Source organism: Hephaestia caeni, assembly GCF_003550065.1.
Classification (GTDB): Bacteria; Pseudomonadota; Alphaproteobacteria; order Sphingomonadales; family Sphingomonadaceae; genus Sphingomonas; species Sphingomonas caeni_A.
Genome location: NZ_QXDC01000003.1, coordinates 1 through 57671 on the forward strand (window position 1 = coordinate 1; position 57671 = coordinate 57671).

36 protein-coding genes and 3 pseudogenes (1 of these 39 running past the window's edge) are annotated in these 57671 nt (G+C 66.1%); 8 read left to right on the plus strand and 31 right to left on the minus strand.

What is annotated here, in order from left to right; translation table 11 throughout:
* Window positions 1-86 precede the first annotated feature (86 nt).
* The 5 genes from DFR49_RS08600 to cysD form a co-directional block, all read right to left on the minus strand.
* The gene (locus DFR49_RS08600) at window positions 87-1466 is read right to left on the minus strand and encodes an O-antigen ligase family protein (protein WP_119035377.1); all 1380 of its coding nucleotides are present in this window, start codon (window positions 1464-1466) and stop codon (window positions 87-89) included.
* Between the two features lie 95 nt (window positions 1467-1561).
* Window positions 1562-1900: a hypothetical protein gene (locus DFR49_RS08605; RefSeq protein ID WP_119035378.1), complete on the minus strand. Its 339-nt coding sequence runs from the start codon at window positions 1898-1900 to the stop codon at window positions 1562-1564.
* A 115-nt stretch (window positions 1901-2015) separates the two neighbouring features.
* The gene (locus DFR49_RS08610; protein WP_119035379.1) at window positions 2016-2762 is read right to left on the minus strand and encodes a 3'(2'),5'-bisphosphate nucleotidase CysQ; all 747 of its coding nucleotides are present in this window, start codon (window positions 2760-2762) and stop codon (window positions 2016-2018) included.
* Window positions 2759-4684: a sulfate adenylyltransferase subunit CysN gene (cysN, locus tag DFR49_RS08615; protein ID WP_119035380.1), complete on the minus strand. Its 1926-nt coding sequence runs from the start codon at window positions 4682-4684 to the stop codon at window positions 2759-2761. Before cysN ends, DFR49_RS08610 begins: the two co-directional genes overlap by 4 nt.
* Complete coding sequence (gene cysD / locus DFR49_RS08620; RefSeq protein ID WP_119035381.1) at window positions 4684-5586, minus strand: sulfate adenylyltransferase subunit CysD; 903 nt, start codon at window positions 5584-5586, stop codon at window positions 4684-4686. The genes cysN and cysD overlap by 1 nt, the downstream gene beginning before the upstream one ends.
* Window positions 5587-5908: 322 nt before the next feature.
* Here cysD and DFR49_RS08625 point away from each other — a divergent pair, with 322 nt between their 5' ends.
* Complete coding sequence (locus DFR49_RS08625; protein ID WP_170150981.1) at window positions 5909-7219, plus strand: exopolysaccharide biosynthesis polyprenyl glycosylphosphotransferase; 1311 nt, start codon at window positions 5909-5911, stop codon at window positions 7217-7219.
* 105 nt (window positions 7220-7324) lie between these two features.
* On the opposite strand, the gene DFR49_RS08630 is transcribed toward DFR49_RS08625, so the two are convergent.
* Complete coding sequence (locus DFR49_RS08630) at window positions 7325-9961, minus strand: glycoside hydrolase family 3 C-terminal domain-containing protein (protein ID WP_119035383.1); 2637 nt, start codon at window positions 9959-9961, stop codon at window positions 7325-7327.
* A 140-nt stretch (window positions 9962-10101) separates the two neighbouring features.
* Complete coding sequence (locus DFR49_RS08635) at window positions 10102-12951, minus strand: TonB-dependent receptor (RefSeq protein WP_119035384.1); 2850 nt, start codon at window positions 12949-12951, stop codon at window positions 10102-10104.
* A 119-nt stretch (window positions 12952-13070) separates the two neighbouring features.
* Between DFR49_RS08635 and DFR49_RS08640 the strand changes: the two genes are divergently transcribed.
* Window positions 13071-14357, plus strand: coding sequence for an MFS transporter (locus tag DFR49_RS08640; RefSeq protein WP_119035385.1), 1287 nt, complete (start codon window positions 13071-13073; stop codon window positions 14355-14357).
* 187 nt (window positions 14358-14544) lie between these two features.
* On the opposite strand, the gene DFR49_RS08645 is transcribed toward DFR49_RS08640, so the two are convergent.
* From DFR49_RS08645 to DFR49_RS08685, 10 genes and pseudogenes are all read right to left on the minus strand, one after another.
* Window positions 14545-15537 carry an SMP-30/gluconolactonase/LRE family protein gene (locus DFR49_RS08645; RefSeq protein ID WP_245968325.1) on the minus strand — a complete coding sequence of 331 codons (993 nt, stop codon included), beginning with the start codon at window positions 15535-15537 and terminating at the stop codon, window positions 14545-14547.
* Between the two features lie 251 nt (window positions 15538-15788).
* Window positions 15789-20900, minus strand: coding sequence for a beta strand repeat-containing protein (locus DFR49_RS08650; RefSeq protein WP_119035387.1), 5112 nt, complete (start codon window positions 20898-20900; stop codon window positions 15789-15791).
* 113 nt (window positions 20901-21013) lie between these two features.
* Window positions 21014-22423 carry an Ig-like domain-containing protein gene (locus DFR49_RS08655; protein WP_119035388.1) on the minus strand — a complete coding sequence of 470 codons (1410 nt, stop codon included), beginning with the start codon at window positions 22421-22423 and terminating at the stop codon, window positions 21014-21016.
* Between the two features lie 223 nt (window positions 22424-22646).
* Window positions 22647-23846, minus strand: coding sequence for an HlyD family type I secretion periplasmic adaptor subunit (locus DFR49_RS08660; RefSeq protein ID WP_245968326.1), 1200 nt, complete (start codon window positions 23844-23846; stop codon window positions 22647-22649).
* A pseudogene (locus DFR49_RS22530) lies at window positions 23843-24520 on the minus strand (ATP-binding cassette domain-containing protein); the annotation flags it as partial. The pseudogene DFR49_RS22530 and the gene DFR49_RS08660, both read right to left, overlap by 4 nt.
* Before the next feature lie 237 nt (window positions 24521-24757).
* Window positions 24758-25945, minus strand: a pseudogene (locus DFR49_RS22535) (ABC transporter transmembrane domain-containing protein); the annotation flags it as partial.
* Window positions 25942-27318 (minus strand): TolC family protein, encoded by a 1377-nt coding sequence (locus tag DFR49_RS08670; protein ID WP_119035390.1) that lies wholly within the window; start codon window positions 27316-27318, stop codon window positions 25942-25944. The gene DFR49_RS08670 and the pseudogene DFR49_RS22535, both read right to left, overlap by 4 nt.
* Before the next feature lie 2 nt (window positions 27319-27320).
* Window positions 27321-28622 carry an HlyD family type I secretion periplasmic adaptor subunit gene (locus DFR49_RS08675; RefSeq protein ID WP_119035391.1) on the minus strand — a complete coding sequence of 434 codons (1302 nt, stop codon included), beginning with the start codon at window positions 28620-28622 and terminating at the stop codon, window positions 27321-27323.
* A gap of 4 nt (window positions 28623-28626) precedes the next feature.
* Window positions 28627-30351, minus strand: a complete 1725-nt coding sequence (locus DFR49_RS08680) for a type I secretion system permease/ATPase (RefSeq protein ID WP_119035392.1) — start codon at window positions 30349-30351, stop codon at window positions 28627-28629.
* Window positions 30348-32036 (minus strand): TolC family protein, encoded by a 1689-nt coding sequence (locus DFR49_RS08685; protein ID WP_147373671.1) that lies wholly within the window; start codon window positions 32034-32036, stop codon window positions 30348-30350. Before DFR49_RS08685 ends, DFR49_RS08680 begins: the two co-directional genes overlap by 4 nt.
* A gap of 271 nt (window positions 32037-32307) precedes the next feature.
* Between DFR49_RS08685 and DFR49_RS08690 the strand changes: the two genes are divergently transcribed.
* Window positions 32308-34365, plus strand: coding sequence for an NAD(+) synthase (locus DFR49_RS08690; protein ID WP_119035394.1), 2058 nt, complete (start codon window positions 32308-32310; stop codon window positions 34363-34365).
* A gap of 280 nt (window positions 34366-34645) precedes the next feature.
* Window positions 34646-36019, plus strand: coding sequence for a M28 family peptidase (locus DFR49_RS08695; protein ID WP_119035395.1), 1374 nt, complete (start codon window positions 34646-34648; stop codon window positions 36017-36019).
* 112 nt (window positions 36020-36131) lie between these two features.
* Here DFR49_RS08695 and DFR49_RS08700 read toward each other — a convergent pair whose 3' ends face one another.
* Genes DFR49_RS08700 through cyoA form a run of 7 tightly spaced genes read right to left on the minus strand, consistent with a single transcriptional unit; the run spans window position 36132 to window position 42878 of the window.
* Entirely contained in the window at window positions 36132-36665 is a 534-nt protein-coding gene (locus tag DFR49_RS08700) for a response regulator transcription factor (protein WP_119035396.1), read from the minus strand.
* Window positions 36655-37971 carry an ATP-binding protein gene (locus tag DFR49_RS08705; protein ID WP_119035397.1) on the minus strand — a complete coding sequence of 439 codons (1317 nt, stop codon included), beginning with the start codon at window positions 37969-37971 and terminating at the stop codon, window positions 36655-36657. The genes DFR49_RS08700 and DFR49_RS08705 overlap by 11 nt, the downstream gene beginning before the upstream one ends.
* Window positions 37968-38750: an SURF1 family protein gene (locus DFR49_RS08710; protein WP_425454929.1), complete on the minus strand. Its 783-nt coding sequence runs from the start codon at window positions 38748-38750 to the stop codon at window positions 37968-37970. Before DFR49_RS08710 ends, DFR49_RS08705 begins: the two co-directional genes overlap by 4 nt.
* Window positions 38747-39136 carry a cytochrome o ubiquinol oxidase subunit IV gene (gene cyoD / locus DFR49_RS08715; protein WP_119035398.1) on the minus strand — a complete coding sequence of 130 codons (390 nt, stop codon included), beginning with the start codon at window positions 39134-39136 and terminating at the stop codon, window positions 38747-38749. Before cyoD ends, DFR49_RS08710 begins: the two co-directional genes overlap by 4 nt.
* Window positions 39136-39768 (minus strand): cytochrome o ubiquinol oxidase subunit III, encoded by a 633-nt coding sequence (gene cyoC, locus DFR49_RS08720; RefSeq protein ID WP_119035399.1) that lies wholly within the window; start codon window positions 39766-39768, stop codon window positions 39136-39138. Before cyoC ends, cyoD begins: the two co-directional genes overlap by 1 nt.
* Before the next feature lie 6 nt (window positions 39769-39774).
* Complete coding sequence (cyoB, locus tag DFR49_RS08725; RefSeq protein WP_119035400.1) at window positions 39775-41781, minus strand: cytochrome o ubiquinol oxidase subunit I; 2007 nt, start codon at window positions 41779-41781, stop codon at window positions 39775-39777.
* 8 nt (window positions 41782-41789) lie between these two features.
* A complete protein-coding gene (cyoA, locus tag DFR49_RS08730) occupies window positions 41790-42878 on the minus strand; it encodes a ubiquinol oxidase subunit II (protein ID WP_119035401.1) in 1089 nt (362 codons plus the stop codon).
* Between the two features lie 163 nt (window positions 42879-43041).
* Here cyoA and DFR49_RS08735 point away from each other — a divergent pair, with 163 nt between their 5' ends.
* Entirely contained in the window at window positions 43042-44373 is a 1332-nt protein-coding gene (locus tag DFR49_RS08735; protein WP_119035402.1) for an MFS transporter, read from the plus strand.
* Between the two features lie 37 nt (window positions 44374-44410).
* On the opposite strand, the gene DFR49_RS08740 is transcribed toward DFR49_RS08735, so the two are convergent.
* The 7 genes and pseudogenes from DFR49_RS08740 to DFR49_RS08770 all read right to left on the minus strand — a co-directional run bounded on the left by DFR49_RS08740 (window position 44411) and on the right by DFR49_RS08770 (window position 54913).
* A complete protein-coding gene (locus tag DFR49_RS08740) occupies window positions 44411-45877 on the minus strand; it encodes an efflux transporter outer membrane subunit (protein WP_119035403.1) in 1467 nt (488 codons plus the stop codon).
* Between the two features lie 185 nt (window positions 45878-46062).
* A pseudogene (locus tag DFR49_RS08745) lies at window positions 46063-49241 on the minus strand (efflux RND transporter permease subunit).
* A gap of 157 nt (window positions 49242-49398) precedes the next feature.
* Window positions 49399-50664 (minus strand): efflux RND transporter periplasmic adaptor subunit, encoded by a 1266-nt coding sequence (locus DFR49_RS08750; RefSeq protein WP_119035404.1) that lies wholly within the window; start codon window positions 50662-50664, stop codon window positions 49399-49401.
* Between the two features lie 178 nt (window positions 50665-50842).
* On the minus strand, window positions 50843-51235 hold the full coding sequence (locus DFR49_RS08755) for a hypothetical protein (RefSeq protein WP_119035405.1): 393 nt from the start codon (window positions 51233-51235) through the stop codon (window positions 50843-50845).
* A gap of 401 nt (window positions 51236-51636) precedes the next feature.
* Entirely contained in the window at window positions 51637-52248 is a 612-nt protein-coding gene (locus DFR49_RS08760; RefSeq protein WP_119035406.1) for a TetR/AcrR family transcriptional regulator, read from the minus strand.
* A gap of 104 nt (window positions 52249-52352) precedes the next feature.
* Window positions 52353-53000: a response regulator transcription factor gene (locus tag DFR49_RS08765; protein ID WP_119035407.1), complete on the minus strand. Its 648-nt coding sequence runs from the start codon at window positions 52998-53000 to the stop codon at window positions 52353-52355.
* The gene (locus tag DFR49_RS08770; RefSeq protein ID WP_170150982.1) at window positions 52934-54913 is read right to left on the minus strand and encodes a PAS domain S-box protein; all 1980 of its coding nucleotides are present in this window, start codon (window positions 54911-54913) and stop codon (window positions 52934-52936) included. The genes DFR49_RS08765 and DFR49_RS08770 overlap by 67 nt, the downstream gene beginning before the upstream one ends.
* Window positions 54914-55271: 358 nt before the next feature.
* Here DFR49_RS08770 and DFR49_RS08775 point away from each other — a divergent pair, with 358 nt between their 5' ends.
* The 3 genes from DFR49_RS08775 to DFR49_RS08785 form a co-directional block, all read left to right on the plus strand.
* On the plus strand, window positions 55272-55745 hold the full coding sequence (locus tag DFR49_RS08775; RefSeq protein WP_119036319.1) for a curli assembly protein CsgF: 474 nt from the start codon (window positions 55272-55274) through the stop codon (window positions 55743-55745).
* Window positions 55742-56950, plus strand: coding sequence for a CsgG/HfaB family protein (locus DFR49_RS08780; protein WP_119035409.1), 1209 nt, complete (start codon window positions 55742-55744; stop codon window positions 56948-56950). Before DFR49_RS08775 ends, DFR49_RS08780 begins: the two co-directional genes overlap by 4 nt.
* Window positions 56951-57280: 330 nt before the next feature.
* Window positions 57281-57671: the 5' end (the start) of a hypothetical protein gene (locus DFR49_RS08785; protein ID WP_119035410.1), read on the plus strand. Its footprint extends 1025 nt past the window's final position; only the first 391 of its 1416 coding nucleotides appear in the window; its start codon is at window positions 57281-57283; its stop codon lies beyond the right edge, outside the window.

Below are 57671 nucleotides of genomic sequence, written 5' to 3' on the forward strand. Positions count from 1 at the left end.
CGAACGGTCCGCCGACATCCCGCTGCACCCCGCACACAGCACCGCCAACCCACAAACCATCGCCACGCGACGCACGCACATCAACCCTATACTCCTCTAGCAGATCGTATCGCTCGCGCATCCGAACCCAGCACCGTCCGCGACAACAGACCGCACAGCAGCCCAGCCACCACCCCAAGCGACATCGAGCGCATCGGATAATCAACCATCGAATGCAACACGAAAACCAACAACGAACCAACTACGAAAAGCGCCTGAACTCGTACATTTCTGTCATCATCTCGACGAACCGCCGTCGAAACACGATAGATTGCGAATATAACAGCGACGATGAATAGTAGCGCGCCAGCGATCCCCGTTTCGAGCAGATATTCGAGGTAATCGTTATGCGCCCGGTTGGCGAAACTCGGCCGGACGAACTCAAGTCGTTCTGCTGAATCGAAGACCGGTCGAAATGTTCCCATTCCTGTTCCTGCCGGCCAGTGTAGCCCGATCGCATACCACGTATCCGCCCAGATTTCCGGACGCACGTCCTTCAGATCATCGAAGCGCGCCAACGTGCGCTCCACGCGTACATTATCATGTAGAACAACACCGGTGACACCCAACAACGACAGCGCGCCAACAGCGATGATCGCTATACGTCGGCCGGGTAGCCGCATCTGCCGGACCGCAATAGCGAGGCAGGTCGCCAGAGCGATCACGATCATCACGACGCCCGAACGCGACCCCGTGACCACCACCGCCAACCACAGCACGAAAACCACGATGATCGCCGCGATCCATGCCTGGCGCGATTTCACAATTCGCCGGTTCGTTACCGCCCACGCGGCAAAAGCCATAGACGAAACGATCAGCAAATCGGCCTGCGCGTTACGAGACGCCTGAAAACCCGTCGCAACGCCATAATTCGTGGCACTGTAAAACCGAAGCCAATTGCCGTGGCCACTCGCCAGTTGGATCACCCCGACGACCACCGACAACAACGCAAGCGCGGCGAGCAGACCCAGCAGCCCCGACCGCTCGCGCACCGTCAATCGCGTCGTAAAATACAACATCGCCATCGGTGGAACGAGCGATAGCAACGAGGCAAGGGTCTTCGCCGGCGACACCGAGAGCGGCATCCACGCATTTTCGGCGCCCACCAGTGCCAGCGCTTGGCGCTCGGTCTCGCGCCCCGGAAGCTGATGCCATATCGCCGGCGGAAGCGGGACGAGTTGTAGCAACGGAATCGCAACAAACAGCGCTGCCAGAACGAGCAACGGCCAATCAGTTGCAGAGGGCGGGGAGGTGCGATCGCGGTTGCCGAGCCAGGCCCAGGCAACGATGGCAATGAGCGCCGCCACCTGCACGACGAGTTCGGCAACAGGCGCCGGCGACCCGCCGCCACCGAACAAGATCGCAACGATCAGAAGAAAACCTGCGATCAGCCCACGGCTGCTGACGGATGTATGCCCGGTTCGCATTCAGCGGCGTTCTCTCGTGTCTGGGAACGCCTTGATAGAGGCGATCCCGCCCCGCCGTCCAGTTAAGCGCGCGGCAGCGGCGGTCAGATCCCTGCTCACGCCCGTCGCCAAGTCCGCGTGAATCGCAGACACACAAGAATGATGGTGGGAAGGAACATCGTGTTGGCCAGATCATGCAATGATGCGTGCAGCGTGTTTTCACCGCTATCGGGCGCGCTCAGATCCAGCATCTCGTTGACGATTTCCAGCGCGAGTACGGTCAACCACGGAAGCACACGATCCATGCGTTGCCGCCACAACACGGCCGCCGCCAACATGGCGAGGATGCTGACGTGAACATGCAAGGCATCAGGGCTGAGCCCGAGAACCTGGGACAACCAAATCTTTGCCTGGCTCCAGGATTGCGCAAGATCGACAAGATACCGGAAAAGCATCGTAAGATATCGACTCCGCACACGATGCCAGGGGCCGCTGAAACACAGCCCGGAAACCTCGCGCTACCGATCTAACGACAATTGGTCACGGCTTTTTTTGACGGCCGCACCATATCTACGGCCTATCAGCGACTACCTGTGCCTGGATTGCCGCCAGCACCCGTGTGGCCAACGCGGCGCGGCATATCACGATGTCGGGGAGCAGCGGATTCTCGCAATTGTAGACGAGCGGGCTTCCATCGAGGCGCGATGCGTGAAGCCCGGCGCCGAGCGCGACGGCGGCCGGCGCACAATTATCCCATTCATATTGCCCGCCGGCATGCACGTAGATATCGGCGCGGCTGTCGACCACCGCCATCGCCTTGGCCCCTGCCGAGCCCATTGGCAACAGATCGGCACCGATCGCCTCCGCCACCTTGATCGCGATCTGGGGCGCGCGGGTGCGGCTAACGACCATGATCGGCCGCTCGCGCAATATGCCCAAGGACGCCACCGCATCACTCACGAACACTTCACCGCGATCGGGAATCGCGACGGCGCCCAGCGACGGCCGTCCGTCGACCGCCAGGCCGACATGCACCGCCCAATCATCGCGGCGTTCGCCATATTCGCGGGTGCCGTCGAGGGGATCGATCACCCAGACGCGCGACATTGCACATCGCGAACGATCGTCTTTCGCTTCTTCGGAAAGCACTGCATCGTCGGGGCGCTCGCTCGCAAGCCGCGCGAGGATCAGCGCGTTGGCTTCGCGATCACCGCGCTGGCCGAGCGCCTTGCCATCCTCGATCCCTTCGTCGCGGATCCGTCGCAGGAGATTTCCCGCCTCTGCTGCAAGCTCCCCTGCCAGTTCGGCGTCGGTCATCGATCGTCATTCCCGAGGGCGAGCACGTGCTCGACAATCCGTTCGGCGGCCTCTTCAGAACTGATCGCAGTGGTGTCGATGCGGATATCGGGCGCCTCGGGCGGCTCATAGGGGCTATCGATGCCCGTAAAATTCTTGAGTTCACCACTACGGGCTTTCTTGTAGAGACCCTTGACGTCGCGTGCCTCGGCGACGGCGAGCGGCGTATCGACGAAGATTTCAACGAACTCGCCATCGGGGATCATCGCGCGCACCATCTCGCGCTCGGCACGAAACGGCGAGATGAACGCGGTCAGCACGATCAGCCCCGCATCGGTCATCAGCTTGGCAACTTCGCCCACGCGACGGATATTCTCGATTCTGTCGGTGTCGGTGAAGCCCAGATCCTTGTTGAGCCCGTGACGCACGTTGTCGCCGTCGAGCAGGAAGCTGTGCTTGCCGAGCGCGTGCAGTCGCTTTTCGACCAGATTGGCGATCGTCGACTTGCCCGACCCCGACAGACCAGTGAACCACAACAAGCGCGGCCGCTGGCTTTTCTGCGCGGCGTGCGCCTCGCGGCTGATCTCGATCGCCTGCCAGTGGACGTTCTGCGACCGCCTGAGCGCGAAATTGATCAGCCCGGCCCCCACCGTCGCGTTGGTCACCTTGTCGATCAGGATGAACCCGCCCAGATCCCGATCATCGCCATAGCGCTCGAACACGATGCCGCGATCGGTGTAGACTTCCGCCACGCCGATATCGTTCAATTCGAGCGTCTTCGCCGACAGCTCGGCCATCGTGTTGACGTCGATCGTGTATTTCGGCGGTTGCACGGTCGCGCTGACATTCTGGGTGCCGAGCTTGAGCCAATAGGCCCGCCCCGGCTGAAGCGCATCCTCGGCCATCCAGACGAGCGTGGCCTCGAACTGGTCGGCGACCTGCGGCGGCGCATCGGCCGCAACAAGCACGTCGCCGCGCGAGCAATCGATTTCGTCGGCAAGGCAGATCGTCACCGATTGCCCCGCGCCCGCCTCGTCGAGATCGCCATCCATCGTGACGACACGCGACACCGACGACGTGCGGCCCGAGGGCACGACGCGAACGGGATCGCCCGGCCGCACCGATCCGGTGGCGATCAGCCCCGAAAAGCCCCGGAAATCGAGATTGGGGCGGTTGACCCATTGGACGGGCATGCGAAACGGCCAGCCGCGATCGGCATCGGCATCGACCTCGACGCCCTCGAGATGCTCGATCAGCGTCGGGCCGGCATACCATGCCATCGCCCCGGAGCGCTGGGCGATATTGTCGCCGCGCAACCCCGATAACGGAATCGCCGTGAAATCCGCGATCCCGATGCTGCTCGCGAAAGCACGATAATCGGCGACGATCGCGTCGAACACACCCTGATCGTAATCGACCAGGTCCATCTTGTTCACGGCCAGCACGATATGGCGGATGCCGAGCAGGTGCGCGAGGAAGCTGTGCCGCCGCGTCTGCGTGAGCACGCCTTTGCGCGCGTCGATCAGGATTACGGCGAGGTCGGCGGTCGAAGCACCGGTGACCATGTTGCGCGTATATTGCTCGTGACCCGGCGTATCGGCGACGATGAACTTGCGCTTTTCCGTGGCGAAAAAGCGATAGGCGACGTCGATCGTGATCCCCTGCTCACGCTCGGCGGCGAGGCCGTCGACGAGCAATGCGAAATCGATCTCCTGCCCCTGCGTGCCGACGCGCTTCGAATCGCTTTCGAGCGCGGCGAGTTGATCCTCGAAAATCATTTTGGAATCGTAGAGCAAACGCCCGATCAGCGTCGATTTGCCGTCATCGACCGAACCGCAGGTCAGAAACCGCAGCATCGACTTCGTCTGGTGGAGCGCGAGATAGGCGTCGATATCTTCCGCGATCAGCGCATCGGTCTGGTAAGCGGGTACGGCGGCGGTCATCAGAAATAGCCCTCCCGCTTCTTCTTCTCCATCGACGCGGCGCTGTCATGGTCGATCGCGCGGCCCTGCCGCTCGGATGTCGTGGTCAACAGCATTTCCTGGATCACCTCGGACAAGGTCGCCGCCTCGCTCTCGACCGCCCCGGTCAGTGGGTAGCAACCGAGCGTGCGAAACCGGATCGAACGGGTCACCGGCGCTTCGTCGGGGGCAAGCCGGAAGCGCCCGTCATCGACCATCAGGATCAGCCCGTCGCGTTCCACCGTCGGGCGCGGCGCCGCGAAATAGAGCGGCACGATCTCGATCTGCTCGAGCTGGATATATTGCCAGATGTCGAGTTCGGTCCAGTTCGACAGCGGAAAGACGCGGATGCTCTCGCCCTTCGCCTTGCGCGCATTATACAGCCGCCACAGTTCGGGACGCTGGTTCTTGGGGTCCCAGCCGTGGCTGGTCGAACGGAACGAGAAGATGCGCTCCTTCGCGCGGGCTTTCTCCTCGTCGCGGCGCGCACCGCCGAACGCCGCGTCGAAGCCGTGGAGCGTGAGCGCCTGCTTCAACCCTTCGGTCTTCCACATATCGGTGTGGCGACTGCCGTGATCGAACGGATTGATCCCCAGCGCCTTGGCTTCGGGGTTCTGATAGACGAGCAATTCCATTCCCGCGTCACGAGCGGCGCGATCGCGCAGTTCGTACATCGCCTGGAACTTCCACGTGGTGTCGACATGGAGCAGCGGGAACGGTGGCGGCGACGGAAAGAAGGCCTTGCGCGCCAGATGAAGCATCACCGCCGAATCCTTGCCGACCGAATAGAGCATCACCGGCTTGTCCGCCTCGGCAGCGACCTCGCGCATGATATGGATGCTTTCGGCCTCAAGCCCTTGAAGATGCGTCAGCGCCGTCTTCACGGCAGGTGCATCCGGATAACGGTTCCGGGTAACGTGCCGGCAAGCCGGTTCGTCGCGTTTTGCATTTGAGTGCCTTTACTCCTGCGGCTGCTGACCACTGAGAAAATAGCATCCAATTCGCACACCACCAGAAGTCTGATCTTGGGCACGGTCATGCAGAAAGAGGTTGCGTGGGGGAATGGATGGTCGCTAAGCCGCTCATCGCTAGCGGATCATATCACTCCCGCACAGGGTGGGCATGAACCTCCAACTCTTCAATTCCGTTATCTCCTCTGTGACGCCGTCGAGCGCCAGGGGGCGACATCAACCCAAGCGCCTCCACGTGAGGTTATTTATCTATTTGATATTGCTTGATGTTGCGTGCATCCTGTCCGCCTATGGGCTCGCCCCACTCCTCAATGATATGCCCTATTCGAGCAATCGGCTTGAGGTAGTGATCGGGGCGTTGCTGCCCGTCTATATCTTCACCGCAGCCAATGCCGGGGCGTACTCATCCGAATTGATCCAGCACCGCTTCCGGTCTGCCAGGCTGGCGGTGCAGGCGATGGTGCTCGCGGTAGGATTTCTGCTGCTCGTTGCCTTCGCGCTCAAGGCGAGCGCGCACTTCTCCCGCCTTACATTTTCGGTAGGGGCGATGATGAGCGTGCTGTTGCTCGCCATCTCGCGCTATTGGTTCATGAGACATGCGACGCAGATCATCGGCGGCAATCCCTTCGGCGTCGTCCTGTTGGTCGACACTGACCGGCCGCTGCCACGCGGCGACTACACGGCACAGATATCAACCAAAGGGTATTTCGATCCCGATAGCGACGATCCCGACATGTACGATCGGCTCGCACACGTGCTCGACGGCGCCAACCGCGTCGTCGTCGCCTGCGATCCCGGCCGCCGGTTGAGTTGGGCCAATGCGCTGCGCGGCGCCAACATCCAGGGGGAAATCGTCGCACCCGAACTCGATCAATTGATGCCGCTCGGCATTGGTCGGCAGGGCGGTCGCGCGACGGTAATCGTCTCGACGGGGCCGCTCGGCTTGTTCGACCGCGCAATCAAGCGCGCGTTCGATCTTGCGGTGGCGATAACGGTTTTGATCATACTCTCACCGCTGTTGTTGCTCGTCGCGATCGCGATCAAGTTCGACAGCCCGGGATCGCTGCTTTTCCGGCAGGTACGAATCGGCCGCGGAAACAAGATGTTCGAAATGCTCAAGTTCCGCAGCATGCGCGTCGACGGATGCGATGCGCTGGGCAACCAATCGACGATCCGTGGAGACAAGCGGATCACACGCGTGGGCGCCATAATCCGCAAAACCAGCATTGATGAACTGCCGCAGCTTTTCAACGTGCTCAAGGGCGACATGAGCATCGTCGGCCCGCGGCCTCACGCGCTCGGGTCGCGCGCAGCGGACAAATTGTTCTGGGAAATCGACAGCCGCTATTGGCGCCGGCACGCTACCAAGCCGGGACTGACCGGGTTGGCGCAGATTCGCGGCTATCGCGGCGCAACCCACCATGAGGACGACCTCGTCAACCGCCTTCACTCCGACTTGGAATACCTTGACCACTGGTCGATCTGGCGGGACATCAGGATCATCCTGCAAACCTTTCGGGTGCTGTTCCACCGTAACGCCTATTAGTCGCACGTACATTCTCGGCCGCGACGTGCCGGGCCGACGAACCCTCTCGAAGGATGTTTCGAGATACCATCGGCTCCAATGGCATGAATCGCCCTTCTGACGAGCTCAGTTCGGCAATGCCTTGTCACCCGTCACACGAAAGCTGCCGCCGATACCCGGCGCGCCCGTATCCGGCTGGCCGCCCCCAATCCACAATTGGTAATTCCCCGCCGACGTCCGCATCACGCCCTTTGCATCGGCAAAGGCAAGATCGCGTGGGGCAAGCGTGAATTGCACTGTCTTCGCTTCGCCGGGCGCCAGATGCACACGCTCATAACCCTTCAACGAGCGGGTCGGAGTCCCCGCACGGCCCGGCGTCGCCAGATAGAGTTGCGCGACCTCGTCACCCGCTCTGGCGCCGGTGTTGCGCACCGTCACCCGTACCGTCTGTCCATCGCCCGCCACCACGCTGGCTGCATCGGGCTTAAGGTCCGAATAGGCGAACTGTGTGTAGCTCAGCCCGTGGCCGAACGCATATTCGGGCTTGCCGTCGAAATAGCGATAGGTGCGGTTCGCCATTGCATAATCGGTGAAAGGCGGAAGCTGGTCGGTCGAGGCGTAGAAGGTGACCGGCAGCCGCCCACTGGGATTGACGGTGCCGCGCAGCACCTCGGCGATCGCCTGCCCGCCTCGCTCTCCGGGATACCAGGCTTCCAGGATCGCGCTCGCCTTCCTTCCGTTCTCGCCCAACGCCACCGCCGAGCCGCTCTGGAGGACGATCACCACCGGCTTGCCGGTCGCTTCGAGCGCGTCGAGCAAATCGCGCTGCGCCTGGGGCAAGGCGATGCTGGTGCGGTCGCCACCGTCGAACCCCGGCACCTCGAGTGGCATCTCCTCGCCCTCGAGCCAGGCGTTGAGCCCGACGAACGCAACGATCGTGTCGGCATCGGCAGCCGCCGCGATCGCCTGATCGCGCAACGCCGCGACGGGTGCCTGCCAGGTGAAGGTGATGTCGCCCGCGCGCGCCGACTGGTGCGCGAGTTCGAGCGTGAAGGCACGCGGGCGCGCATCATCGAAATGGACACGCATCGGTGCGCGCTTGGTTTCGCGCTCGTCGCACGAGGCGGAGAAGGCCTGGTCAGACGCGCCCTCGATGCGGATCGTATAGGTCTCGCTGCCGCCTGCATCGCAACCGCGCCGCGTTTCAAGCTGAAACAGATAGTCGCCCGCAGCGGGCACCGCGATCATTCCTGCCCAACGCACCGAGAAGGTCTTGCGATCGACGCCGGGCGCGGGGTCGATCCCTGCCCAATTGGTGTCGATTTCCTTGACTGTGCGCGTCGCCACCACCGGCCCCGAGAAATCGGCGCTGTTGTAAAAATTTGCCGTCAATCCACCGGGAAAGGCGGTGCGCGGAACAGCGACCGGCAGTTCGGCGACGAACGGCGCACCCTGTGCATAGGCAACGCGATCGGCGCCGAAAACGGTTTCCATCGCGTCGAGCGGGCGCATCGGTGTCGTCGGGGTGCCGTTGTAATTGCCTTCAAGCGCGATCAGCGAGGTCGCGCTCGGCCCGATCACCGCGATCTTCGTATCGGTTTTGTCGAGCGGCAACAGGCCGTCGTTCTTGAGCAGCACGATCGATTCGCGTGCGGCACGCAGCGCGAGTTGCTGGTGCGCGGCCGAATGGTTCTCGCTGATCGGGATCGTCGAGAAGGGCACGCGTTCGGGCGGATCGAACATCCCGAGCCGGATACGCGCGGCGAACAGGCGTTCGAGCGCCACATCCATGTCGGCCTCGCTCAGATACCCCTCCTCCACCGCCTCAGGCAGATCGAGCATCTCGTCCTTGAAGTCGCACCCGGTATCGGTTCCCGCCTTGACCGCGAGCGCCGCGCCCTCGGCATTGGTCGCGGTGTTGTGATGTCCCGTCGTGATGTCGTCGATCGCGCCGCAATCCGACGTGACGAAGCCGGCAAATCCCCAATCCTTGCGCAGGATATCCTGAAGCAGCCGCGAATTGGCGCACGCCGCGGTGCCGAACACGGCATTATAAGCGCACATCAGCGATTCCGCCTTGCCGTCGACGATCGTGCGGCGGAAGGCGGGAAGATAGGTCTCGGCTAGATCGCGTTCGGACGGATCGACGTTGAAGCCGTGCCGAAGCGGCTCCGGGCCTGAATGCACGGCATAATGCTTAGGGGTCGCGATCGCCTTCAGATAGTGCGGATCGTCGCCCTGGAGGCCGGTGATGAACTCGGTCGCGAGCGTTCCCGTCAGGTAAGGGTCCTCGCCCAATGTCTCCTGCCCACGGCCCCAGCGCGGATCGCGGAAAATGTTGATGTTGGGCGACCAGAAGGTCAGCCCGTAATAACGACCGTAATTCCGATCGCGCTGCGCCTGGTTGTATTTGGCACGGCCCTCGGTCGCGATCACCTGGCCCTCGGCGTAGAACAGGTCACGGTCGAAGGTTGCGGCCATGCCGATCGCCTGCGGGAAGACCGTCGCCTCGCCGGCCCGCGCGACGCCGTGCAGCGCCTCGTTCCAGTAATCGTAGGGCAGAACGCCGAGCCGCTCGATCCCCGGCGCCTCGTTCTGCATCTGCGCGGCTTTCTCGGTGATCGTCATCCGGCGGACGAGATCGGCAGCACGCTGATCGACCGGCAGATCGGGGTTGCGGTACGCCTGCGCCGCCGCCGGCCCCGCCGCCAGCACCGCAAGCGCCAGTGCCGACGCACCGGCCAGCCGAGCCCTCAATCCCATTACCCTCTCCCCTCACGGTTATTGACCGCAGTGTGGCCCGGGCTCGCTTAGGCTGTCAATGTAGCGCTATCATAATTGGCAGCGTCCAGTCATGAAAACCGCTTTGTTGCTTTTCCGGTAGCGCTATGATCGACTGCCGATCAGTTGAAGAGCTTGCGAATGCTGAGCCGGATCGTGCGCCCCATCGGATCGAGATAGTCGGGCTGATAGCTGATCGGGGTCTGGCCCGCCGCATCGGTGACGTGCTGGCGCCGGTTGAACAGGTTGCTGACCGACAGGCTGACGCGCGTGCCCCGTGCCCAACGGTGAGTGCGCACGAAATCGCGTTGTTGACCGAGATCGGCGAACAGCCGCAGGTCGAACGTCGCGAGCGACCCGAAGCGAAGCTGTTGCGGCGCGCCCGCCGTCCCGGCATTGACCGTCGTCGCGCTCTGCCAATCGGCGTTGAGCCGCACGCCCAGCCCGTTGTTCGAATAGCCCGTGCGCACCTCGACCTCGTGTCGCGGCTGGCCGCCCGAACTTCCCGAAGCATCGCCGTTCAACAAATCGAGGATCGGCAAGCCATCGCGAATGTCGATACGGCTTTCGAGATGCCAGGTGTGATAGACCGAGAGCTGGATACGCCCCCCGCCCTGCCCACGTCCGCCACCGCCAAAGCGACCAAAACCGCCGCCGCCAGGGCGAGCCCCGCGCGAACCGCGTCGGCCTTCTTGCGGCCCCGCAGACCCACCGTCGCCCTCGCTGCGTACCCGGTCGCCGCCGCTGCCGGGTGTCGGGCGCTCCCCCGCCGCGTGCTGGCCATCGCGCGCACTGTCTTCGGCGCCGTCGCCATCACGCCGCCGTCGCATGCCCTCGAACGGGTTGGGGCCGGTGCCATTGCGATAGGCTTCCATCTCGCGCTGGAGCCTGGACTTGACCGGCAGCGACAGGTTGAACCCCCAGCGGATCCTTTTATCCTCGCGGCGCGCGAAATTGATCGGGCGGGTATCGACACTGATCAGTTCGCCCGCGCCGTCGCGGACGAAGCGATCAGGGAACGCCGCTTCGATCGCCGCGGTTGCCGCTGGAAAGCTCGCAATATCGTCGTCGGTGCGGCGGTTGATATAGTCCGCGCGCAGGTTGAAATCGGTCGCGCCGAACGGCTTGACGTTGAAGCCGGCCTTGAAGCTGTGCCGCGTCTGCGCATCGAGGCCGGGATTACCTCCGGTGATCCGCGTGATGTCCACCGTTTGCCCGCGCACGTAATCGAAAATCCGGCTGTTGGGGGTCGAGATCGTCGGATCGCCGAGTTGGTTGGCGCTCGGTGCCCGCTCGGCCTCGTCGAACGATACCTGGACGCGCAGCGCATCGAACGGCCCCCAATTGGCGCCGTATCCGATCGAGGTCAGCGTCCCGAAATCCGACAGGTGATCGACCGAAACATTGGCGTTGGCGGAAAGATCGCCCGCAAAGGCCAGCACGTCGCGACGCTTGCTGGTGATCGGCAGATCCAGATTGAGCCGACCGTTGACGATGTCACGCGAAATATCGCCTTCGCGGACCATGCCGCCTCTGAAGGAACGACTTGAGAAATCGTTGGTCTCGGCGCCGATCCGGAACGACGTCGAGATGTCGCCGGCGGGCAATGTCGCCAGATTGCCGTGGAGCAGCGCATCGGCGCCGCCGGTGCTCGATGTCGATGACGCGTGATTGCCCGCGATCGGCGCGATCAGCGGCACCAGCAGGGGGCCGAACGGATTGACGGTGGGATCGCCGGCCGCCAGCGCCGCCTCCAGCCCCGATGGATCGACGCCGAGATCGGTGAACGACTTGCTGTCGACGCGATCGTACTTGCCCGTCACCGTCCACCGCCAGTTGGTGTCGATCGACCCGTTGAGCGTGACGCCGGCATGGCTGGTGATCGACCGGTTGGTCTGTTCGAGCGGCGCATTCTCCACGTAGCGGTTGAGCGTCACGTCATCATCGAACGGCGAATAGGGATTGCCCGCAGGCAACGTCACGCTGATCCCCGGCAATCCCTGAAGCGAGCGGCTGTGATTATATTCGAGGCTGCCATTGATCGTTGCCTGGATGTCGCCGAGCGCACGGGCGTAGACCGCGTTCGCCTGGAATTGTCGGGTCTCGGGCCGAAGCGTGCGATAGCGGCCGAGATCACTGACGTTCGCCCGGTTGGCGGTGGCCGCGAAATCGCCTAGCGACGGCGCGCCGCCCGCTGCCGACGCCGGCACGCCCGCGATTGTCACCGGCACCCCGGCGATCGCCGATAGCGCCGGATCGATCTCCCCGGTCGTACTGCCCGGCCCGGCGGTGATATTGCCGGCGAGATCGAAGACGTCGTCGCGCGTTTCGGGGAGGATGTCGCGTTCGCTTTCGAGCAGCCGCGATTGCCGCTCATATTCGAGGTTGAGGCTGAACCGGCCGTCGGGCGTGATCGAGACGAGCCCCAGTTCGGCCTCGGGCTCCGACGTGCCGCCGTCGGTCGGCATGCGATGCGTGAGTTCTACCGAGGTCGAGCGGAAACGCGGGCGCAGCACGATGTTCACGACGCGCTGATCGGCCGAATAGCCGTATTTGAGCGCGACTTCCTCGGGCAGGATGTCGACGCGCAGGATCGCTTCGGTCGGCAGATCGCGCAGCTCGCGGAAATCGGCGATCCGGCGCCCGTTGAGCAGGACGATCGGCCGTCCGCCGCTCGCGCTTTGCGTTTGCGGGCCAAGCTCGGTCAACAGGTCGTCGATCGAGCTGACGCCGTAAGCGCGGATATCGGCCGGCCCCAATTCCTGGTCGGGCGGGATGTCGCCGATCACCGCGCCCGGAAGCCTGCGGCTTGCTTCGACGACGATCGCATCGCCCGGATCGACAGCGTCCTCTGCCATCTCTTCGTCGTTCTCGACGCCTTGCGCCGCCGCGGGTGGCGTCGCCTGCTGCGCGCGCGCGCCCACCGGGAACACACTCAACGCCACGCCCGCTGCCACCACCTTCAACCGCATTTACGCCTCGTTCCACAGAATCAATCCGGCTAGACGGATAGTCGGCAAATGTCGCAAGAATGTCCCAGCCGTGGCATTCGGATGAAAATTTCCGCAACGGACAGGCAAAAGGGGCGCCGATGGCAGATAGCGACACGGCTCAGATCGGGCGGATCACGACGCGGCGGATCATGCTTCGGCTCGTGCCGCTGCTCGGCCTCATCTACATGGTCGCCTATATCGACCGGCAGAATGTCGCCTATGCCAAATTGCAGATGGTCGACGCGCTGGGAATGAGCGAAGCCGTGTACGGGCTTGGCGCTGGACTGTTCTTCCTCGGCTATTTCCTGTTCGAAGTGCCCTCCAACCTGATCCTCGAGCGCGTCGGCGCGCGCGCCTGGTTCGCGCGGATCATGGTGACCTGGGGCACCGTCACCGTGCTGCTCGGCTTCGCCGAAAGCGCGACCGCATTCTACATCCTGCGGTTCCTGCTGGGGGTCGCCGAGGCCGGCTTCTTCCCCGGCGTGCTCTATGTGCTGACCTTGTGGTTCCCGCAGGAGCATCGCGCCCGCGCGGTCGGCGCCTTCATGCTGTCGAGCGCGATCGCCAATGCGATCGGCGCGGCGATCGGCGGTTTGCTGCTCGACGCCGACGGCACGCTGGGGCTAGCCGGCTGGCAATGGGTGTTCGTCGCAACCGGCATTCCGGCGATCCTGCTCGCACCCGTCGTCCTGCTCACGCTGCCGCGCGGCCCCGGCGAGGCCCGCTGGCTGACCGCCGAGCAAAAAGCCTGGCTCGCCTCGGCGCTCGCGACATCGGCCGAGGGCGTCGCCGACGAGGGCAATGTCTGGCGCACCTTCGCCGACCCGCGTGTGCTGTTGCTGTGCCTCGTCTATATCGGCTTTCCGCTTGCCGCTTATGGCTTGAGCTACTGGCTGCCCACCATCGTCGCCGGGTTCGGCGTGTCGAACACCGCCAACGGGCTGCTCAACATCATCCCGTGGACCCTGGTCGCGATCGCCTTGTGGGCGGTGCCGCGCCATGCCGCGCGCTACGCCAACCAGACGTGGCACGCGGTCGGCCCGGCACTGATCGGGGCGCTGTTCCTGGTGCTGAGCGTGGTCGTACCGGGGGCGGTGTTCAAGTTCGCCGCGCTGTCGATCGCCGCTGCCGCGATCTTCGCCGGGCAGCCGGTGTTCTGGACGCTGCCGCCGCGCTTCCTGACCGGCGCACGCGCCGCGGCCGGATTCGCGGCGATCAATTCGGTCGGCAATCTCGGCGGCCTGATCGCACAGACGACCGTGCCCGCGATCCACGATCGCACCGGCAGCAACCTCGCGCCGATGCTGTTCCTCGCGATCTGCCTGACCGCCACCGCGCTCGGCGTGCTCGCGATCGAGCGGCGGTTACCGCGCGCAAGCCAGTAACGTCAGCACTGCGTCCCCCCCGACGTCGCCTTCCCGGCATCGCGCCCTTGCGGGCTGCAACAAAGCACCGGCGAATGCGAGGATCGACCGGATCAAAGAGTAGCGGTCACCACACCACGAAACCGGGCTTGTAGGACAGCGAAACAGGACAAATAGGGATTTTCGGTGATGGGCGGCCGCGACCGTTTCAGGCGCGCCATCCGTTGATCCGAAGCGTCACGCGCAGCACACGATCCGATGCGGTCATGAACAAGGTGCGACCGTCCTCGCCGAAGCAGCAATTGGCGATCGGCCGATCGCCCGCGGAGATCAGCCCGAGCGGCTCGGCCTCGGGGGTCATGATCAGCAACCCGCCCGGCGCCGAGCAGAACAAGGTGCCGTCGGCGGCGACCTTCATGCCGTCGGTGATGCCGGGGACGTCCTTGCCCAGCATCGGGCGCGCATCGAACAGGAGGCGGCGATCGCCGACATCGCCCGCCGTATCGAGCGGATAGGCGTAGATGCCCGCGACGTCCTTGTCCGACACTGCTAGGTAGAGCGTGCGTTCGTCAGGCGCGAGCGCGACGCCGTTGGGCCGGCTGAGCGTGCCGTCGAGCAGCATCGCCTCGCCACCCGGCGCCCAGCGGTAGACGCCGTTGTGATCGAGTTCCTTGAGCGGCGACGCGTCACCATCGACGAGTCCATAGGGCGGATCGGTGAAGTAGATCATGCCCGAGCGCGCGATCGCGAGATCGTTGGGGCTGTTGAATCGCTTGCCGCGATAGCGATCGACAAGGACCGTCCGGCGCTTGCTCGCAAGATCAAGGCGCGTGATCGCGCGGGTGCCGCTGTCGGCGATCCGCAGCGCGCCGTCCGCGCCGAGCGCGAGGCCGTTCGAACCCGGTTCGCGGATCAACTTCGGATCGGTGCCGGGGGCGCCTGAGGGGCTGAGGAAGGGCGCCGCGCCGCGGCCGGCCTGCCAGCGCCGGATCAGATTGGCGGGAGGATCGGAGAAGAGCAGCGCTTTCTGATCGGGAAGCCACACTGGGCCTTCCGCCCATTGGATCCCGCTCGCGATCGTCTCAATCGCGGCATTGGGGGCCATCACCCGATCGAGCCCCGGTGACAGGCGGCGGATCGCGGCAGGCAGATCGGCCGCCCATGCCTTGGTCGCGAGCGGCACCGCGAGGGCGCCGCCCATGAATGTCCGTCGGCCAAATATCATCGCGGCGCTCTCCCCGTCGTGTCGTAATCTACGATAACGCTCGTGCCGTTCTCGGCGCAACGCCCTGCGGCGAGACGTCCCGACGACGACCGATTCATTGCACCAATCGCGACGTCCGCGCGGCCGTCGCGCGCTTCTCGGATATCGCAGCAAGAAAAAGGGGCCCCGACCTCGTGGTCGGAGCCCCTGTCTTCCGGCGCGGCCGAAGCCGCACCGATACGTTCTGCCTACGCCGACAGGCCCAGTGAGGTGCCCGCATCGACAACCAGATGTTGCGCATCGGCAACGCCGGTCAGTTCGACAATGTTGGCGAACGTCGCCGGGCCGGTGCCGCCCGGATCGGTCACGTCCCCGATATAGGTGTTGCCGCGATACTCGAAGGCAAGCACGCCGTTGTTGGCGGCAGGATCGGTATTAAGTTCCTGCTCGACCAACTGGACCGCCGCCAGCACGCTCGTCGACGACTGGATTGCGTCGTAAAGGGCGCTGTCGTTCTGGACGAAACCGTCCAGAATGCCATCGGCTTCCAGCAATGCGCTGTTGGCCATGATCGCCGTGCCGAAGTCGATGACGTCAAACGCGGTGCCTTGCAGTCCGGCCGTGTCGTCGGTATCGATCACGAAGCCCGACACGGTGTCGTAATTGGCCCGCGCCGATTCACCGGCACCCACGAAGACATAATCCTTGTCCTCGTCCGCGCCCAGCGAGATCGTATCGCGCCCGGCCCCGCCGTCGACATAGTCCGCACCCGCGCCGACGTCGATCGTATCGTTACCGGCACCGGCGAGAACAAAGTCATCGCCGTCGTTGCCGGTGAACACGTCGTTGCCAGCACCACCGAGCATGGTGTCACTCCCTTCGCCGCCGATGGCGTGCAAGGCGTGGCCCGCCGTCAGCGCCGAACCGTTCACGAACATCGTTTCGTCGAGAGTGAGATCGTCACCGCCGCCGAGCGCGCCGTCCACGCCGAAACCGGTCACGACATCGGCACGAAGATCGCTGCCGTCCACCGTCAGCGTTTCACCCGTCGCGATGTTGGCATCGACGAAGGAGAACGCGTAGGTGTTCGCCGTGCCCGGAGCCGCGGTCGTGGCGTCCAGACCCGCGACGAGATCGATCGTCTCGACGTTGGTCAGGTTGCCGTTGAACGCGATCCCGGTGCCGAAATAACCGGCCTCCGCCGCGCCGATGAACAGCGTGTCCGCGCCGGCGCCACCATTGATGACATCGGCGTTGGTCAGCGTCGTCAGCCCCTGGATCACGTCGTCACCCGCACCGGCATCGACCGTCTGGTTGCCCGCCAACGTAGCGTCGTCCAGCCAGATCATGTCGTTGCCCGCACCGGCGTTGACGGTGTTGTTGCCGCCACCGGTGTGGAAGATGTCGGCGAAGCCCGAACCGGTGAAGGTATCGTTCCCGTCGGCGCCGATCAGCGTCGTGCCATCATGGGTGAAGTTGATGAGCGAGATGTTGCCAACCGCGCCGGTATCGATCTCGATCGTCTCCACGCCAGCATCTTCGGAGTAGCTGCCCGCCACCCACGAGAAGGTGCCGTTGCTCAGCAGTACATTGTTGACATCGTGATAGCGGCCGTTGAAGCCGACATCAGCGATATCAGCCGTGAGCGATCCACCACCGTCGATCTGGAGCGTGTTGTCGCCCTCATCGCCGAAGACTTCATCGCGTTCGCTGTTGAACTGGGTGATCGTGACCGCGAACGTGTCATCACCCGCGCCGCCGTGCATGATATCCGCGCCGTCGCCGCCGATGATCAGATCGTCACCGTCGCCGCCGTTGATCACGTCGTCGCCCGCGCCGCCGCTGATCACATCATCGCCCGCGCCGCCGTCGAGCACGTCCGCCCGGGCACCGCCGATCAGAAAATCGCTCCCGGCGCCGCCGATCAGATTCAGGCTGCCGCCCGTGACAGCGCTACCGTCGATGAACATGAATTCATCAGCGGTGACATCGTCGCCACCGCCCAGCACGCCATCGCCGCCGAAGCTGGTCACGACATCCGCACGCAGTGCCGAGCCGTCGACCTTCAGCGTACCGCCGGCCGTGACGTTCGCATTGGCAAGCGTCAGGATATAGCTGTTGGTCGTGCCCGGCGTCGTATCGACGTCCTTGCCCGCCAGCAGGTCGATCTGCTCGAAGTTCTTGAAATCGGCGCCAAATCCGATGCCAAGGTTACCGTCGAGTTCGAGCGTATCGTAACCCGTGCCACCATCCAGCTTGTCGCCGGCATCGATCAGATCGCCGCCGTGGATGATGTCGTTGCCGGCACCCAGCGCGATCGTGCTCGTGCCCACCGCGGTCGCCAGCATGTTGACGACATCGTCACCGGCATTGGTCTTGATGGTCGCACCGCCGCCAGCGACGTTGACGATATCGCCGCCCGAGCCGGTGGTGAGGTTGCCCGCACCGGTGACCGTCAGGCCCTCGGTATACGCACTCGCATCAAAGTCTTCCGCACCCGCCAGATCGACGGTACGGATACCCGCCGCCTGCGCATTGGCGCCGAGCGTGACCTCGACCCCCGCGCCGAGCGTGACGGCGGCATCAAGCACCTCGATCCCGCTCTTGCCGGCAAACAGTGCGTCGGTCAGCGCGGTCGCGCTCGTCACGTCGATAGTGTCGATATCGCCGGCACCAGTGCCCGTGTCGTTGAGCGTCTCGGTCGCGGTGAGTTCGCCATCGACATAAAAATAGGTATCACTACCTTCACCGCCATCGAGCGTGTCGTCGCCGGCACCGCCCCAGATGGCGTCGTCGCCAGCACCGCCGATGAGCGTATCGTCACCCGCGCCGCCGACAAGGCCGTCATCGCCTGCACCGCCCGTCGCCACGAGTGCCTGGTCGGCGCCCAATGCCGCGCCGAACACAGTCATCGTCTCGTCGGACTTGACGTCGTCCGCCGTCCCGAGGATGCCATCGGCGCCGAGATCGGTGACCAGCCCGGCTTGCAGCGCGCTGCCGTCGATGACGAGCGAGCCGCCCGCTTCGACCGATGCCGGATCAACCAGGATGGTATAAGACTGCGCGAAGCCGGCGACATCGCCCGTGTCGGGATCGGATACCGCGTCGAAGCCGGTTTCGACCACAATCGATTCGACGCCGGTCATGTTCGTCGTCGAGAACCCGCGGATCACACCGCCGCTCCACCCCGCCGCGTTCTCCGCGTTCACGCCAAGCAACAGCGTATCGTTGCCGTCGCCGCCATCGATCGTGTCGCCGCCATCGATGGCACCTACCCAACTCTCCGAGATGGTGTCGTCACCGTCTCCGAGATCGAAGGTGCGCGGCGTTCCGCTCAACCCGTTGACCGTGACGTTGTCATCACCCGAGCCGGTCGCGATATTGCCGAAGCCCGCGACGGTGAGGTCGGTGGTGAACGCGCTGGCATCGAGGCTTGCGCCGCCGGCACCGCCAAAGCCGAGCGTGACATCATTGATGCCCGCCGCCTCGGCGTTCTCGTCGAGCGTCACCAGCGTCATGCCATAGGCATTGAGCGCCTCGAACCCGGACTTGCCGGCGAACAGGCCGTCGGTGAGGTTAGTCGTGCTGTAGACCTGGAGCGTGTCCACATCGTCGGCACCCGTTCCGGTGTCGGTGATGGTTTCCGCCGCGACGAACTCGCCGTTGTCGAAATAATAGGTGTCCGAGCCTTCGCCGCCGTCCATGACGTCGATGCCCGTACCGCCCTGGAGCCAATCGTTCCCAGCACCACCTTCGAGATGGTCGACCGCACCGCCGCCTACGAGCGTATCGTCACCCGTGCCGCCGACGAGCCAATCGCGGCTGCCGCCGCCAAAAAGGCTGTCGTCGCCCGCGCCGCCATTGGCGTAGCCGTCGACGCCATAGGAATCGTCGTTGGCCGTGCCGAGCATGACATCCGTGAAGGTGCCGATTTCGGTATCGCCGTCATGGACGGTGATTCCGGCGGCGTTCGTGAAATAGACGCCCTCGTCATCGGTATAGGTGATCGCGCCGGTGGGATCGCCCGCGGCGTCGAGCGACTGCACCTCTACGCCCAGATTGCCGTCGGCATCGGGCGCAATGCCGTCACCAACCGCAGCACCGTCGAAGCTGACGCTGACGCCGGTGGTCTGGTTGGCGAAATAGACGCCGTCGATATCCGAATTGCCGTCGCTGTTGACGCCGGTGTTGATCGTGTCACCGCCGATCGCGAGATCGGTGAGGACTTCGTCCTCCTCGTTATCCGCCATCGTGACGTTGAGCGACGTCGTCAATCCCGCCGAGCTGATGTCGAGCGAGGTGCCGCCCGTCGTGTTGAGCGAGGTATCGACCGAGACGATTCCCGCTGCCGCCGCCTTGGCGCCGAGCGTCACCTCGTCATAATTGGTCTGAATCGCCTCGACGTTCGTGACGTTGGCGAAGTCGTTGTCCTCAAGCGCGTTATCCGCACCGATATCGGCATTGAGCAGGATCAGCGTATCGACGCCGTCGCCGCCGTCGATGATATCGGCCGCCGACAGCACCTTGCCCAGAAGCAATGCATTCTGGACGCCGCTGATGCGGTCGTTGCCGGCACCGCCGTCAACCGTGTCCGCGCCGGTCGTCAGTTCGAACGACAGCGGCGTGACCGGCGGCTCGGCGCCGAGATTGTCGAGGATGTTGCCGGTCGCGGTCGCGACCGTCTCGGAGCCGTCGGGCGATGTCACCTGGAGCACCACCGTTTCGGTGGATTCGCGGACCGCGTCGTTGGTCACATGGACGATCACGAACTGGGTCGTCTGCCCGACCGCGAAGGTCACCTGCTGCGACACCGGCGTGTAATCCTGGCCCGCCGTCGCGGTGCCGCCGGTGGTGGCGACATTGAGCGTCACGGCTTCCGAGGCTTCACCCGCCGGCCGCTCGAGCCTGAACACGAGATCGCCCGCGCCCTCAACCACGTCGGCCACGGGGGTGACGGTGATGTTGAAGATCTCGCCGTCGTCGCCGCCGCCGGCATCGCCGATCGTGTCGGGGACGTCGGTGACGATCTGATCACCGATGAAGACATCGCCGTCGCTGTATCCGGCATCGAACGAGCCGTCGGCGAAGGTGAGCGTGGTCGTGCCGTTGGGGCCGACCGGGAGCGACACCGAGGTGCCCGCATCATCGGTGAATACGATCGTCGTGCCGGTCCGGACGACGGTGTAATCGGCGGCGTTGCCGGCGAAATGGATGGTGTCACCACCCTGTTCGAAACCACCGAGCAAGGTAACGTGCGCGCCAGCGATGATCGTCACTTCTTCCTGGCCACCCTTGGTGCCGAAGACTGTGATCGTGCCGGCGGCGTACCCGCCCTCATTGTTAAGCGTGAGCCGTGCCATTGAAATCTACTCCCCAGAAGATAGTCAATTACTATAGTGATTTAGCAATGATAGGTTCGTATCGGACCCCTATGTGAATCGAAAAAGGAAATGTGGGCCGTGAGGCCCACAGATCATGCGTATTGGAAGAAGTCGAAGCCGACAGCCTGCTCGGCAGATGCCTCGTCGAGGATGTCCACCGTGGTGTCGGTAATAGCGGAAGCGTCGATGTGGATCTCGCTCGCCTGACCGCCCGGGGTCGCGAACGAGATGACGATACCGTTGGCATCTTCACCGAACGAATAATCGTCCGGCGCGCCATTGCTGACGAGAATGACATCGTCCGATCCGAAATTGGCGATGTGGGCGTTGTTGCCGACATTCGCATCTTCCGCGAACACCGTCGCACCGGCGCCGCCATCGAACTCGGCAGATGTGTTCAGATCGCCATCATCGTCGGTATCGAGGTTCGCATGGATCGTCTCGTCGACGTCGGTCACATCGACCGTCAGCGCGAGCGAATCGGTCGCGCCATCGCCATCGGTCGCCACGACGGTGACGCTGTAGCTGTCCTGCGCCTCGAAATCGGGCGACGCCACGAAGTGAATCTCACCCGTATCGGCATCGATCGTGAAGGCCGCCGCATCGTCGCCGGTGAGGCTGTAGGCGATCGTATCGCCGGTATCCACATCGGTTGCCGCAGCGGTGTACACCGCGGTCGCGACGTCGGCGTTCTCCTCGAACGAGACGGTGTGCGTCTCTTCCGCGAAGGTCGGCGCATCGTTGACGGCATTGACCGTCACGGTGACCGTCTGGGTCGCCGAGTCGGTGCCATCCGACGCGGTGACGGTGAAGGTGTCGGTGCCGTTGTAATTTTCATCCGGCGTATAGGTGAAGGTGCCCGCTTCTTCGCCAGCAGCCACCGTGCCATGCTCGGCACCTTCGAACGTGTAGGTCAGCGTGTCGCCGGCGTCCGCATCGGTCGCTACCGCGGTGACCGTGATCGCCGTGTCCTCATCGCCCGACACCGCCTGCGAATCATCGGCGAATTCCGGCGCCGCGTTGGTCGGCGTCGGCGTGGGGGTCGGCGTCGGCGTGGGGGTCGGCGTCGGCGTCGGAACCGAGTCGTCCCCGCCATCGCCACTGTCGCCGGCGATCACCGCGATGCCGGCAGCCGCCGCCAGCGCCAGCCCGCCTGCAACATAATAAGCCGTGTTGTCGCTGCCGCCATCAGAGCTGTCGGCCGGCGCCGCGTCGGTCGACGCGTCGTCCTGGGCCGCTGCGAACACCGCCGGGGCAGCATCGCCGGCAGCGACCATCGCAAGCTCGCTCGACACGACATCCGCCTGCACCGAGTCGGTGACGGCCGTGGCGACGACATCCGCGTCCACCGCCGGCGCGTTGCCCGCATGAACCTCGGCATCGGCATGGGCCGGCGTCACGACGTGAGCGGCCGCGAGCGCCGCCTCGACGGCATTCGCGTCGACCGCGACCTTGGCCTGATCGGCATGCGTGACGTTGTTAACGGAGATACGCTTCGTCATATGGAGCCCCTTCAATTGACGCGTCTCTTGAAGCACGGCCTCCCTGCCGCGCCTCGGATTGCCGCGACCAAAGCGGAATTAGGGCGAGATTGCAATAGCCAAGTGCGGCCCGCGGAGCGATTGTTCGGGAAGCACCCGTCACTGTGCAAAGTTGCAACAAGCCCGGCTCGCCGCCGCGCGATGGCGATCGAGGCGCGCACGCCATGATCGGCGGCCGGATCGTTCAGCGTTCGCCGAACGATTCGGACGTGGTCTTGAGGATCGGCTTGGTGAGATAGCGGAACAGCGTGTTCTCGCCGGTCTTGATCTCCGCGGTCACGGTCATGCCCGGCTGGATCTCGATCTTCTCGCCGGCGCGGTGCGGGTGCATCTTGCCGGTGTCGACCGTCAGGTGGACGCGATAGAACAGGTTTTCCGCACCGTCGGCGCCGCGTTCCGAAATCGTGTCGGGGCTGACGAACGTCACCGTTCCTTCGCCGCTGCCGTAGATCGACGAATCGTAAGCGTCGAATTTGACGTTGGCAGTCTGGCCGGTGCGAATGAAGGCGATGTCGCTCGGCGCCACCTTGGCCTCGACGATCAGTTCCTCGCCGGTCGGAACGATCTGCATCGCCTCGTCGCCGGGGCCCAGCACCCCGCCGACGGTGGTCAGCCTGATGTTCTTGACGATGCCGTTGACGGGCGAGGTCAGCTTCGTATCCGACAGCACTTCGCGGCGCTGGGTCAGTTCCTGCTCGGCAGTGGTCAGATCCTGCTGCGTCTTGGTGTATTCGGACTGGAGCTGCTCGAGATATTTGTTCCTGGCGCCGATGATCTGGCCTTCGACATCGGCGACATTGCGCTGCATCCGCAGGATTTCCGACTGGCTGACGTCGCCGCTTTTGACGAGCGGCAGGTTCATGTCGAGTTCCTGCCGCGCGAGCGTGCGCATCTCACCCAGCGTGCTGAGCTGCGAGTCGAGCGCATGGACGCGCTGCTGGTAGAGCGAGGTCTGGTTGCGGACGATATCGGGATAGGCCGCGACGTCGGCGGGAAAGTGCAGCGGCTTGTGGAACAGCTCGGTCTCGATCCGCGTCATCGTGCCCTTGAGCGCGGCGACCCGCGCGCGCGTCGCCTCGACCGCCGAGCCGACCTTGACCGAATCGAGCGTCATCAGGAGTTGGCCGCGTTTGACGTGATCGCCTTCGTTGACCTCGATCTTCGAGATGACGCCGCCGTCGCTCGACTGGATCACCTGCACGCGGCCGCTGGGGATCACCTGCCCACGCGCGCGCGAAATCTGATCCAGTTCGGCCCAGAACGACCAGACCACGAACAGCACGATCGCGAGAAAGGCGACGGCGATGATGACCAGTGCCGGGCGGTTGCGACGGCTGCGCATCACGCCCTTGCCGTCGGCCGCGATCGATTTCATCACGTTCATGCCGCCCCCCGGATGCCCGCCGGCGCGCCAGCGCGCTTGATCTGCGCGACGCCCGATGTCTGAAGGCGCTTGAGCACCTCGGCGGTCGGGCCGTCGATCGTCACGCGGCCGCCCGCGAGCACGATGACGCGATCGACGAGCTTCAGCAGCGACATCTTGTGCGTCACCATCACGAAAGTACTGTCGTCGCGCATCTTGGCCTGGATCGCGGCGAGCACGGTCTTTTCGGTGCCGGCGTCGAGGTTCGAGGTCGGCTCGTCGAGCAGCCACAATCCCGGATCGCTGAGCAGCAGCCGCGTCAAGCCGGTGAGCGTGCGCTGCCCGCCCGACAGCCCGCGTCCGCCTTCCGAGATCGGAAGATCGAGCCCCCAGGGATGGCGCGCGATCAGGTGCGACAGCCCCGTCGTCGTCGCCGCGTCGAGCAGCACCTTGTCCCCCGGATCGGGCAGCCCGAGCAGGATATTGTCCCTGAGCGAGCCGTTGATCAGCCGGAATTCCTGCGGGAGATACCCGATATGCTGGCGCAGCAGATCGTCGGCGACCTGCGTCATGTCGAGCCCGTTGATCGTGACGCTGCCCTGTTGCGGCGCGTAGAGACCGGCGACGATGCGCAGCAAGGTCGACTTGCCCGAGCCGATCCCCCCGATCACGCCGACGCGCTCGCCCGGATCGATCCGCAGCCGCTCGATCTCGAGCCCTTCCTTCGCGCCGGGATAGACGAACGCCACGCGCTCGAGCCGGATCTGGCCGTGCAGGCTTTCGGGCCGAAGGTTAGCGGTTTCCGCGGGATGATCCTGCGGCAGATCGAGAATGCCGTCGAGCTGGATCAGCGACGAGCGCGCATAGCCCCATTGGATGATGAAATTGGGAAGCTGTGCGATCAGCGGGCCGTTGACCCGCCCGGTGATGATCGCGCAGGCGACGAGCGCGCCGGTGGTCATCCTGCCGCCCGCGACTTCATAAGCCCCGAAGGCGATCAGCACGACATAGGTCATCTGCTGGAGCGTGGTGAAGATCGAACTCGATACCGCCGACCAGCGCTTGACCGGATATTCGTGGGCATGGACTTCCTGGAGCAGCCGGTTCCAGCGGCCGAGCATGTACCAGCCGCCGCGATTGGCCTTCACCGTTTCCGCCGAATCGAGCGATTCGACCAGCAGGCCGTTCTTGCGATTGCCGCTGATCTGTGCGCGATCGGTGCTGCGGCGGATGCCGTGCGCGAGGATGAAGGCAAGGCCGAGCGCGATCGGGAAGCTGATCATCGGCACGATCGCCAACGGCCCGCCGAGCCAGAAGATCACCAGCACGAACAGCGCCGCGAAGGGCAGGTCGGCGATCAGGAACAGCGAGCTTGCGGACATCACGCCGCGCACCTGTTCGAGCCCGCGGAGCTGCGAGGCCATCGTACCAACCCCCATCGACCGCGCGTCGAGCCGCACCGATTGCGCGCGCGCGAAGAAGAATTCGGATGTTTCGGTATCGATCTTCTGCGCCTCGCGCTCGACGAGCAGCGCGCGCGTGATCCTGAGCGCGAGATCGATAAGCAGCGCGACGAACACGCCGATCACGAGCACGATCAGCGTCGAGAAGCTCGCGCGCGGAATCACGCGATCGTAGACCTGCATCGAGAACAGCGAGGTGACGAGCGCGATTACGTTGGACAGCAGCGTCGCGATCATCCCCGCGACGAACAGATCCTTGCGCTGAAGCAGCGCGTCGCGGAAGATCGAGATCGCGCTCAGCCGCCGCCCGCCGCGCAGCGGATCGGGAAAGCGGACCTGGAAGAAGCTGAGATCGCCGCTGAACGGCAGCACCGCCTCCTGCCCCAGCCCGCGCACGCGGAAACTGTCCCCCGTCTCCCATTGCTCGGCGACCCACCAGCCGGCGGTCGGCGAATGGACGAGCATCGGGAAAGCATGCGCGCGCGGCTTGCCGCGGACCGGCTGGGGCTGATCCCAGCCGAGGCTGGTGGTGAGCCGCGTGATCGCATCGCGATCCTCGCCGGTATCGCCGGTCGCCCGATCGATCCAGTCGGGCGCGAGATCGATCGAATGGATCCGTGCCAGTTCCTTGACGAGTTCGCCGATCCGCTCGCTCATTGCCCCATGCCCCCGGTATCGCCCTGCGGTTCCCAGCGGCAGGTGCGCAGAAGGATTCGCGCCGCCGACGCCATCGCGCTGATTTCCGCATCGGCCTCGGCGAGTTCGGCCTGATTGGCCTCGCGCACCGCGTTCATCACGTCGAGCCAGGTCCGGCGACCGGTGATGAACTGGCGCTTGAACGATTCTGTCACCACCGCCGCCGATTGCGAGGCCGCGAGGCTCGATTCGATCTGGTCACGCGCGGACGCGTTCTCGATCAGATCGCCGTTGAGCTGTTCGATCAGTTCGCGGTCCGCCGTCGTCACGTCGATCGTCGCCGAATCCGCCCGCAACCGCGCGGCATCGGCGGCCGCGAAAGCTGAAAGCCCGCCCCCCGTCTGCGCCGTCACCGCGAGCCCCGCGCGGGTGCCGATGATCTGGTTGTAGCTCATCTGCGCCGAAAGCTGCGGCAAGGCGGAGGCCTTGGCAACCTTCGCTTGCGCGCGCGCGGCATCGGCTTCGGCAAGCAGACGCTTGCGCTTCGGGCTGCACGCGAGCGCCTGATCGAATGCGCCCGCCGGATCGGGGTGTGAGACCGCCGCGTCATAGATCGGGACGTTGCCCGGATTGAAACTGGTGTCGCCGACGAACTGGAAGACCCGCATCAGCGCCGATTGACGCTCGGCCTTGGTCGTCGCGAGTTGCTGGCGTACTTGCGCCGCACGCGAGCGCGCGAGTTCCAGGTCGGACCGCGGGCTCACCTTCTGTTCGACACGCCGCTGGATCGATTCCACCAGCATATCCTGTTCATCGACACCCTTGCCGAGAATCACCGAACGCCGCCGCGCGCGCGCGAGATCGAAATAGGCATCGGTGAGATCGAGCGCGACCTGCATCGCGCTCTCGTCGACCTTGGCGATGCTCGCCCGCCGCCGCGCCTTCGCGGCATCGACCCCCGAGCTGATGCGGCCCCAGGTGAAGATCGGCTGATCGGCAACCACGGTGGTGCCGAGATCGCCCTTGCCGGTGCCGAGCGCGACGCCTTGCAGCGCCAGGCTGGGCAGCCCCTGGTTCTTCGCCGCGCGCAGATCGGCGCGGGAGGCGCGCACGCTGACGCGGCTCGATGCGATCGCGGGATAATCGGCCATCGCGCGTTCGACCGCGGTGAACAATGCCGGGCTAATCGCCGCCGGCCGCTCGCCGACCGCGATCGTCGGAGCGGTCTCATCGGGCGGGCCGTAGACGGGCGCGGCCGTCACAGGCCCGGGCACGTCTGCCGACGGCGGCGGCACACCGGCGGCGGGCGGCGTGTCTTGCCCGTCCTTCGCCTGCGACAGCGGTACGAGGAATGCGGCCAGCGCCGCGACGATCGGGAGGACGGTCGCTGCCATCTCTATTCGCGAAAGGCCCGCTCGCTCAGGCGCGTGATCGGCGTGAGCAGATATTGCAGCACCGAGCGCTTATCGCCGAGCAGGTTGACGTCGGCGGTCATGCCCGGGCCGATCGGCAACGTGCGTCCGTCGTGATCGGTCAGCGACGTCGCCGTGCCGCGCACGCGAACGACATAATAGCTCTCGCCCGTCCGCTCATCGACCGTGGCGTCGGGGGAGATCGACACGACCTCGCCGCGCATCGACCCATAGACCGCGGCATCATAAGCCGACACGTTGATCCGCGCCTCCTGCTCGGGGCGGATGAAGGCGATGTCTTTCGGAGCGACCTGCGCTTCGATCAGCAGGTTGTCCTCGTTGGGCACCACTTCGACCAGCGGCTCGCCGGCGCGCACCACGCCGCCCACCGTCGTCACCAGCACGCGATTGACCCGCCCCGCGAGCGGCGAGGTCACCGTCGTGCGGGCGACCTTGTCGGCAAGCGCAGTGTTGGCGCTCGCCCGCGAGGAAAGCTCGGCCTGCGCCGAGGCGAGATCGGCCGCGGCCTGCGACCGCCAGTCTTCCTGCACCTGCGCCAGCGCCGAGCGCGCCTCGGTTACCGCCGCCTTGCCGCGCGAGACACCGGCGGCGGCGGACGCCGCATCGGTCGTCGCCACCGCGGCGGCGCTTTGCATCTGGACGAGCGTCAGCCGCGGCTCGATCCCGTGCTCGACGAGCGGGCGGATCATGTCGAGCTGCGCCTTGGCGCTGTCACGCGCCGACACCCGCGATTGATACGCGGCGTCGGCCTCGTGCACCGCGCGTTCGGCCTGTTCGACGCGCGCCCGCGCCGCCGCCGTCAGGCTGGTCAGTTCGCCCATGCGCGCGGTGTGGAGCGATTTCTCGATCCGCAACTGCTCCTCCTCGGCCGCGCTCTGCGGCGCGGGATAGACCGGCGCGCGACCGCCGATCTCGGCCTCGAGCCGGGCGATCTTCATGCGGAGCGCGTTGACCGTCGCCTGGTTGGTGCCGAGATCGGCGCCGAGCAGGGTCTTGTCCATCCGCACCAGCGGCTGGCCCTTCGTCACCATGTCGCCGCTCTTGACCAGGATCGCGCGGATGATGCCGCCTTCGAGGTTGGAGACGACCTGGAGCCGCGAACTCGGGATGACGCGGCCCTGCGCGTGCACCGTCCGATCGAGTTCGGTCAGCGCCGCCCAGGCGATGAAGATCACGAAGAAGGCGATGATCGCCCACAGCAGGATGTTCGATGCCTGGCGCGGCTTGAGCCGGGTCGCGAAGTCTTCGAGATAGGTGTCGGTCATGGGATCAGGCGGCCCGCCGATTGATCTGCTGGAGGACCTTGTCGCGCGGCCCGTCCGCGGCGACCTTGCCCTTGTCGATGATGATGACGCGATCGACCAGCTTGAGCAGCGACGGCCGATGCGTGATGAGCAGCACGGTGCGGTCCTTGAGTTCGCCCGTCAGCCGCTCGATCAGTTGCGATTCGCTCATCTGGTCCATCGCGCTGGTGGGCTCGTCGAAGACCAGGATCGGCGGGCTGCCGGCAAGCGCGCGGGCGATCGCGATCGACTGGCGCTGGCCGCCCGACAGCCCGTCGCCGCGATCGGCGAGCTTGAGATCGTAGCCGTTGGCGAGCTGGCCCATGAAACCGTGCGTGCCCGAAAGCTGCGACGCGCGCAGCATCTCGGCATCGTCGATTCCCGATCGTTCGAGCGCGATATTCTCCCGCACCGAGCCCGACAGCAGGACGCTATCCTGCATCGCGACCCCGATCTGCTTGCGCATCGCGCGGGGATCGTACTGGCGGATGTCGGTGCCGTCGATCATCACCAGCCCTTCCTGGGCGGTGTAGAGGCCGAGGATGAGCCGCGCGATCGTCGACTTGCCCGAGCCGACCCGGCCGATCAACGCCACGCGCTCGCCGGGCTTGATCGAGAAGCTGATGCCGTCGAGCGCTTTCTCCGCGGTATCGGGATAGCGGAACTCGACATTGCGCAGGTCGATCCGGCCTTCGAAGCGAGCGGGCTGCAACGCCTCGCCCTCAGGGCCTTCGGAGGGCTGCTCCATCATCGCGTTGAGCTGGCGATAGGCGGTGCGCGCCTGCGTCATGCGCGACAGGAGCTGCGCGATCGACGACAGCGGCGCCACCGCGCGCCCCGACAGGATCGAGCAGGCGACGAGGCCGCCCGTCGTCAGGTCGCGGCTGTTGACCAGGAACACCCCGGCGATGATCACCCCGGCATAGCTGATCGAATTGGCGCTGGTCGACACCGTGATCGCGATCGTCGAGATCAGCCGCTGGCGCAGCGAACTATCCGAATGCTGGGTGATCGCGCGGCGCCAGCGATTGCCGAGCAGCCCGGTCGCGCCGCTCGTCTTGACCGTCTCGAGCGCGCCGATCGCCTCGACGAGCACGGTCTGCTTGTAGAGCCCCTCGTTCATCGTCCGCGCGGCCAGCCGGTCCATCGCAGGCTGGGTGAGCCAGGCGGTGATGATCACGATCGGCACGATCACCAGCGGCACCAACACCAGCTTGCCGCCGATGATACCGATGAAGGCGAGCGTCACGAAGATGAAGGGCACATCGACGATCGCCGACATCGTCGCGCTCGCGAAGAAGTCGCGCAGCGTCTCCAGTTCGCGCATCAGCCCGGCGAGCGCGCCGACCGAGCCGCGCTTCATGTCGAGCCGGATCGCCATCAGCCGCTCGAACACCGATCCGCCGATATCGTGATCGATATCCGCGCCGGCCATGTCGACGAAGTACGCGCGCAGGATGCGCAGCGCGAAATCGAACAGGATGACGATGACGAAGCCGATCGTCAGCGCGGTCAGCGACGACATCGCGTGATTGGGGATCACGCGATCATAGACCGTCATCGAAAAGAGCGAGGTGACGAGGCCGAAAATGTTGATGAGCGCCGCTGCCGCCGCCACCTTGATATAGGTGTCCTTGTTGCGCAGCATCGGCTCCGTCAGCCAGCGGGCAAAGCGTGGTTTGCGCTCCTCGGCGAGCCTGTGATCGGTCATTGCACTCCCCCAGCGACCTCGGCGATGTCGAGCGTGTCGAGCAGTTCGCCAGTGCGCGCCAACAATACATAGCGTGCGGTATCGAGCTGAGTCACGGCCACGATGTACTGGCCCGCGACCTGAAAATAATTGTTCTCGGACTGGAGCAGATCGAACAGCGTCCCGCGTGAGACGCGAAAGCGCTCGGCGAGCACGTCGCGCGACTGGCGGCTCGAGATGTAATTGACGCGCAGCGCCGCGACTTCCTGTTCGAGCGCGTCGACATCGGACCAGGCGATCGCGGCATCGCGAACCGCCTTCTCGCGCGTGCCGTCATATTGCGCCTGCGCGACGCGCGCGCGCGCATGTGCCTGATCGGCGCGCTGCGGCCCGCCGCCGCCGAGCCGCATCGTCAGCGCGACATTGGCGCGGACGTCGTAATCGCGTGCGGTCTCGATCAGGCCGTAGCGGCCGGCGTTGACCCCGCCCGTGATCTTCGGAAGGATATCGGCGCGCGCCGCCTTGGCGTCGTAGCGCGAGGCCTCGGCAAGCCGCTTCTGCACGAGCACCGACGGAATGGTCGCCGCCTTCGCCCGCGCAGCGTCGAGCGACAGCACGGGCGCGTCGAGGATCGGCGCGCGGCCGAGCGCATCGGGCGCCGGACGCCCGGTCAACTGCGCGAAGCGCGCGCGCGCGTTGGCGAGCGAACGGCGGTAATCGGCCAGCCGGCTGTTCGCCGAGGCGATATAGCTTTCGACCTGCGCGACGTCGCCCGGCGCCGACGCGCCCTGCGCCACACGCTCGTCGATCTGCCGGCGCAGCACCGCCTGCGCGGCCGTGAAACCTTCGCCGAGCTGGACGAGCGCGCCATAGCCGAACACGTCGTACCACGCGCCGATCGCCTCGATCGCGACCTGCGAGGCCGAATCGTCGATATTCTGCGTCGTCGCGTCGAGCCGGGCGTGCGCGGCCTTGATACGATCCTCGGCGGCGCCGAAATCCCACAGCGATTGCTGGATGTTGAACTGCGCGTCGGTCCGATGGGCCGGGCGCGAGCGTTCGATCACGTTGTCGGGGTCGTTCGAGAAAGCGCGCGACAGCGTCTGGAAATTGGTGATCGAGATATCCGCCACGGGAAGCTGGCCCCAGCGCGCCTCCGCGCGCGCGGCGCGGGCCTGGGCGCGCTGGGCGTAGGCCGAATCGAGATCGGGGTTGCGCCGCACCGCATCGCGGATCGCGGACCGGAAAAAATCGGGCGCGATCGACGATTCGGCGAGGCGCAGGATCGGATCCTCGGCCGGATCGATCGCCATCGGCTCGCGGGTCGGCGCCGGCAACGCCTGCGGGAACGGCACCGGCTCGCCACGAAGCGGCGGCGGCGTGGTACTCTCAGGCGAGGAGACCGCGGCCGCGTGGCCGATCATCGCCGACGACGACGGCACCGCGGGTTCGACCGCGATCGGCGCCGGCTGGACGACGGGCGGCAGCCCCTGGCCAAGCGGCCCCGGCACGATCGGCGTCGCGCCGGGCGTTTGCGGCGGCACTGTCTGGATCACCGGCGGCGCGCTTTGCACGACCGAGCCCGGACCGACCTGTGTCGCCTGCCCGGCCATCGCTGCATCGGAGAAAATGGCGGGCCCGGCAATCGCAGCGATGCTGGCTACCAGCCCCGGCACGGCTGCCCCCAGCCGGCTATTCAGGCGCACACACAAACTCAGGATCCCCCAGAAATCCAGGCACCGCCTCTACAGGCTCGCCGCATCAACGCAACGTGAATCTTTCGTTAAGCAGGGGCAAAGCGGTTGAGGCAACAGGCGAAAAGCCCGCGGCCGCACGCCCACGGTCGCGGATCCAGATCGGCAGAACACCGCCGAAGTCCGCGGGTTCCCCCGGTCTCAGTAATCCGCCGCCGACAGCATCGGTGCCGCGTGCCGGCAGGCGTGGCGCTTCGTCGCAAAGCCGGGTAAGCGAGACGGCATGGCCGACGGCACGACGCACCGCTTCCACGCGATCCACGCCCACGAGATGCTCCGAGTCGGGGCGTGCTCGCCGCTCGCCACGGTCGGCGATCCGGCCGCCAATGCACGCGCCACGATCGCGCTGGCGCAAGCCGGGCACGAAGCCGCCGCCGACCTGCTCGTTTTTCCCGAACTCAACGTCACCTCGTACGCGATCGACGACCTGCATGCCCAGGCGGGGCTGCACGAGGCGACGCGCGCGGCGCTGGCGGCGATCGTCGAGGCCAGCCGCGGTCTGAAGCCGGTGCTGCTCGTCGGCGCGGCGCTGGAGCGTAACGGGCGGCGCTATAATTGCGCGGTGGCGATCGCACGCGGGCGCGTGCTCGGCGTCGTGCCCAAGAGCTTCCTGCCCAATTACCGCGAATATTACGAGAAGCGCTGGTTCGCGCCGGGCGCGGGGCTGACGGGCCTCACGATCGAGATCGGCGGCGAGACGGTTCCCTTCGGCACCGACCTGATCTTCGCGGCGCGCGATCTGCCGCACTTCGTCTTCCATGCCGAGATCTGCGAGGACTTCTGGGCCGCGATCCCGCCGTCGTCCTACGGCGCGCTGGCGGGCGCGTACGTGTGCTGCAACCTGTCGGCGTCGAACATCGTCATCGGCAAGGCGCGCGAACGCGCGATGCTGGCCGCCGCGCAATCGGCGCGCAGCGTGAGCGCCTATGTCTATTCGGCCGCCGGGCCGGGCGAGAGCACCACCGACCTCGCGTGGGACGGCCAGGGGCAGATCCACGAACTCGGCGAGTTGATCGCCGAATCGCAGCGGTTCGACCGCGACCCCGAACTGCTGATCGCCGATGTCGATATCGGCCGCATCCGGCTGGAGCGCGCGCGGATGGGCACGTTCAACGATGCCGCCGCCGCCGCCGGCCATCCCGAGACGCGCTTCCGCCGGATCGGCTTCGAGCACCGGCCGGACTTCGCCGACGTCGGGCTGCGCCGCGCGATCCGTCGCTTCCCGTTCGTGCCCAACACGCCCGCCAGGCTCGACGCCGATTGCTACGAGGCGTTCAACATCCAGGTCGAGGGGCTGCTCCAGCGCGTCGTCGCGACGGGCACCAGGCGGCTCGTCATCGGCGTCTCCGGCGGGCTCGATTCGAGCCACGCGCTGCTCGTCGCCGCCAAGGTCATGGATCGGCTCGGCCGCCCGCGCACCGACATCCTCGGCTATACGATGCCCGGCTTCGCGACGGGGGCGGCGAGCAAGGATCAGGCATGGCGGCTGATGCGTGCGCTCGACATCTCGGGCGAGGAAATCGACATCCGGCCCGCCGCCAACCAGATGCTCGCCGACATGGACCACCCCTTCGCACGCGGCGAGAAACTGTACGACACCACGTTCGAGAACGTGCAGGCGGGGCTCAGGACCGATTACCTGTTCCGGCTCGCCAACCGCCATCAGGGGTTGGTGGTCGGCACCGGCGACCTTTCCGAACTCGCGCTCGGCTGGTGCACCTATGGCGTCGGCGACCAGATGAGCCATTACGGCGTCAACGCCGGCGTGCCCAAGACGCTGATCCAGTTCCTGATCCGCTGGGCGATCGCGACCGATCAGTATGACGCCGAGACCGACGCGGTGCTGCGCGCGATCCTCGCCGCCGAGATCAGCCCCGAACTGGTGCCCGTAGGCGACGACGGCGCGGTGCAATCGACCGAGAGCCTGATCGGGCCGTACGAACTGCACGATTTCTTCCTGCACCATATCGTCCGCCACGGCCTGCCGCCGTCGACGGTCGCGTTCCTCGCCTGGCACGCCTGGCGCGATGCCGAGGCCGGGCGCTGGCCGATCGACTTTCCCGACGCCGGCCGCCGCGCCTACGACCTGGAGACGATCCGCCGCTGGCTGGAGGTCTTCCTCAAGCGCTTCTTCGGCTTCAGCCAGTTCAAGCGCTCGGCGCTCCCCAACGGCCCCAAGGTCTCGGCGGGCGGCGCCTTGTCCCCGCGCGGCGACTGGCGGGCGCCCTCCGACGGGGTGGCGACGCCGTGGCTCGACGAACTGGCGCGCAACCTGCCCTGAGGCGCGACATGCTCGCGCTTGCCGCCACCGCTTCCACGCGAGCGGATCAAACTTCGGCGCTGTCCTACACGGCCGAATCCTGTCATAACGGGATCGACCGCCGCCATAGCGCGCGGCGCGGCCGGTCGAGGATGCTCGTCGTTTTGGGCTAACTTTCGCCTAACCTTCCGGCAGGGAATGAACGCCTGTACGCCGACGAACAGGTGGGTGACGTTGCCGTTCCTTGACGCGTCGCGCGATTCGCGCACAACGTCGCGGCCTGTTCCTATCGGGGGATTCCATGCCGGTTCGTTCCACCTTGTTCGCCGCGTTCGCGCTCGTTGCCACCACCGCGCTGGCGCCCGCCGCATTCGCGCAAGATAATTGGACCGTGCAGGAGCGCTGGGTGCGTGCGCACGAGGGGTTCCTTGCCGGCGAGGCGCTGCAAGGGCGCGGCAGTGCGACGCGCGACGAGGCGATCGCCGCCGCCTATGTCGCGGCACAATTCGAGGGCTTCGGGCTGGTCCACGCGCCGGGGATGGACAGCTATTTCCAGAAGGCGACGATCGTGCGGCTGACCGCCGACGGGCCGGCGCAGCTATCGGTGAACGGCAAGCCGATCGCGGCGGCGCCGACGGTGTTCACCGCACCGGGCAATCGCGTATCGGGCAAGGTCACGGTCGCCCGATCGGCCGATGCCAAGGCGCTGCCCCAGGGCGAGGTGGTGTTGGTCGGCGCCGCCGACGCCGAGCCGATGGCGCTGTATCGCACGGCGATGCAGAAGAAGATCAAGCTGCTGGTCCTGCGCGAGAGCGAGGCGAGCCGCGACCTTTATACCAAACTGGGCGGGGCGCCGCGCCTGCCCGCCTATCTCGAAGGCGACGACCCCGGCGAGCGCACCGCGATCGCGACGCTGCCGGGCGACGCGTTCGACGCGCTGGCGAAGAAGCCCGGCGCGACCGTCGACCTCGCCCTGCCCTCGGTGATCGAAGACAGGGCCGTCACCACCAACGCGATCGGCTATCTTCCCGGCAGCGACCCCGAAGCGGGCACCTTGCTGTTCACCGCGCATCTCGACCATCTGGGCGTCCAGCCCGACGGCACGGTGATGTACGGCGCCAATGACGACGCCTCGGGCACGACCGCGGTGATCGAGATCGCGCGCGCGCTGGCGGCGGGCAAGCAGCCGAAGCGCAGCATCCTGTTCGTCTGCTACGGCAGCGAGGAAATCGGGCTTTACGGCTCCAAATATTTCGGCGAGCATCCGCCGGTGCCGCTTGAGCAGATCGTCGCCAATATCGAGTTCGAGATGATCGGCGCGCAGGACCCCAAGCTGCCCAAGGACACGCTGATGATGACGGGCTACGAACGCTCGAACCTCGGCGAGGTCATCAAGGCGCATGGCGGGCTGGTGGCGCCCGATCCGTATCCCGACCAGCATTTCTTCCAGCGCTCGGACAATTATTCGCTCGCGCTCAAGGGCATCGTCGCGCACACTTTTTCGGGTTGGGCGGTGACGCCGACCTATCACGACAAGACCGACACCGTCGCCAGCATCGATTTCGACTTCATGACCAAGGCGATCCAGTCGCTGATCGAACCGATGCGGTGGCTGGCGGACGGCGACTTCACCCCCGAGTGGAAACCAGGCGGGCGGCCCGAGGCGGCGAAATAGCCTCCTGTCCCATATTCGTCATGCCGGACTTGTTCCGGCATCCAACGAGCCACCGGCGATAGCGTTTGGGGGCACGTTGGATGCCGGAACAAGTCCGGGGTGACGGCGCCCCTCAGGGAACCTGCTGCTTTTCGAGCTTGCGCGCGAGGGTGCGGCGGTGGAGGCCGAGGCGGCGGGCGGCCTCCGAGATGTTGAAATCGCTTTCGACCAGCACCTCGTGGATGCGTTCCCATTCGAGCGTCTTGATCGAGGTGGTGCGCGACGACAGCGGCGCGGCCGCATCGCCCGCGCTCTTGGCGAACGCCTGTTCGATGTCGTCGGTGTTCGACGGCTTGACCAGATAATGCGAGGCGCCGAGCTTGATCGCCTCGACCGCGGTGGCGATGCTCGCATAGCCGGTCAGCACCACGATCCGCATTTCTTCCGAATGCGCGTGCAGCCGCTCGACGCACGGCAGCCCCGAGCGCGCGCCGAGCTTGAGATCGACCACCGCATAGCCCGGCGTCTCGCGCGCGAGGATCGCCTCCATCGCGGGCGCGTCGACGGCGTGATCGACGCGGTAGCCGCGCCGCTGGAACGAGCGCGTCAGCGCGCGCGCGAAATCCATATCGTCCTCGACGATCAGCAGATGGCGTTCATCGGGCATCGTCAGTCTCCTTAGGGCGAAACGCGATCGCGGCGACCGGCAGGTCGATCCGCACCGCCGCGCCGCCGGTCTCGCGGTTGCGCGCGCTCACCCGGCCGCCGAGCTTGCGCATCACGTTGGTGACGAGGAACAGCCCGAGCCCGCCGCCGGGGCGCCCCTTGGTCGAATGATAGGGCCGGCCGAGCTGCGCGAGCATGTCGGGCGTGAAGCCCGGTCCTTCGTCGCGGACCTCGAACGACAGGGTCTCGCCGGTGCGCTCGACGAGCAACAGGATCGCCTTGTTCGATGCGTCGCGGGCATTGTCGAGCACGTTCCAGATCACCTGCTTGAGCGCGGCATCGGCGACGATCCGGGGATCGGCCTGCGCCGTGGCCCGGTCGGTAAGCAGGAGCGGACAGCCGGCGTTCTGCACGCGCCATTCGTCCGCCAGTTCGCCGACGAACGCGGCCAGCGTCGTCACCTCGGGATTCTCGCCGCGCGCCTCGCCCGCCGAGGTGAGAATGCCGGTGAGGATCGCCTTGCAGCGCGCGAGCGCGGCCTGCATTTCGCGCAGATCCTCGGCGCGTTCGGCGTCGGCGGCGAAATCGGGCATCTTCGCCCAGTCGTTGAGCACCACCGAGACGAGCGCGAGCGGGGTGCCGAGTTCATGCGCGGCGCCCGAGGCGAGCAGCCCCATGCGCACGATATGGTCCTCCTCCGCCGCCTGCTGGCGCAGCGCCGCGAGCCGCGCATCGCGCGCGCGCAGGTTGGCGTTGATCCGCGTCACGAACACGACCAGCAGCACCGCCACCAGCACGAAGCTGACCAGCGCGCCGAGGATGTAGAGATCGAACAGCCCGATCCGCAGCGTCTCGGGCAGCACCAGCGTGCGGTGCGCGACGACGAGCAGCACGAACCCGGCCGCGGCGGCGGCGGCGAGCACCCACGCCGAGCGCGCGTCGAGCAGGATCGCACCAAGCACCACCTGGAGCAGGAAGATCGAGATGAACGGGTTGGTCGCGCCCCCGCTCAGATAGAGCAGCCCCGTCAGCGCGACGACATCGAGCAGCAGCCCCCCGAGCACCTCGGCATTGGCGATGCTCTCGGCGCGCGCGAGCCGGGCGGTGCTGACGAGGTTGAGCACCACCAGCCCGCCGATGATCGCGACCATCGGCAGCACCGGGAGCGTCACCCCCATGCCAAGCGTGACGATCAGGATGGTCGCGAGCTGGCCCGAGACCGCGAGCCAGCGCAACATGATGAGCTGGCGGAAGTTCGCGCGGCCCGCGCGGCGCGGCGGCGGTTCGGTCGCGATGTCTGTCGTCATCCCCTCCCCCGCCGCAAGCGCCGTTCGGCGCGAAACACGATGAATGCGCCGCCCGCGCTGAGCAAGGCAAGCGCGAACCACGTGATCGCATAGACCAGATGCGCGTTGCGGAAATGGACGACCGTCAACCCGCCGACGGGCATCGCCCGGGGATTGGCAGCGTGATCGGCGGCGCGATCGGCATCGATGAAATAGGGCGCGACCGTCCCCAGGCCGCGCGCGCGCGCGATCGCGGCGACATCGCGCGAATACCAGCGATCGTGCGCGGGATCGTTGTGGCGCAGGAACGCGCCGCCGGGTTCGGTGACGCGCAACAGGCCGGTGACACGCTGCGTGCCGGCGGGCGGCGCGAGCATGGCGGGCGTGTGATCCTGCCCGACGAAGCCGCGGTTGACGAGGACGGTGAAGCCGCGCGTCGCCTCCAGCGGGCTGAGCACCCAGAAGCCGGGGCCGAGATCGGTATTGGCGAGCACCAAGGTCGCGCCGGGGCGGTAGCGCCCCTCGACCGCGACGTGGCGATAGGCGGCGCTCTTGGCAGTGATGGAGCGCCAGTCGGCCGGCCCCGGCGCGGGCACCGGCGCGGCGTGGATACGGGCATCGACGCGTGCGATCAGATCGAGCTTCCAGTGGAGCCGCTCGACCTGCCACACGCCGAGTGCGGCAAAGCCGGCGATCAGGATCGCGAAGCCGAGCGCGAGCGCGGCGAGCGATCGCGGCCCGCGGGCGCGATCGTCGCGCGGAGACGGCGGCGCCCGTCCGGGGCGGCCGCCGCCGATCACGGCAGCGCGCCCGCCGCCTCGACCGTCATCGGCATCATGTTGGTGTTCAGATGGTGCATCACCCAGATCGACCCCGCGAGCGCGATGACGACGAGGACGATCGTGAAGATCAGCGCGAGCATCGTCCACCCACCTTCCGAGCGGGTGTTCATATGGAGGAAATAGACCATGTGGACGATGATCTGGACGAAGGCGAAGGCGAGGACAACGAGCGCCGCCGCCGTCCGATCGGCGATCGCGCCCGACATCACGATCCAGAACGGAATCGCGGTCAGCACCACCGACAGGCCAAAGCCGGTCAGATAGCCCTTGAGCGTGCCGTGCGCGGGCTCGTCATGCGTGCCCTCCGCGTGATGATCGTGGGCGCGGACGGTGTCGGTGCTCATCACAGCACTCCCATCAGATAGACGAAGGTGAAGACGCCGATCCAGACGACGTCGAGAAAGTGCCAGAACATGCTGAGGCACATCAGCCGGCGCCGGTTGGCGGGGATCAGCCCCTTTTGCGCGACCTGGATCATCAGCGTGACGAGCCAGATGATGCCGAAGGTGACGTGCAGCCCGTGGGTGCCGACCAGCGTGAAGAAGGCCGACAGGAAGCCGCTGGTCCACGGCCCCGCACCCGCGGCGATCAGGTGGGTGAATTCGTAAAGCTCGATCCCGAGGAAGCCGAGGCCGAACAACCCGGTGATCGCGAGCCAGCCCTGCGTCGCGGCCTGCCGCCCCTGCGCCATCGTCAACATCGCGAAGCCGTAGGTGATCGACGACAGCAGCAGCATCGCGGTGTTGAGCGCGATCAGCGGCAGCTCGAACAGCTCGCGCGGACCGGGACCGCCGGCATAGCTGTTGCCGAGCACCGCGTAGGTGGCGAACAGGACCGCGAAGATGAAGCAGTCGCTCATCAGGTACAGCCAGAAGCCGAGCATCGTACTGCCGCCGTCGGCGTGATGCTCTTCCTCGCGGACGTAGAAATCCGGGATCGCGGTGCCGGTCGTCGAACCGATTGCCTGCGTGCTCATATCGTCTCAGCCTTGTGCCGCGAGCTGGGCGGTGCGCGCGGCTTCGGTGCGCACCACCTCGTCGACGGGAATATGATGATCGCGGCGATAGTTGAAGGTATGCGCGATCGCGGTCACGATCAGCCCGGCGAAGCTCAGCGCCGCCAGCCACCAGATATGCCACACCATCGCGAAGCCGAGCACGAGGCTGATGCCTGCCAGGATGAAACCGGCGCCGGTGTTGCTGGGCATGTGGATCGCGCGGAAGCCCTCGGTCGGGCGCTCGCTGCCACGCGTCTTCATATCCCACCACGCATCGTGATCGTGGATCACGGGCGTGAAGGCGAAATTATATTCCGGCGGCGGCGACGAGGTCGACCATTCGAGCGCGCGGCCGCCCCAGGGATCGCCGGTCGTGTCGCGCAGTTCGTCGCGGTGAAGGACGCTCACCCCGATCTGGATCAGGAAGCACAGGATGCCGCCCGCGATCAGCAGCGCCCCAAAAGCCGCGATCACGAAATAGACCTGCAACGACATATCGTCGAAATGCCGCAGCCGCCGCGTCACGCCCATCAGCCCGAGCACGTAGAGCGGCGCGAAGGCGCACCAGAAGCCCGACACCCACAGCCAGAACGAGCGCTTGCCCCATTTGGTCTCGAGCCGGAAGCCGGTCGCCTTGGGCCACCAGTAGTTGATCGCCGCGAACAGCCCGAACAGCACCCCGCCGATGATCACGTTGTGGAAATGCGCGATCAGGAACAGCGAATTGTGGAGCACGAAATCGGCCGGAGGTACCGCGAGCATCACCCCCGTCATCCCGCCGATCACGAAGGTGAGCATGAACGCGATCGTCCACATCATCGGCAGTTCGAACCGGATGCGACCGCGATACATCGTGAACAGCCAGTTGAAGATCTTCGCGCCCGTCGGAATCGAGATGATCATCGTCGTGATCCCGAAGAACGAGTTCACGCTCGCGCCCGACCCCATCGTGAAGAAGTGATGGAGCCAGACGAGATACGACAGGATGGTGATGACGACGGTGGCGTAGACCATCGACGAATAGCCGAACAGCCGCTTGCCCGTGAAGGTCGGCACGACCTCCGAATAGACGCCGAACAGCGGCAGGATGAGGATGTAGACCTCCGGGTGGCCCCAGATCCAGATCAGGTTCACGTACATCATCGGGTTGCCGCCCAGATTGTTCGTGAAGAAGTGGAAATCGAGATAGCGATCGAGGCTGAGGAGCACGAGCGTCGCGGTAAGCACCGGGAAGACCGCGACGATCAGCACGTTGGTGCACAGCGCCGTCCAGGTGAAGACGGGCATCTTCATCATCGTCATGCCAGGCGCGCGCAGCTTGACGATCGTCGCGATCAGATTGATCCCCGACAGCAAGGTGCCGACGCCGGCTATCTGTAGCCCCCATATGTAATAATCGACGCCGACATCGGGCGAGAATTCGAGCCCCGACAGCGGCGGATAGGCGAGCCAGCCAGTGCGCGCGTATACGCCGACGAACAGCGAGATCATCGTCAGCACCGCGCCCGACGTCGTCATCCAGAAGCTGAAATTGTTGAGGAAGGGAAACGCGACGTCGCGCGCGCCGATCTGCAAGGGGACGATGTAGTTCATCAGCCCCGTCACCAGCGGCATCGCGACGAAGAAGATCATGATCACACCGTGCGCGGTGAAGATCTGGTCGTAATGTTCGGGCGGCAGATAGCCCTGATTCGACCCGAAGGCGACCGCCTGCTGCGCGCGCATCATCAGCGCATCGGAGAACCCTCGCAGCAGCATGATGATGCCGAGCACCATGTACATGATGCCGATCTTCTTGTGATCGACGCTGGTGATCCAATCGCGCCACAGGATGCCCCACCAGCGATACCAGGTGATCAGGCCGAGCACGGCGATGCCGCCGATCGCGACGCCGATGAACGTGACGACAAGGATCGGCTCGTGCAGCGGCAGCGCGGCGAGGCTGAGACGGCCGAGGATCGGGCTGTCGGCGACAGGAAGCGGAAGGCTCATGACGACACTCACAAGGTCTGGCGATCGCCCTCGCGGGCGCGTTCGGCGGGCGCGATCAACCCGGCTCCGGTGATCGGTTGCGAAAGACTGGGCGCGGGCGGCCGGTGAGCCGAATCGGCGGCGCCGTGGGGCATGTCCATCGCCTGAGCCATCGATTGCCCGGCGGTGTGCGCGTCCTTCATCATCGTATCGGCCATGCACGGCGTGCCCGGTGTGACGCACATGTTGAGCGCGGCGCTGTAGAGCCCGTGCTCGACCGTGGCGAAGCGCATCACCGGCACGTTCTCGCTCGGCCGGGCGAGCGCGGTATAGGCGGCGCGATCTAGGGTGCGGCCGCTCGCCTTCGCGGTCGCGACCCATTGCTCGAATCCGGCGTGATCGAGCCCGTGGAACTTGAAGCGCATGCCCGAGAAGCCCGCGCCGCTGTAATTGGCGGAGAAGCCATCATACACGCCGGGCCGGTTGATCACCGCGTGCAGCATCGTCTCCATCCCCGGCATCGCGTAGATCTGGCCCGCGAGCGCCGGGATGTAGAACGAATTCATCACCGACGATGCGGTGATCTTGAACTGGATCGGCCGATCGACCGGCGCCGCCATCTCGTTGACCGTCGCGATGCCGTATTCGGGATAGATGAACAGCCATTTCCAATCGAGCGCGACGACATCGACCTCGATCGGCTTGACCGCGGGATCGACCGGACGCGCATGTTCGAGCCGCTCGATCGGGCGATACGGATCGAGCACATGCGTGCCGAGCCACGTCACCGCGCCGAGGCAGATGATGATGAGCAGCGGCACCGACCAGATGACAAGTTCGATCTTGGTCGAGTGATCCCAATCGGGCGCATAGGTCGCGTCCTCGTTCGACTCGCGATAGCGCCACGCGAACAGCACGATCAGCACCATCACCGGCACGATCACCAGCAGCATCAGCACGACCGAGATGACGAGCAGGTCGCGCTGTTGCGCCGCAACATCGCCGGCAGGGGCGAGGACGACCGCGTTGCAGCCCGCGAGCAGCGCCGCGACGCCGACAACCGACAGGGCTTTTGCGCCGGATTTAAGCCGGCGCGCGAGAGAACATCTCCGAATCATGGTCGTCCCCTACGCTCCTTCCTCGACCGTTCCCATTGGACACTTTGTCCAATCCTGCTGCGCGTGCGAACGTGGTATCGCGCCGTCCGATGGATCACTTTGCCCGGCCTGCGCGCTTCACCGATCATCGCCCGCGCGACCGAGATGATGTAGAGGGTATAGCATGAGCGCAACCGCTTCCGATTCGACGCCGCTCGCGCGCGACGGCCGCAGCGTCAACGCGCGGCAGACGAAGATCGCCCCGAGCGAGATCGCGATCGGCGTCATCATCGGGCGGACGTCGGAATTCTTCGACTTCTTCGTCTATGCGATCGCCTCTGTGCTGGTGTTCCCGGCCTATATCTTTCCGTTCGTCGATCCGCTGACGGGGACGCTCCTCTCCTTCGCCGTGTTCGCGCTCGCGTTCTTCGCGCGGCCGCTGGGCTCGCTGATCTTCATGTGGGTCGATCGCCATCACGGGCGCGGCACCAAGCTGACGATCGCCTTGTTCCTGCTCGGCGTGTCAACCGTCTCGGTCGCGTTCCTGCCGAGCTATGCCGATGCCGGGATGGCGACGGTGGTGCTGCTCGGGCTGCTCAGGATCGGGCAGGGCCTCGCGCTGGGCGGAGCGTGGGACGGGCTCGCCTCGCTGCTCGCGCTCAACGCGCCCGAGAACAAGCGCGGCTGGTATGCGATGGTGCCACAACTCGGCGCCCCGCTCGGCCTCATCGTCGCCAGCGCGCTGTTCGCCTATTTCGCGATGAACCTGTCGGCGGCGGACTTCCTGTCGTGGGGCTGGCGCTATCCCTTCTTCTGCGCGTTCGCGATCAACGTGGTGGCGCTGTTCGCGCGGCTGCGGATCGTATCGACCCCCGATTTCGAGCATCTGTTCGAAAGCCGCGAACTCCAGCCGTCGCGCGTGCGCGAAACCGTGGGGACGCAGGGCCGCACGATCGTGATCGGGGCGTTCGCGCCGCTGGCGAGCTTCGCGATGTTCCACATGGTGACGGTGTTCCCGCTATCGTGGGTGTTCCTGTTCACCAACGAATCGCCCGCGCGCTTCCTGGTGATCGAATCGGTCGCGGCGGCGTTCGGCGTGCTCGCGATCATCGCCTCGGGCCATCTGGCGGATCGCGTGGGGCGGCGCACGCTGCTGGGCGCGTCGGCGGGCGCGATCGCGGTGTTCAGCGGCTTCGCGCCGCAGCTTCTCGACATGGGCGACCTCGGCGAGATCACCTATATGATCGTCGGCTTCGTGCTGCTGGGGCTGTCGTTCGGCCAGTCGTCGGGGGTCGTGGCCTCTCATTTCGAGAGGCATTACCGCTATACCGGCTCGGCGCTGACATCGGACATCGCGTGGCTGTTCGGCGCGGGCTTCGCACCGTTCTGGGCGCTGGTGCTCGCTGCCTATTTCGGCATCCTCGCCGCCGGGCTCTATCTGCTGTCGGGCGCGCTCGCGACCTTGATCGCGCTGTGGATCAGCAAGACGCTGGCGACGGGCCGCTTCGAGGATTGACCGGCGCGGCGGCGGGGCCGGCTACACCCTGCTTCAGTTACCCTGAAACGGAGGCGGCGCCGGCCCGCTCCCCCGCCCAGCCGCCGCCGAGCGCTTCGAACAGGTCGATCTGATCGTCGGCGATGCGCGCGTCGGCATCGGCGAGCGCGCCGCGCGCATCGGCCAGCGTGCGTTCGGCATCGAGCAGATCGAGCGAATCGACCGAGCCCTCACGCTGTTGCGCGCGGGTGATCGTGGCGGCGCGCGCGGCCTGATCGTGCGCGGCCTTGAGCGCCGCGCGGCGATCGAGATCGTGGCCGTAGGCCGACAGCGCGGTCTCGGTCTCGCGCAGCGCCGTCAGCACGGTGCCGTCGAAGCGGGCAAGCGCGGCCTGCGACTCGGCCTCGGCGCCGGCGATCTGCGCGCGCGCCGCGCTCTGGTTCGGGAACGACCAACTGATCAGTGGCCCCAGCAGCCAGCGCAGCGGACCACCACCGAAAATGTCGCCGAGCGAATTGCCCGTCGAGCCGACCGACCCACCCAGCGAGATATGCGGATAGAGATCGGCTGTGGCGACGCCGATGCGCGCGGTCGCGGCCGCCAGCCGCCGTTCGGCGGCGCGGATGTCGGGGCGCCGCGCGAGCAACGCCTGGCCGTCGCCGACCGGGATCGGCCGCGCGATTTCGAGCACGGTATCGCGCGCGCCGGCGATCGGCGGGAGATCGGCAGGCGCGCGGCCCGTGAGCGTGGCGAGACGGAACAGCGCGGCATCACGCTCGGCCTGGATAGCGGGCACGTCTGCCGCGCGCTGGTTACGCAGCGCGGCGATCCGCGCGGTATCGAGCCCCGTCGCGAGCCCGGCCGAATGGCGCGCCTCGGTGAGCGTCAGTGACTTGTCGAGCAACTCCACCGTATGCCGCGCGACCGCCAGCCGGGCGGCCGCCGACGCGGCGTCGGCATAAGCGCGCGTGGTATCGGCGACGACGAGGACACGCGCCGCATCGGCATCGGCGCGCGCGGCCTCGACATCGCCCGACGCCGCCTCGACACCCCGCGAGACGCGGCCGAACAGATCGACCTCGTACGCGACGTCGAGCCCGGTATCGATCGCCCAATCCTCGCGCTTGGCGCCGGGCGCCCGCTGACCGGCGGGCAGGCGACCGTAGGTGCCGCTGGCGCCGATATTGGTCTGGGGCAGCTCGTCGGCACGCGCGGCCTTCAGGCCGGCGCGCGCGCGGGCGATGTTGGCGATCGCAACGCGCAGATCGGTGTTCGCCGCCAGCGCATCCTCGACCAGCCCGTCGAGCACCGGATCGTCGTAGAGCCGCCACCAGTTTTCGGCGACCGGATCGGTGGAGACCGCCGGGTTGTCCGCGGCGATGAAGGGGCCGGACGACGCCGCGGGTGGAACGGGCGCGACATAATCCGGCCCCACCGCGCACGCGGCGAGCGCGAGCGCGGATAGCGAGGCGAGCAATGGGCGAATCCTTTGCGCACGCCGCACGCTGGATTCGTCGTTCGTCATTCCCGCGAAGGCAGGAATCCAGACCCGTGACGGCTGCGATTCTTCGCCAGCGCTGGGCGTCTGGATCCCCGCCTTCGCGGGGATGACGGACAAGGAGGCTGCACGCGACGGTGCCTGGGGCTCTGGATTCCTACTTTCGCGGGAATACTCAGTGCGAAACAGCATGGGTTTCATGAATCGTATCCTCATTCGGCCGGGAACAGCGCGGGATCGGCATCGGGGCTCCGCCGCAGGCGGGCCAGCCGGTCGCCGAGCGCGCGGCAGACGACGTAGAAAGTGGGCGTGAAGATCAGGCCGAACCCGGTGACGCCGAGCATCCCGAAGAACACCGCGGTGCCCAGCGCCTGGCGAAGCTCCGCCCCAGCCCCGCTGGCGATCAGCAGCGGCACCGAGCCGAGGACGAACGCGAAGCTCGTCATCAGGATCGGCCGCAACCGATCGCGCGCCGCGCGCACCGCCGCATCGATCGGCGACAGCCCGTCATCCTGTTCGGCCTGCCGCGCGAACTCGACCACAAGGATCGCGTTCTTCGCGGCGAGCGCGATCAGCACGACCAGCCCGATCTGCGTCAGCACGTTGTTGTCCATCCCCCGCAGGTTCACGCCGATCATCGCCGCGAGCAGACACATCGGCACGATCAGGATGATCGACAGCGGCAGCACCACGCTTTCATATTGCGCAGCGAGCACGAGGAAGACGAACACCACGGCCAGCCCGAACACCAGCCCCGCGGTGTTTCCGGCCGCCTTCTGCTGGTAGGCGATGCCGGTCCATTCGTGGCCATAGCCCGAGGGCAGGACCGTATCGGCGACCTTTTCCATCGTCGTCAGCGAGGCGCCCGACGAATAGCCCGGCGCGGTATCGCCATCGACCGCGACCGCCGGGTGCAGGTTGTAGCGCGTGACGCGATACGGCCCGGTCTTGCTGTCGAAGGTCGCGACCGACCCGATCGGCACCATCGCGCCGGTCGTCGAGCGGGTCTTGAGATCGGCGATATCGGCTTCGGTCGCGCGGTGCGCGGCATCGGCCTGCGCGGTGACGCGATAGGTGCGCCCGAGCAGGTTGAAGTCGTTGACATAGGCCGAACCGAGATAGACCTGGAGCGCCTCGAACACCTGTGACGGCGGCACGCCGAGCATATCGGCCTTGCGGCGATCGATATCGGCAAAGATGCGCGGGGTCGCGGTGTTGAAGAAGGTATAGACCTGTTGCAGCCCCGCGGTCTGATTGGCCTTGCCGATCACCCCGAACGCCTGCTTGCCGAGCGCGTCATAGCCCTGGTCGCCGAGATCCTCGACCATCAGCCGATAGCCGCCCGCCGAGCCGATCCCCTGGATCAGCGGCGGGGGACGATCATCAGCCGCGCCTCGTTGATGTCGGCGGTGGCCTTCTGCGCCTCGGCCATGATGTCGGCGAAGCTGACCCCGAGCTGTTCACGCTTCTCGAACGATTCGAGCGGGATATAGGCCGCCGCCGCGTTGGGGGCGAGCGTCTGCGACGGGCCGTCGAACCCAGCGAGCATCACCGCGCCCTTGACGCCGGGGATCGGCAGAATGCGCTTGGCGACCTTCTGCATCACCGCATCGGTGCGTTCGAGCGACGAGCCCGGCGGCAATTGGATGACGGTGAGGAAATAGCCCTGGTCCTGCGCCGGGATGAAGCCCGAGGGGGTCACCCAGAACAGCCCGACGGTCGCAGCGATCAGGCCGGCATAGGTCACCATCATCCGCTTCGGCCGCATCACCAGCCGGCGGGTGAGCCGGGCATAGCCGTCGCTCAGCCGCTCGAAGCCGCGGTTGAAGGCATCGCCGGCCCGGTGGAGCGCGCGCACGATCGCGTGGCGCTCGCCGCGGTGGTCGTTGGGCTTGAGCAGCAGCGCCGCGAGCGCGGGCGACAGCGTGAGCGACAGGATCAGCGAGATCACCGTCGCGGTCGCGATCGTCACCGCGAACTGCTGATAGAAGGCGCCCGACAGCCCGGTAAGGAACAGGGTCGGCACGAACACCGCGCACAACACGAGCACGATCGCGATCAGCGCCGCCGACACCTCGTCCATCGACGCCTTGGCCGCCTCGATCGCCGAAAGCCCGCGTTCGAGGTTGCGCTCGACATTCTCGACGACGACGATCGCATCGTCGACGACCACGCCGATCGCGAGCACCATCCCGAACAGCGACAGATTGTTGAGCGAATAGCCGAACGCCGAGAGCACGAGGCAGCTACCGATCAGCGACACCGGAATCGCCACCACCGGGATCACTGCGGCGCGCCATTTCTGCAAGAAGATGATGATCACCAGCACAACGAGCAGCATCGCCTCGAGCAAGGTGTGCATCACCGCGTCGACCGATTGCGAGATGAATTCGGTGGGGTTGTAGATGACACGATAGCCAAGCCCCTTGGGGAATGACTTGGCGAGGCTATCCATTTCGGCCTGCACCGCCTCGGCGGCGGCGAGCGCGTTCGAGCCGGGGCGCTGGAACACGCCCATGACCACGGTGGGCTTGCCCGAGAGATAGGTGTTCGAGGCGTAATCGTCAGCGCCGAGTTCGACGCGCGCCACATCGGAGACGCGGACCTGGCGGCCGTCGCCATCCGTGCGCACGATGATGTCGCCGAACTGCGCGGGATCGGTGAAGCGGCCCTGCGCCTCGACATTGAGCTGGAAGGCGTTGCCCTGCGCATAGGGCGGCGCGCCGAGCGTGCCCGCGGCGACCTGCACATTCTGCGCGCGCAACGCCGAGACGATATCGCCCGCGGTGAGATGGAGCGCGGCGGCGCGGCCGGGATCGATCCACACCCGCATCGCATAATCACGGTTACCGAACAGGCGCACGTCGCCCACACCGTCGATCCGGCTCAGCCGGTCGCGGATCTGCGTCAGCGCGTAGTTGGAGATGTAGCTGCGATCGAGCGAATTGTCGGGCGAGATCAGGTTGACCACCATCAGGAAGTCGGGCGACGTCTTCTGCGTCACCACGCCCATGCGCCGGACTTCCTCGGGCAGCGTCGGCAGCGCGATCGCGACGCGATTCTGCACCAGCACCTGCGCGGCATCGAGATCGGTGCCGATCGCGAAGGTGACGGTGATCGTCACCCGGCCGTCACCGGTCGATTCGGACGACATGTAGAGCATGTCGTCGACGCCGTTGATCTGCTGTTCGATCGGCGCCGCCACCGTCTCGGCGACGGTCTGCGCGGTGGCGCCGGGATAATTGGCCGTCACCGTCACCGTCGGCGGGACGATATCGGGATATTGCGACACCGGCAGCCCGAGATAGGCGATGCCGCCGACGATCGTGATGAAGATCGCGATCACCGCGGCGAAAATCGGCCGCGTGATGAAGAAGCGTGAGAGGCGCATGTGCCTGCTCCCTGAAAGAGAAATCTAGAGCGGAGTGGAGGCGGTATTCACCCTCACCCTTCCCACCCGGCTACGTCGGGCGGGCCCCTTCCCTCTCCCAGCGGGAGAGGGAGGGAGGCGCGAAGCGCCGGAAGGGTGAGGGTGACCCGCATCCATCCTATCCCACCGCGAAGGTCGCCTCGCCGCTGGTCGGATCGGCGACCGGCGGCGGATCGTCTGCGGTGACCGGCGCGATCTTTCCGGGCTTGGTGAGTACCTTGGCACCGGGCTGAGCGAGTTCGGGATCGCTGATGACCACGCGATCCTGAGGGCCGAGCCCGCTGCGGATCACGCGCAACCCCTGCACGACGGGACCGAGTTCGACCGGCTTCGCCTGCGCGGTGCCGTCCTTGCCGATCACCATCACCAGCTTGCGCGCCTGATCGGTCGTCACTGCCGCGTCGGGCACGAGCAGCGCCGCGACTGCGCCGCCGTTCGCCAGCCGGGCGTTGCCGAACATGCCGGGGGTGAGGAACAACTCGGGATTGTCAACCACCGCGCGGACGCGGATCGTGCCCGAGCGCGGATCGAGCCCGTTGTCGGTGAAATCGAGCCGGCCCTTCCAGCGATAGGCGGTTTCGTCCTGAAGCTTGACCTCGACCGGCGAGCCCGCGTCCCCCGCCTGTTCGGCGCGTTTTGCCTTGAGGAACAGCGCCTCCGACGCGTCGAAGCTGAAATAGATCGGATCGAGCGCATTGATCGTCGTCAGCAGCGTCGCCTGCGCGCCATCGCCACCCGCGACGAGATTGCCCGCATCGACGCGACGATCGGAGATCCGCCCGCCGATCGGCGCGCGCACCTGGGTGAAGCTCATGTCGAGCGCGCGGGCGCGGACGCTCGCCTCGGCGCCTGCCAGCGCGGCCTGCGCAGCCTGCTGTTTCGCGCGGAGCTGATCGACGTCGCTCTGCGATACGGCGTCGATATCGACGAGCTTCAGCGCGCGATCGAGATCGGCGCGCGCGAGGGTGAGATCGCTCTTCGCGCTTGCCAGCCGGGCACGCGCCTCGGCCAGCGCCGCCGCGAAGGGGCGCGAATCGATCGTGAACAGCAGATCGCCCTTGTGGACGATCGCGCCGTCGCGGAAGTGCACGCCGGTGATCGCGCCCGAGACGCGCGGACGCACCTCGACCGCCTTCGACGCTTCGAAGCGCCCGACATAATCGTCCCACCGGTCGATCGTCCGTTCGAGCGGCACGGCGATGGTGACGGTGGGCGGCGGCGGCGCGGCGAGCGCCGGGCTGCCGCGATGGGTGATCGAATAGCCGCCCCAGGCGAGAACCGCCAACGGCACGCCGATCAGCAGGCCACGGCGCCACGGACGGGGGGCGGTATGCGTTTCGGGCGCCTGATCCTCGGCGCGCCCGATCTTGGTCAACATGTTCATCGTTTCACTCGCTGCCTGAGGCTTTTGGGGATCGAGGATTCCGGCGCGTTTCCAAAACGTCCCCGGAATCGGCGCGAAGAGCGGCTCGCGGCTCCCCGGCCGATAGCCCGGCCATTTCCGCGACGCCCGAAATCGTAAATTATCTAATGTCAATCGCTAATGCGAGTCAATTGCATAATCAACGGGTGCGGCGGTTGAGCGCATCGCGGCCGCGGCTGATGCTGGCGAGGACGAGTTCGTACTGCGCCATCGAGAAACCAGCCTGGCCGAACGCCCGGATTTCAGACGAATCGATCGCGTAGCCGCGATGCCAGGCGATCACCGCCAGCCGCCGCAGCGCCTCGAGCCGGCCATCGGCAAGCGCGGGATTGCGGCGATTGCCGAACAGCTTCGCCATCGCGGTCGCGACGCGCCCCGGACGGCCGATGCTCGACAGCCGCTCGTTCTGCGCAAGCGCGACCACCGACCATTCGAGCGGCGACAGCCGTGCCGGCGCCTCGTCCACGACCGATGCGATCCCCCCGTTCGCGAGCGCCGCCTCGTGCGGATCGGAGAAATTGAGATAGGCCATCGCGTGTCTCCCTGATGGAGCGCGACAGGGCACGCCCCGCCGCGCGCCGAACCGGCCCGTTCACGGCCGCCCGGCGATGAAATGCACAAAGCCTCCGTCGCAAGCGCCACACTCCTGCGTCAGGATGCTCCCAGATGTCGAAGAAACCGGCCGATACGCTTACAGGACCGATCGTGGCGGTGAACGACGAACCTGCCGCTGCTGAAGCAGCGACGGTTCCTCAGCCCCGCCCGTCGCTCACCGCGGCGACGATGCGGGTCGTTACCCCTTCGTTGTTCCGTACTGACCGGTATATAAATCGGAGATGAACCGCGTCAAGGCTCTTTTCTGTACCGATCGATATTTTTTGTCCAGCCCCAGAATCCGACGTCTGAATCCGGCGTCTGAATCCAGCGCCTCGATCAGCGCCCCGGCCACATCGCGAGACTGGTCGCCACGAGCCGCTCGAGTTCGGCGCGGCTGGCGCCCGCCCCGGCCTGCACGGCCATGCCCTGCACCACCGCGAACAGGCAACTGGTGATGCCTTCGATATCGGTTTCCGGCGGCAGATCACCCTCGGCCTTGCCACGCTCGAGACGATCGACCAACGCCTGGCGTGACGAGGCGCGGCGCGCGATCACATCCTCACGGACCGCCTCGGCGCCCTCGCCGCACGCGATCGAGCTGATGACGCCGAGGCATCCCTTGGGCTCACAATCACTGCACTGATTTTCGAGCGACCCGTACAGCAGCCGTTCCACGACGCCCTTGGCGGTCGGCGCGTCGAGCGCGCGGCGCATGTACGCGAGCTTTTCTTCCTCGTAGAGATCGAGCGCCTTGCGAAAGAGCGCTTCCTTGTTGCCGAAGGCGGCGTAGAGGCTGGGGCGCGTGATCCCCATCGCCTCGGTGAGATCGGTCAGCGAGGCGCCGTCATAGCCCTTGCTCCAGAACACCCGCAGCGCCGCGGCGAGCGCGTCGCCGACGTCGAATTCGCGAGGCCGACCCTTGGCCGGCGTGCACAGACCCAATTTCATAATGACCGGTATATAAGTATTCCGGCGCACTCGTCCAGTCGCACGCCCGCCACGGCATATCGAGTGTTTTGGTGGGGAACGATTAAACGTAACGTCATCGCGCTCTAATCGGCACCGCGCGCGCGCGGCGCGGCGGCGTTATCGTCCACCCCGGCGGCGAAGGCGACGTACAGGACTTCGGAGAGGCTGCGCGCGCCGAGCTTTTCCATGATGTTGGCGCGGTACACCTCGACCGTTCTCGGGCTGATCCCGAGATCGAGCGCGATCGACTTGTTCTGCTTGCCTGCGGCCAGCCCCCTGAGCACGTCCAGTTCGCGCGGCGACAAGGGGGCGAGGCGATCGTGCGCGCGGCTCGATCGCATATCGGCCTTCCCCGGCCGCGCGAGCGATGCCAGCGCGTCGTCGACGGCCGCGATCAGCGCCGAGGATGCGACCGGCTTTTCGAGGAAATTGGTCGCGCCAGCGCGCAGGGCATGCACCGCTGTCGCCACGTCGCCGTGCCCAGTGAGGATGATCGTCGCGATCGGCGCGCCGATCTTCCCGAGCGCGGCGTGAACATCGAGCCCCGACAGATCGGGCATGCGGATATCGAGCAACGCGCAGGCCGGCCCGAACGCGCCCGCGCCTTCGAGGAAGGAGACACCGTCGGGCCATAGATGGACATCGTATTGCGCGGTGCGGAGCATCATCCCGACGGCATCGCGAATTGCCTGGTCGTCGTCGACGACATGGACCGTTCGAGATGCTTGCATCGCTCGTCTCCTCGTTCCGATCTCCGCAACGTGAAATGAAGCTCGGCGCCGCTGCCGGCCTGCGTGCTCGCCCAGATCCGGCCGCCGTGAACCTCCACGATGGTACGGCAGATCGGCAGCCCGACGCCAAGACCGTTGGCCTTGGTGCTGAAGAAGGTGTCGAAGAGATGCACCTGCTCCTCGGATGACAGGCCGCGCCCCGTATCCGAGACGGTGATCTGGGCGGTGTCGCCGTCGCGCGCGACCGCGCTCACCCGCACCTTGCGCACCGGCGCGCCGCGCACGGCATCGATGGCGTTGCGCAACAGATTGAGGACGACCTGCTGGATCTGGATCTTGTCGACCAGGACGGCGCCGAGCCCCGGTTCGATCTCCAAATCGATCATCTTGGCAAGCCCGGGCGCGCCCATGCAGGCGAGAGTCTTCGCCTCGACGAGCAACCCTGCGAGATCTTCGTGGACGAATTCGATATCGCGGCGCGCCAGCATCTCGCGGGTGCGCCGGATGATCGTGGCCGCGCGCAGCGCTTGGCTCGACGCGCCCGCCAGCGCCGTATCGAGGTCCGCGGCGCCGCCCGGCCGATGCCGGTGCATCAGGTTGCGTGCCGCGCCGATATAGCTTTCCACCGCCGCCAGCGGCTGGTTGAGTTCGTGTGCGAGCGTGGCCGCCATCGTCCCCATCGCGCTCACCCGCGACATATGGAGGATCTGCGCCTGGAGCGCCGCCAGGCGTGCGCGCGTCGCCGCCTCACCGCTGAGATCGCGGATGAAGCCGGTGAATTGCACATTCTCCCCCACCGCCGCGCGGCCGACCGTGATCTGGATGGGAAAGACCGTGCCGTCGGCGCGTCGTGCCACCCCGTGCTGCGGCCCCATGTCCGCAAGGCTGCTGAACCGCAGCGCGTTGACCGCCGCCTCGCCCGACACCGATTTGAGCAGCATCGACGCGTCGCAGCCGACGATGTCGGTTTCCGCATAGCCGAACAGCGATTGCGCGACCCCGCTCAGCGACACGACGGTGCCGGCGCTGTCGGTGATGATCGTCGCTTCGGGCACAGTGGCGAGGATCGAGCGCAACTGGCGCTCGCGAAGCTGCAATTCCTCGGCCGCACGGGCCTCGTCGGTGACGTCGTGCATCACCAGGCCGAAGCCGCGCAGGCCGCCGTCGTCCTCGAACAGCGCGGTCAGCGTGATATCGGCGATGAAGACGCTGCCATCCTTGCGGCAGCGCACGTCGCGCGACCGGAAGCGGCCCGACGCGCGCGCCGCCGCCAGCACGCGTTGCGGCTTGCCGGCGAGGCAATCGGCGCTGGTGTGGAGCAGATCGAAGCTGCGGCCGATCGCTTCGCGCATCGACCAGCCGCTGAGGCGTTCGGCGCTGTGGCTCCACAAGGTGATTGTGCCGCCAGGATCGAGGAAATAGATGCCGTGGTTGGCCGCAGCATCGATCAGCAGCGTGAGTTCGTCGATCATGACGCGCGCGTCGGCGGCCTGCCGGGTCGCCACCCGCTGCCCGGCGAGCGCCTGATCGCGCCAGGCGATGATCTGCCGCGTCAGCGCGATAATGCCAGTCGAAACGCCACAGAATATCAGCAAGCCGAGGACATGGGGGGTATCGGAGGTGAACGGTTCCACCACGACCGTGCCCGCTATCACACCGAGGATCACTGCGGCGACGGCCGCGTGCGTGCCGCGAAAAGCCGCGACCGCGAAGATTACCGGAAGATAGAGCGTGTAAGGGACGCGCGCGCCCAGCCACGGGTCCAGCACCATCCGGACGACCGTCGCGAGGCCGATCCCGACGACGGCCCAGCCGTAGATGTCGATCGCCTGGCGCCAGATCGCCATGACGTAACGAGCGCTTCGATCGGCAACGCTCAGACCGAGCCCGTAGCCGGTCCCTGGGTGCGGCATCGCTATTTCCCCTGTTGCACGCGACGCCTGCGGTTCCTTTCGTGAGGCACCGCTCGTTAGCCGCATCATACTGCGACAATGGGACGATTACCATCCGGGACGCTACGGATAGGCGCCCTCGATTTTTGGTCATAGGGTTTGTGACAGAAAGACAAGCAAGGCGCCGATGACAGGAACGGCGTACGCGCAGCATTCATCCGGTGCCCTGCCGTAGCGTTTCGGGGCGATGCCGGAAATCCGGTCGCATGGAAGTTCGAATCGCGTCGATCCGATCATCGGCGCGCGATGGCCGGTGCCGCTCGTTCGCGAGGTCGGCGCCGACCTGGCCGGCCGGGTGGCTGGCGGACAAGGAGGGCACATGCGCATCACGATCAAGACGATCGGCATCCCGGCGTTCATTGCGATCGCACTCGGTTTCGCCATCGCGGAGCCGGGCCACGGGCAGGATATCGTCTATCAGCCGATCAACCCCAGTTTCGGCGGCAACCCTTTCAATTCCGCGCATCTGCTCGGCGTCGCCTCGGCGCAGAACAAGTATAAGGATCCCAACGCGATCACCTCGCAGGATCCCGCGTCGCAATTCCTGCGCACGTTGCAGAGCCGATTGCTCTCGTCGCTCGCGACCCAGATCACCGACGTCATTTTCGGCGAGAACGCGCAGGACAGCGGCGTCATCCAATTCGGCGATCAGGTGATCTCGTTCGTCCGCGGGGTCGATTCGGTAACGCTGACGATCACCAACAACGCCGACGGATCGGTGACCGAGATCATCGTGCCGTTGTTGCAGGACAGCTCCGACGAGGGCGCGCTGCTCGCCGGTCTCGGGCAATGAGCGCCGCATCGGCCCGGCGCACCGCATTGGCGGTGCTGGGCGGCGCGCTCATGCTCGCCGGCTGCGCGGCGAACAACCCGTCGAGCTGGTCGCAGGCGCAGCCCACCAAGCGCACGCCGATGACGGTCAAGCTCGAGCAACTGCCCCTGCCGGGCGACCGGGTCGCGATCGCGGTCTATAATTTCACCGACCAGACCGGCCAGTTCAAGCCGACCGAAGGCGTGCAGACGCTGTCGCGCGCGGTGACGCAGGGCGCGACCTCGATCCTCGTCAAGGCGCTTCAGGAAGCGGGCAACCACGGCTGGTTCACGGTGATCGAGCGCGAGCGGCTGGACAACCTGCTGCGCGAGCGCGCGGTGATCCGCGAGATGCGCGCGGCCTATCTCGGCGAGAAGACGCTCAATCGCCAGGCGCTGCCCCCGCTGCTGTTTGCCGGCATCCTGCTTGAAGGCGGGATCATCGGCTATGACAGCAACACCAAATCGGGCGGGCTCGGCGCGCGCTTCCTGGGCATCGGCGGCAGCACGCAATATCGCGAAGATACCGTGACGGTCTATCTACGCGCCGTCAGCGTCAAGACCGGCGAAGTGCTGTCGACGATCAGCGTGCGCAAATCGATCGCATCGATCGGGCTCGACGCCAACACCTTCCGCTACGTCGCGTTCAAGGACCTGCTCGAACTCGAGGCGGGCGTCGCCTATAACGAGCCCGACGCGCTGGCGCTGCAACAGGCGATCGAGGCCGCGGTCTACGGATTGGTGATCGAGGGCGCGAGCACCGATCTGTGGTGCATCGCGACCACGCCCGAGGGCGGCGAGGCGCTGCTGCGATCCTATTACGCACAACGCGACAATATCGACGCCGCCGCGGTGCTGCTGCCGCGCCGTGCCGACGGCAGCACGATCACCGGCGCCTGCCCGCCGCGCGCGGCGCTGCAACCCGCGCCGCGCGTATCGCAGCGGCCAACGGGGCCGGCGCTTGCGGCCGGATCGCGCCTCCCGGCCCCGATTCTGTCATACGGTTCGAGTGCCGCGCCCGCGATGGGTGCGCCGCCAGCACGCGGGGCCACTCCATCCGCCACGCCCCGGCCGCAGCAGAACGCCGCGCCGAACATACCGGCGATGACGCGCGCGACCCCGCCCGGAGGCGCCGCCACACCACCCACAGCCACACCACGCGCCCCGGGCGCGTCAGGAGGAGGTTGATGGAGAGGATGAATCCGGCCCCGGCCGGGTTCGAAGAACAGGTCCATCGACACCCCGATTGGTATCTCGATGTCGATGGACCCGGAACGGTGAGGTTACGGGAACCTCGCCAGTCGTGAGCAGTGCTCACCGCCGGATGATGCTCCTTCTTCCGGCGGTGCGCAAGGTGCGGTGGCGCGCGTGCCTCCCCCGCATTTTGTGTCGCCGCACCTGAGCTTTCGACCCCCTTGCTCCCGTCGTCCGTCGCGAGGCCGGTCTCGGCGGACGCGTGATCTCCGGCAACTGCGGGGGCGATGTCCGTGCCCGCAAACGACAATAGGGAGAGTGACAATGAAGAAGATGCTCATGGGTGCGGCATCGGTGATCGCGCTGTCGATCGCCGTGCCGGCTTTCGCCCAATCGACCAGCACGGTGAACCAGTCGAACACCGGCAACGGCGCCGTCGTCGACCAGACCGGATCGCTTTCGGGCGGCGACTCGCTCATCAACCAGAGCGGTGCGAGCAACACCGCGAACGTGACGCAGGCCGACGACGGCTCGGGCGCCACGCCGCAGAACGTGTCCGACATCGAGCAGACCGGCAACAGCAACTCGGCGACGGTCAACCAGGACACGAGCACGTTCGCTGTCCAGTCGAACTCGTATATCGAGCAATCGGGCGACAGCAACACCGCTGCTGTCACCCAGGTCGATGACTGGCAATCGTCGAGCGTCGTCCAGT

Bases quoted from the DNA above. Each gene is read 5' to 3' on its own strand.
- DFR49_RS08600 (WP_119035377.1), bottom strand. From the start codon at position 1,466: ATGCGAACCGGGCATACATCCGTCAGCAGCCGTGGGCTGATCGCAGGT.
- DFR49_RS08605 (WP_119035378.1), bottom strand. From the start codon at position 1,900: ATGCTTTTCCGGTATCTTGTCGATCTTGCGCAATCCTGGAGCCAGGCA.
- DFR49_RS08610 (WP_119035379.1), bottom strand. From the start codon at position 2,762: ATGACCGACGCCGAACTGGCAGGGGAGCTTGCAGCAGAGGCGGGAAAT.
- cysN (WP_119035380.1), bottom strand. From the start codon at position 4,684: ATGACCGCCGCCGTACCCGCTTACCAGACCGATGCGCTGATCGCGGAA.
- DFR49_RS08630 (WP_119035383.1), bottom strand. From the start codon at position 9,961: ATGGGATTGAGGGCTCGGCTGGCCGGTGCGTCGGCACTGGCGCTTGCG.
- DFR49_RS08635 (WP_119035384.1), bottom strand. From the start codon at position 12,951: ATGCGGTTGAAGGTGGTGGCAGCGGGCGTGGCGTTGAGTGTGTTCCCG.
- DFR49_RS08640 (WP_119035385.1), top strand. From the start codon at position 13,071: ATGGCAGATAGCGACACGGCTCAGATCGGGCGGATCACGACGCGGCGG.
- DFR49_RS08645 (WP_245968325.1), bottom strand. From the start codon at position 15,537: ATGGGCGGCGCCCTCGCGGTGCCGCTCGCGACCAAGGCATGGGCGGCC.
- DFR49_RS08650 (WP_119035387.1), bottom strand. From the start codon at position 20,900: ATGGCACGGCTCACGCTTAACAATGAGGGCGGGTACGCCGCCGGCACG.
- DFR49_RS08655 (WP_119035388.1), bottom strand. From the start codon at position 22,423: ATGACGAAGCGTATCTCCGTTAACAACGTCACGCATGCCGATCAGGCC.
- DFR49_RS08660 (WP_245968326.1), bottom strand. From the start codon at position 23,846: ATGAACGTGATGAAATCGATCGCGGCCGACGGCAAGGGCGTGATGCGC.
- DFR49_RS08670 (WP_119035390.1), bottom strand. From the start codon at position 27,318: ATGGCAGCGACCGTCCTCCCGATCGTCGCGGCGCTGGCCGCATTCCTC.
- DFR49_RS08675 (WP_119035391.1), bottom strand. From the start codon at position 28,622: ATGACCGACACCTATCTCGAAGACTTCGCGACCCGGCTCAAGCCGCGC.
- DFR49_RS08680 (WP_119035392.1), bottom strand. From the start codon at position 30,351: ATGACCGATCACAGGCTCGCCGAGGAGCGCAAACCACGCTTTGCCCGC.
- DFR49_RS08690 (WP_119035394.1), top strand. From the start codon at position 32,308: ATGGCCGACGGCACGACGCACCGCTTCCACGCGATCCACGCCCACGAG.
- DFR49_RS08695 (WP_119035395.1), top strand. From the start codon at position 34,646: ATGCCGGTTCGTTCCACCTTGTTCGCCGCGTTCGCGCTCGTTGCCACC.
- DFR49_RS08700 (WP_119035396.1), bottom strand. From the start codon at position 36,665: ATGCCCGATGAACGCCATCTGCTGATCGTCGAGGACGATATGGATTTC.
- DFR49_RS08705 (WP_119035397.1), bottom strand. From the start codon at position 37,971: ATGACGACAGACATCGCGACCGAACCGCCGCCGCGCCGCGCGGGCCGC.
- cyoD (WP_119035398.1), bottom strand. From the start codon at position 39,136: ATGAGCACCGACACCGTCCGCGCCCACGATCATCACGCGGAGGGCACG.
- cyoC (WP_119035399.1), bottom strand. From the start codon at position 39,768: ATGAGCACGCAGGCAATCGGTTCGACGACCGGCACCGCGATCCCGGAT.
- cyoB (WP_119035400.1), bottom strand. From the start codon at position 41,781: ATGAGCCTTCCGCTTCCTGTCGCCGACAGCCCGATCCTCGGCCGTCTC.
- cyoA (WP_119035401.1), bottom strand. From the start codon at position 42,878: ATGATTCGGAGATGTTCTCTCGCGCGCCGGCTTAAATCCGGCGCAAAA.
- DFR49_RS08735 (WP_119035402.1), top strand. From the start codon at position 43,042: ATGAGCGCAACCGCTTCCGATTCGACGCCGCTCGCGCGCGACGGCCGC.
- DFR49_RS08740 (WP_119035403.1), bottom strand. From the start codon at position 45,877: ATGACGAACGACGAATCCAGCGTGCGGCGTGCGCAAAGGATTCGCCCA.
- DFR49_RS08750 (WP_119035404.1), bottom strand. From the start codon at position 50,664: ATGAACATGTTGACCAAGATCGGGCGCGCCGAGGATCAGGCGCCCGAA.
- DFR49_RS08755 (WP_119035405.1), bottom strand. From the start codon at position 51,235: ATGGCCTATCTCAATTTCTCCGATCCGCACGAGGCGGCGCTCGCGAAC.
- DFR49_RS08760 (WP_119035406.1), bottom strand. From the start codon at position 52,248: ATGAAATTGGGTCTGTGCACGCCGGCCAAGGGTCGGCCTCGCGAATTC.
- DFR49_RS08765 (WP_119035407.1), bottom strand. From the start codon at position 53,000: ATGCAAGCATCTCGAACGGTCCATGTCGTCGACGACGACCAGGCAATT.
- DFR49_RS08770 (WP_170150982.1), bottom strand. From the start codon at position 54,913: ATGCCGCACCCAGGGACCGGCTACGGGCTCGGTCTGAGCGTTGCCGAT.
- DFR49_RS08775 (WP_119036319.1), top strand. From the start codon at position 55,272: ATGCGCATCACGATCAAGACGATCGGCATCCCGGCGTTCATTGCGATC.
- DFR49_RS08780 (WP_119035409.1), top strand. From the start codon at position 55,742: ATGAGCGCCGCATCGGCCCGGCGCACCGCATTGGCGGTGCTGGGCGGC.